53 protein-coding genes and 1 other RNA gene (1 of these 54 running past the window's edge) are annotated in these 57671 nt (G+C 37.2%); 36 read left to right on the top strand and 18 right to left on the bottom strand.

The genetic code is table 11. The features are described from left to right. Positions 1-135: 135 nt before the first annotated feature. Positions 136-450: a DUF4286 family protein gene (locus tag J4Q03_RS11650; protein ID WP_116012588.1), complete on the bottom strand. Its 315-nt coding sequence runs from the start codon at positions 448-450 to the stop codon at positions 136-138. 148 nt (positions 451-598) lie between these two features. Between J4Q03_RS11650 and gyrA the strand changes: the two genes are divergently transcribed. The 6 genes from gyrA (at position 599) to J4Q03_RS11680 (ending at position 7610) form a co-directional block, all read left to right on the top strand. Further along, positions 599-3187, top strand: coding sequence for a DNA gyrase subunit A (gene gyrA / locus J4Q03_RS11655; RefSeq protein WP_426048344.1), 2589 nt, complete (start codon positions 599-601; stop codon positions 3185-3187). A gap of 28 nt (positions 3188-3215) precedes the next feature. Further along, entirely contained in the window at positions 3216-4241 is a 1026-nt protein-coding gene (locus J4Q03_RS11660) for a tetratricopeptide repeat protein (RefSeq protein ID WP_426048345.1), read from the top strand. A gap of 157 nt (positions 4242-4398) precedes the next feature. Next, positions 4399-5235 carry a 1,4-dihydroxy-2-naphthoyl-CoA synthase gene (locus tag J4Q03_RS11665; protein WP_040994924.1) on the top strand — a complete coding sequence of 279 codons (837 nt, stop codon included), beginning with the start codon at positions 4399-4401 and terminating at the stop codon, positions 5233-5235. A gap of 92 nt (positions 5236-5327) precedes the next feature. Next, positions 5328-6257: a 1,4-dihydroxy-2-naphthoate octaprenyltransferase gene (gene menA, locus J4Q03_RS11670; RefSeq protein WP_426048346.1), complete on the top strand. Its 930-nt coding sequence runs from the start codon at positions 5328-5330 to the stop codon at positions 6255-6257. Positions 6258-6268: 11 nt separating this feature from the next. Then, entirely contained in the window at positions 6269-6715 is a 447-nt protein-coding gene (locus tag J4Q03_RS11675; RefSeq protein WP_426048347.1) for an SRPBCC family protein, read from the top strand. Between the two features lie 208 nt (positions 6716-6923). Then, positions 6924-7610 carry a metal-dependent hydrolase gene (locus J4Q03_RS11680; protein WP_426048348.1) on the top strand — a complete coding sequence of 229 codons (687 nt, stop codon included), beginning with the start codon at positions 6924-6926 and terminating at the stop codon, positions 7608-7610. Between the two features lie 104 nt (positions 7611-7714). On the opposite strand, the gene ffs is transcribed toward J4Q03_RS11680, so the two are convergent. Further along, positions 7715-7812, bottom strand: an RNA gene (gene ffs / locus J4Q03_RS11685) — signal recognition particle sRNA small type. A 130-nt stretch (positions 7813-7942) separates the two neighbouring features. Here ffs and J4Q03_RS11690 point away from each other — a divergent pair. The 11 genes from J4Q03_RS11690 to J4Q03_RS11740 all read left to right on the top strand — a co-directional run bounded on the left by J4Q03_RS11690 (position 7943) and on the right by J4Q03_RS11740 (position 18287). Further along, the gene (locus J4Q03_RS11690) at positions 7943-8539 is read left to right on the top strand and encodes a DUF4199 domain-containing protein (RefSeq protein ID WP_426048349.1); all 597 of its coding nucleotides are present in this window, start codon (positions 7943-7945) and stop codon (positions 8537-8539) included. 16 nt (positions 8540-8555) lie between these two features. After that, complete coding sequence (locus tag J4Q03_RS11695; RefSeq protein WP_426048350.1) at positions 8556-9506, top strand: glycosyltransferase family 2 protein; 951 nt, start codon at positions 8556-8558, stop codon at positions 9504-9506. A gap of 349 nt (positions 9507-9855) precedes the next feature. Beyond that, positions 9856-10089 carry a hypothetical protein gene (locus tag J4Q03_RS11700; protein WP_426048351.1) on the top strand — a complete coding sequence of 78 codons (234 nt, stop codon included), beginning with the start codon at positions 9856-9858 and terminating at the stop codon, positions 10087-10089. Positions 10090-10106: 17 nt separating this feature from the next. Continuing rightward, positions 10107-10835, top strand: coding sequence for a DUF3667 domain-containing protein (locus J4Q03_RS11705; protein WP_426048352.1), 729 nt, complete (start codon positions 10107-10109; stop codon positions 10833-10835). A 7-nt stretch (positions 10836-10842) separates the two neighbouring features. After that, positions 10843-11544, top strand: coding sequence for a GIN domain-containing protein (locus J4Q03_RS11710; protein WP_426048353.1), 702 nt, complete (start codon positions 10843-10845; stop codon positions 11542-11544). A 140-nt stretch (positions 11545-11684) separates the two neighbouring features. Beyond that, positions 11685-13400 carry a phospho-sugar mutase gene (locus tag J4Q03_RS11715; RefSeq protein WP_426048354.1) on the top strand — a complete coding sequence of 572 codons (1716 nt, stop codon included), beginning with the start codon at positions 11685-11687 and terminating at the stop codon, positions 13398-13400. Positions 13401-13417: 17 nt separating this feature from the next. Then, positions 13418-14326, top strand: coding sequence for a hypothetical protein (locus tag J4Q03_RS11720; RefSeq protein WP_426048355.1), 909 nt, complete (start codon positions 13418-13420; stop codon positions 14324-14326). Between the two features lie 20 nt (positions 14327-14346). Beyond that, positions 14347-15600: a pyridoxal phosphate-dependent aminotransferase gene (locus J4Q03_RS11725; protein ID WP_426048356.1), complete on the top strand. Its 1254-nt coding sequence runs from the start codon at positions 14347-14349 to the stop codon at positions 15598-15600. A 589-nt stretch (positions 15601-16189) separates the two neighbouring features. Beyond that, complete coding sequence (gene kdsB / locus J4Q03_RS11730) at positions 16190-16912, top strand: 3-deoxy-manno-octulosonate cytidylyltransferase (protein WP_426048357.1); 723 nt, start codon at positions 16190-16192, stop codon at positions 16910-16912. Positions 16913-16999: 87 nt separating this feature from the next. Continuing rightward, on the top strand, positions 17000-17662 hold the full coding sequence (locus tag J4Q03_RS11735) for a histidine kinase (RefSeq protein ID WP_426048358.1): 663 nt from the start codon (positions 17000-17002) through the stop codon (positions 17660-17662). 49 nt (positions 17663-17711) lie between these two features. Next, positions 17712-18287: a glutathione peroxidase gene (locus J4Q03_RS11740; RefSeq protein WP_426048359.1), complete on the top strand. Its 576-nt coding sequence runs from the start codon at positions 17712-17714 to the stop codon at positions 18285-18287. Positions 18288-18405: 118 nt separating this feature from the next. On the opposite strand, the gene J4Q03_RS11745 is transcribed toward J4Q03_RS11740, so the two are convergent. Continuing rightward, positions 18406-19062 carry an NAD(P)H-binding protein gene (locus J4Q03_RS11745; protein ID WP_426048360.1) on the bottom strand — a complete coding sequence of 219 codons (657 nt, stop codon included), beginning with the start codon at positions 19060-19062 and terminating at the stop codon, positions 18406-18408. 100 nt (positions 19063-19162) lie between these two features. On the opposite strand from J4Q03_RS11745, the gene J4Q03_RS11750 reads away from it, so the two are divergent. Beyond that, a complete protein-coding gene (locus J4Q03_RS11750) occupies positions 19163-19516 on the top strand; it encodes an MmcQ/YjbR family DNA-binding protein (RefSeq protein ID WP_426048361.1) in 354 nt (117 codons plus the stop codon). On the opposite strand, the gene J4Q03_RS11755 is transcribed toward J4Q03_RS11750, so the two are convergent. Next, a complete protein-coding gene (locus J4Q03_RS11755) occupies positions 19513-20433 on the bottom strand; it encodes a bifunctional riboflavin kinase/FAD synthetase (protein ID WP_426048362.1) in 921 nt (306 codons plus the stop codon). The two genes, J4Q03_RS11750 and J4Q03_RS11755, sit on opposite strands and share 4 nt — an antisense overlap. Before the next feature lie 206 nt (positions 20434-20639). On the opposite strand from J4Q03_RS11755, the gene atpD reads away from it, so the two are divergent. From atpD to J4Q03_RS11770, 3 genes are all read left to right on the top strand, one after another. Further along, the gene (gene atpD / locus J4Q03_RS11760; RefSeq protein WP_426048363.1) at positions 20640-22148 is read left to right on the top strand and encodes a F0F1 ATP synthase subunit beta; all 1509 of its coding nucleotides are present in this window, start codon (positions 20640-20642) and stop codon (positions 22146-22148) included. A gap of 83 nt (positions 22149-22231) precedes the next feature. Next, a complete protein-coding gene (locus J4Q03_RS11765; RefSeq protein WP_426048364.1) occupies positions 22232-22513 on the top strand; it encodes a FoF1 ATP synthase subunit delta/epsilon in 282 nt (93 codons plus the stop codon). An 80-nt stretch (positions 22514-22593) separates the two neighbouring features. Next, entirely contained in the window at positions 22594-23415 is an 822-nt protein-coding gene (locus J4Q03_RS11770; RefSeq protein ID WP_426048365.1) for a hypothetical protein, read from the top strand. A gap of 77 nt (positions 23416-23492) precedes the next feature. Here J4Q03_RS11770 and J4Q03_RS11775 read toward each other — a convergent pair whose 3' ends face one another. The 5 genes from J4Q03_RS11775 to J4Q03_RS11795 all read right to left on the bottom strand — a co-directional run bounded on the left by J4Q03_RS11775 (position 23493) and on the right by J4Q03_RS11795 (position 29904). Beyond that, positions 23493-25682, bottom strand: coding sequence for a B12-binding domain-containing radical SAM protein (locus J4Q03_RS11775; RefSeq protein WP_426048366.1), 2190 nt, complete (start codon positions 25680-25682; stop codon positions 23493-23495). A 101-nt stretch (positions 25683-25783) separates the two neighbouring features. Beyond that, a complete protein-coding gene (locus tag J4Q03_RS11780; RefSeq protein WP_426048367.1) occupies positions 25784-26377 on the bottom strand; it encodes a hypothetical protein in 594 nt (197 codons plus the stop codon). A gap of 170 nt (positions 26378-26547) precedes the next feature. Continuing rightward, the gene (locus J4Q03_RS11785; RefSeq protein WP_426048368.1) at positions 26548-27453 is read right to left on the bottom strand and encodes a DMT family transporter; all 906 of its coding nucleotides are present in this window, start codon (positions 27451-27453) and stop codon (positions 26548-26550) included. 72 nt (positions 27454-27525) lie between these two features. Further along, a complete protein-coding gene (locus J4Q03_RS11790; RefSeq protein WP_426048369.1) occupies positions 27526-28788 on the bottom strand; it encodes an aminotransferase class I/II-fold pyridoxal phosphate-dependent enzyme in 1263 nt (420 codons plus the stop codon). Positions 28789-28866: 78 nt separating this feature from the next. Beyond that, on the bottom strand, positions 28867-29904 hold the full coding sequence (locus J4Q03_RS11795; protein WP_426048370.1) for a PLP-dependent cysteine synthase family protein: 1038 nt from the start codon (positions 29902-29904) through the stop codon (positions 28867-28869). Between the two features lie 222 nt (positions 29905-30126). Between J4Q03_RS11795 and J4Q03_RS11800 the strand changes: the two genes are divergently transcribed. The 10 genes from J4Q03_RS11800 (at position 30127) to chrA (ending at position 44901) form a co-directional block, all read left to right on the top strand. Then, positions 30127-33612: a glycosyltransferase family 117 protein gene (locus tag J4Q03_RS11800; protein ID WP_426048371.1), complete on the top strand. Its 3486-nt coding sequence runs from the start codon at positions 30127-30129 to the stop codon at positions 33610-33612. Positions 33613-33701: 89 nt separating this feature from the next. Further along, positions 33702-35183, top strand: coding sequence for a hypothetical protein (locus tag J4Q03_RS11805; RefSeq protein WP_426048372.1), 1482 nt, complete (start codon positions 33702-33704; stop codon positions 35181-35183). A gap of 111 nt (positions 35184-35294) precedes the next feature. Continuing rightward, on the top strand, positions 35295-35825 hold the full coding sequence (locus tag J4Q03_RS11810) for a DUF1697 domain-containing protein (RefSeq protein ID WP_426048373.1): 531 nt from the start codon (positions 35295-35297) through the stop codon (positions 35823-35825). 362 nt (positions 35826-36187) lie between these two features. Beyond that, positions 36188-36997: a 3-deoxy-8-phosphooctulonate synthase gene (gene kdsA, locus J4Q03_RS11815; protein ID WP_426048374.1), complete on the top strand. Its 810-nt coding sequence runs from the start codon at positions 36188-36190 to the stop codon at positions 36995-36997. Between the two features lie 44 nt (positions 36998-37041). After that, positions 37042-39246: a TonB-dependent receptor plug domain-containing protein gene (locus J4Q03_RS11820; protein ID WP_426048375.1), complete on the top strand. Its 2205-nt coding sequence runs from the start codon at positions 37042-37044 to the stop codon at positions 39244-39246. A 191-nt stretch (positions 39247-39437) separates the two neighbouring features. After that, complete coding sequence (locus tag J4Q03_RS11825; RefSeq protein WP_426048376.1) at positions 39438-39818, top strand: HYC_CC_PP family protein; 381 nt, start codon at positions 39438-39440, stop codon at positions 39816-39818. Between the two features lie 114 nt (positions 39819-39932). Beyond that, positions 39933-40406: a DUF3347 domain-containing protein gene (locus J4Q03_RS11830; RefSeq protein ID WP_426048377.1), complete on the top strand. Its 474-nt coding sequence runs from the start codon at positions 39933-39935 to the stop codon at positions 40404-40406. An 89-nt stretch (positions 40407-40495) separates the two neighbouring features. Continuing rightward, positions 40496-43279, top strand: coding sequence for a multicopper oxidase domain-containing protein (locus tag J4Q03_RS11835; protein WP_426048378.1), 2784 nt, complete (start codon positions 40496-40498; stop codon positions 43277-43279). A gap of 79 nt (positions 43280-43358) precedes the next feature. Next, a complete protein-coding gene (locus J4Q03_RS11840; protein WP_426048379.1) occupies positions 43359-43790 on the top strand; it encodes a DoxX family protein in 432 nt (143 codons plus the stop codon). After that, the gene (gene chrA / locus J4Q03_RS11845) at positions 43777-44901 is read left to right on the top strand and encodes a chromate efflux transporter (protein ID WP_426048380.1); all 1125 of its coding nucleotides are present in this window, start codon (positions 43777-43779) and stop codon (positions 44899-44901) included. The genes J4Q03_RS11840 and chrA overlap by 14 nt, the downstream gene beginning before the upstream one ends. 57 nt (positions 44902-44958) lie before the next feature. Here chrA and J4Q03_RS11850 read toward each other — a convergent pair whose 3' ends face one another. From J4Q03_RS11850 to J4Q03_RS11870, 5 genes are all read right to left on the bottom strand, one after another. Next, complete coding sequence (locus tag J4Q03_RS11850; RefSeq protein ID WP_426048381.1) at positions 44959-46077, bottom strand: FAD-dependent monooxygenase; 1119 nt, start codon at positions 46075-46077, stop codon at positions 44959-44961. A 19-nt stretch (positions 46078-46096) separates the two neighbouring features. Continuing rightward, positions 46097-46594 (bottom strand): GNAT family N-acetyltransferase, encoded by a 498-nt coding sequence (locus J4Q03_RS11855; RefSeq protein ID WP_426048382.1) that lies wholly within the window; start codon positions 46592-46594, stop codon positions 46097-46099. Positions 46595-46596: 2 nt separating this feature from the next. Next, positions 46597-47190 carry a hypothetical protein gene (locus J4Q03_RS11860; RefSeq protein ID WP_426048383.1) on the bottom strand — a complete coding sequence of 198 codons (594 nt, stop codon included), beginning with the start codon at positions 47188-47190 and terminating at the stop codon, positions 46597-46599. A 555-nt stretch (positions 47191-47745) separates the two neighbouring features. Beyond that, the gene (locus tag J4Q03_RS11865; RefSeq protein WP_002979276.1) at positions 47746-48612 is read right to left on the bottom strand and encodes a sigma-70 family RNA polymerase sigma factor; all 867 of its coding nucleotides are present in this window, start codon (positions 48610-48612) and stop codon (positions 47746-47748) included. Positions 48613-48848: 236 nt separating this feature from the next. Beyond that, positions 48849-49640, bottom strand: coding sequence for a S1/P1 nuclease (locus J4Q03_RS11870; protein ID WP_426048384.1), 792 nt, complete (start codon positions 49638-49640; stop codon positions 48849-48851). A 397-nt stretch (positions 49641-50037) separates the two neighbouring features. Between J4Q03_RS11870 and J4Q03_RS11875 the strand changes: the two genes are divergently transcribed. The 4 genes from J4Q03_RS11875 (at position 50038) to J4Q03_RS11890 (ending at position 54345) form a co-directional block, all read left to right on the top strand. Next, the gene (locus J4Q03_RS11875; protein WP_426048385.1) at positions 50038-50955 is read left to right on the top strand and encodes a type VI secretion system baseplate subunit TssG; all 918 of its coding nucleotides are present in this window, start codon (positions 50038-50040) and stop codon (positions 50953-50955) included. Between the two features lie 54 nt (positions 50956-51009). After that, positions 51010-51912: a TssN family type VI secretion system protein gene (locus J4Q03_RS11880; protein ID WP_426048386.1), complete on the top strand. Its 903-nt coding sequence runs from the start codon at positions 51010-51012 to the stop codon at positions 51910-51912. A gap of 26 nt (positions 51913-51938) precedes the next feature. Beyond that, positions 51939-53078, top strand: coding sequence for a hypothetical protein (locus tag J4Q03_RS11885; RefSeq protein ID WP_426048387.1), 1140 nt, complete (start codon positions 51939-51941; stop codon positions 53076-53078). Positions 53079-53178: 100 nt separating this feature from the next. Continuing rightward, the gene (locus J4Q03_RS11890) at positions 53179-54345 is read left to right on the top strand and encodes an aminotransferase class V-fold PLP-dependent enzyme (protein WP_426048388.1); all 1167 of its coding nucleotides are present in this window, start codon (positions 53179-53181) and stop codon (positions 54343-54345) included. A gap of 38 nt (positions 54346-54383) precedes the next feature. Here the strand turns inward: J4Q03_RS11890 and J4Q03_RS11895 are convergent, their stop codons facing one another. After that, entirely contained in the window at positions 54384-55037 is a 654-nt protein-coding gene (locus tag J4Q03_RS11895; RefSeq protein WP_426048389.1) for a metal-dependent transcriptional regulator, read from the bottom strand. An 85-nt stretch (positions 55038-55122) separates the two neighbouring features. On the opposite strand from J4Q03_RS11895, the gene J4Q03_RS11900 reads away from it, so the two are divergent. Continuing rightward, complete coding sequence (locus tag J4Q03_RS11900; protein ID WP_426048390.1) at positions 55123-56154, top strand: threonine aldolase family protein; 1032 nt, start codon at positions 55123-55125, stop codon at positions 56152-56154. 81 nt (positions 56155-56235) lie between these two features. Here the strand turns inward: J4Q03_RS11900 and J4Q03_RS11905 are convergent, their stop codons facing one another. From J4Q03_RS11905 to J4Q03_RS11915, 3 genes are all read right to left on the bottom strand, one after another. Further along, the gene (locus tag J4Q03_RS11905; protein ID WP_426048391.1) at positions 56236-56736 is read right to left on the bottom strand and encodes a hypothetical protein; all 501 of its coding nucleotides are present in this window, start codon (positions 56734-56736) and stop codon (positions 56236-56238) included. Positions 56737-56907: 171 nt separating this feature from the next. Then, entirely contained in the window at positions 56908-57465 is a 558-nt protein-coding gene (locus J4Q03_RS11910) for a DUF4256 domain-containing protein (protein WP_426048392.1), read from the bottom strand. Positions 57466-57504: 39 nt separating this feature from the next. After that, positions 57505-57671, bottom strand: partial view of a DoxX family protein gene (locus tag J4Q03_RS11915; RefSeq protein WP_426048393.1) — the 3' end only. 244 nt of this gene lie beyond the right edge of the window; 167 of the gene's 411 nt are visible here — the last part of the coding sequence; its start codon lies beyond the right edge, outside the window — the gene reads right to left on this strand; its stop codon occupies positions 57505-57507.

Below are 57671 nucleotides of genomic sequence, written 5' to 3' on the forward strand. Positions count from 1 at the left end.
CTGCTTTTTACTAAAATATCAAAAAAATTCCTGAAAAAACAAATAACGGAAATCTAAACCTGAAAAATTGTAGATCGCAAACTTTGAGACACAAAAAAAGACTGCCCCTTTTGAGACAGCCTCTTTTCATTTTATTTAAAATCTCGATTTTTTAGGATTCAGAAATGTATTGAAAATCATTACTTCCGTTCCGAATTTTTTCTCAATTCTTTCCGAAATGTTCAGCATTTCACTTTTGATGAAATCTTCCCTCAGGTCATCATTGTCAAACATCAGAAGCAGATTATAATTCTTGCCTTCCTCAATATAATCGCTGTGTACTTCAGAAAGAATATATTTATTGACATCCATAAGGTTTTCCGCCATCAGCACCAATGTTTCATCAATATAATTTTCCCATTCTTCAATATTGTTTTTGGTACAGTGGAAAGTTATACTCAATAAGCTCATATTTTATGAATTTTTAAGATTTTGTGGATAAATTCTACCACAAAAATCGGTAAAAATTTCGTAAATTAGCCCGTTAATAAAAATTGGAAATAAATAATTTTCAGACGCACAGCTAAAGGTCTGACTGTCATTATAATAAAATTTGTTTATGCAAAAAGAAGGAGAAAGACTGATTCCTATCAACATTGTTGATGAAATGAAATCGTCTTATATCGATTATTCGATGTCGGTTATCGTTTCAAGAGCGTTGCCGGACGTAAGAGACGGCCTGAAACCCGTTCATAGAAGAGTACTTTACGGTATGTATGGATTAGGGGTTTTTTCTAATAGAAAATATTTAAAATCTGCAAGAATCGTTGGGGACGTTTTGGGTAAATATCACCCGCACGGAGATTCCTCAGTATATGATGCAATGGTGAGAATGGCTCAGGAATGGAGCTTGCGTTATCCCCAGGTAGATGGACAGGGTAACTTCGGTTCGATGGACGGAGATCCGCCAGCAGCAATGCGTTATACCGAGGCAAGACTGAAAAAAATCTCCGATGAGATTCTTTCAGATCTGGACAAGGAAACTGTTGATTTTCAGAATAACTTTGACGACAGTATGACGGAACCTACCGTTATGCCTACGAAAATTCCAACTCTATTAGTAAACGGTACATCAGGTATTGCTGTAGGTATGGCGACCAATATGGCGCCGCATAACCTTTCAGAATCTATTGATGCGATCACTGCTTATATCGATAACAGAGAAATCACCATCGATGAATTAATGCAGCACATCACAGCTCCGGATTTTCCTACAGGAGGAATTATCTATGGTTATGACGGGGTGAGAGACGCTTTCCATACAGGAAGAGGTAGAGTAGTGCTGAGAGCAAAGGTGAATTTCGAAGAAATCGGAAACAGAAATGCTATTATCGTTACTGAAGTTCCTTACCAGGTGAACAAGGCAGACATGATTGCCAGAACAGCGGAACTGGTAAAAGATGATAAAATTGTAGGGATTCATGAGATCAGAGACGAATCGGACAGAAACGGTCTGCGTGTCGTTTATGAATTGAAAAATGATGCCATCCCTAATGTTGTTTTAAACTTACTATATAAATATACAGCACTTCAGACTTCTTTCAGTGTTAATAACATCGCATTGGTTAAAGGAAGACCGGAACAGCTGAATTTAAAGGATATCATCCACCATTTCGTAGAGCACAGACATGAAGTGATAGTGAGAAGAACTCAGTATGAGCTTAAAAAAGCCAAAGAAAGAGCTCATATCCTGGAAGGTTTCATGAAAGTGATCGGGTCTCAGGATTCCTTAGACAGAGCGATCTCCATTATACGTCACAGTGCAAATCCTCAGGCTGCAAAAGAAGGTCTGATCGAAGCATTCGAACTTTCTGAAATTCAGGCTCAGGCTATTCTTGACCTTAGACTGGCACGTCTTACAGGAATGGAACTTGACAAGATTCGTGATGAATATGACGCGATCATGAAAGAAATCATGAATTTGGAAGATATCTTAGCGAATGAACCGAGAAGATTTGAGATCATCAAAGAAGAATTGCTTGAAATCAAAGAAAAATATGGTGATGAAAGAAGAACTGCCATTGACTTCTCAGGAGGAGAAATGTCTATCGAGGATATTATCCCGAACGAAGCGGTAGTTCTTACCATTTCACACGCAGGATACGTTAAGAGAACCTCACTTTCTGAATACAAAATTCAGAGCAGAGGCGGTGTAGGTAACAGGGCGGCAACCACAAGAGATGAAGATTTCCTTGAATATATTGTTTCCGCGACCAACCACCAATATATGTTGTTCTTCACAGAAAAAGGAAGATGTTACTGGCTGAGAGTATTTGAAATTCCTGAAGGTTCAAAAACATCCAAAGGAAGAGCAGTACAAAACCTGATCAACATTGAACAGGATGACAAGATCAAAGCATATATCAGAACCAATAACCTGAAAGATGCTGAATACGTAAATCAAATGAGCGTAGTGATGGTGACCAAGAACGGTACCATTAAGAAGACATCTCTTGAAGCGTACTCAAGACCTAGAGTTAATGGGGTTAACGCTATCGAGATCAGAGATAATGACCAGTTGTTGGGTGCATACCTTACCAACGGTACATCTCAGATTATGATTGCCACCAAAAACGGTAAATGTATCCGTTTCCCTGAAGAAAAAGTAAGAGAAGTGGGCAGAGGATCCATTGGGGTACGTGGTATCACTATGGACGATAATGATGAGGCAATTGGTATGATTGTTGTGAATGATGTAGAAAAAGAAACAGTTCTTGTGGTTTCCGAAAAAGGATACGGTAAAAGAACTGCTGTAGAAGACTACAGAATCACCAACAGAGGAGGAAAAGGAGTTATCACCCTGAACATTACCGAAAAAACAGGAAATCTGATCGCTATTCAGAACGTGACAGACGAAGACGGATTGATGATCATCAATAAGTCTGGTGTTGCCATCAGAATGAATATGGATGAAATGAGAGTGATGGGAAGAAATACCCAGGGAGTAAGAATGATCAACCTTAAGAAAAATGACGAAATTGCAGCCATTGCAAAAGTAGAAATGGATAAAGAGGTAGCAGAAGAAGATTCTGAAGAAAATGAAGAAGGAACAGGAATTGTAGCCAATAACCAGGAAAACAATACAGAACCACAGGCTGAAAAAGAAAACCCGGCCGGAGAAAATGAGAATTCTGATTCTGAAGAATAAAACGTACAATTAATATAATATAGTTATTATGAAGAAACTCATTTTAGGTATAGCCATCGTAGCTTCTGCTTTCGTTTTCGGTCAGAAGGGCGATGTGAATGCCAAGCTGCAGGAAGCGAACAAAGCTGCAATGGATGCATATAATGCAAAAAATTATACCGTTGCCGCGCCTAAGTTTTTAGAAGTTTATAACTTATTAAAAACCAATGGCCAGGATGATAAGATATATATGTATTATGCAGGGCTGAGCTATGCTTTGGCAAATAACAGCGCAGAATCCATCAAAATATATACAGATCTTGTAAATTCAGGTTTCACAGGGGTTCAGACAACGTATACTGCGAAAGAGAAAAAGTCTGGTCAGGTAGTGAATTTAGATAAAGCTACTTGGGATCTTATGAAAAAGAATGCTGATTATTCAGACTTCAAAACAGAGCAGACACCAAGTGTTGAGCCGGAACTGTATGAAACATTAACGACTTTGCTTATGAATGCAAAGAAACCTAATGAAGCATTGGTCATTATTGAAAAAGGATTGGCAAAATTCCCAAACAATGCTAAGCTTAAAGAAGCTCAGGCTACAGCTTACTATGATTCCGGGAATACAGAAAAATTCATCGGAGCACTTAAAGAACAGCTGGCTAAAAACCCTAACGATGCTACCAACTGGTACAATCTTGGAGTAATGCAGTCTAAAAATCCTGCAACAGTGGAAGATGCAATTGCGTCATTCAAGAAAGCTATTGAAGTTAAACCTGACTTTGATAACGCTTATCAGAACCTTGTTTATACAGTAATCGGAGACGATTCAAAAACTGTAGAGCAGATCAACGCCACAAGAAAGGAAAAGCCTGAAGAAGCCACTAAGCTTATCGATGCAAGAAGAGAAAGATTTACTAAGGCACTTCCATATGCTGAAGGATGGTACAAAGCTGCACCGGAAAATCTTGATGCCCTTACTGCATTGAAAGAGATCTATATCGTAACAAAAAATACAGATAAAATTAAAGATCTGAAAGCTAAGGAAGCTGAGCTTAAAGCAAAAGCAAAATAATAATTCCTTACTTGAATCATACATAAAACCGGAGCAGAAATGTTCCGGTTTTTGTTTTTTGATCTGAAATATGCCGTTATTTTTTACCTTGATTATCGTTAAATTTCACCCTGAAAATTCTTTGCAATTCCGTATCTTTGGGAAAAATTTTTATAAGATGATTGAGTGGAAAACCGCCAAAGAATACGAAGATATTACCTATAAAAAATGTAACGGGGTAGCAAGAATTGCTTTCAACAGACCGGAAGTAAGAAATGCCTTCAGACCCAAAACAACTTCAGAACTGTATGACGCTTTCTATGATGCTTATGAAGACTCTTCAATAGGAGTTGTCCTGCTTTCAGGAGAAGGACCAAGTGCCAAAGACGGTGGCTGGGCTTTTTGCAGCGGAGGCGACCAGAAAGCAAGAGGCCATCAGGGATATGTAGGTGAAGACGGAAGACACCGCCTGAATATTCTTGAAGTGCAGCGTCTGATCCGTTTCATGCCGAAAGTAGTGATCGCTGTTGTTCCCGGATGGGCAGTAGGAGGAGGACATTCGCTTCATGTGGTGTGTGATCTTACTTTAGCTAGTAAAGAACACGCTATTTTCAAACAGACCGATGCCGATGTAACGAGTTTCGACGGAGGATACGGATCTGCTTACCTGGCGAAAATGGTAGGTCAGAAAAAAGCCCGTGAAATATTCTTTTTAGGAAGAAATTATTCCGCTCAGGAAGCTTTGGATATGGGAATGGTGAATGCCGTGATCCCGCATGCAGAATTAGAAGATACAGCCTACGAATGGGCTCAGGAAATATTAGCAAAATCCCCGACTTCCATCAGAATGCTGAAATTTGCAATGAACCTGACAGATGACGGAATGGTCGGCCAGCAGGTATTTGCAGGAGAAGCGACCCGTTTGGCTTATATGACGGAAGAAGCTCAGGAAGGGAGAAATGCATTCCTTGAAAAAAGAAAACCGGACTTCGGAGAAAATCAGTGGATATCTTAAAATAAGAAGTTAGAGGTTAGAAATTAGATATTAGACTTTATACAGTTTTCTGAATCTACTTTTAACTTCTAATATCTAACATCTAAATATTTATGTCAGATTGGATAAAAGCCGCAAGGCTAAGAACTTTACCGCTTTCCTTAAGCGGAATTATAATGGGAGCCTTCATTGCAAAATGGAGACTTTATGGAGAAGGCGGAACATGGGACTGGAAAATTTTTGCTCTGGCACTTCTGGTAACTCTTCTGTACCAGGTCTTATCAAATTATGCCAATGATTATGGTGATGGTGTAAAGGGAACAGATGCCAAAAGAATAAATGAAGCTGAATCCAGAGCGGTAGCTTCCGGAAAAATTACAGCAAAACAAATGAAAAATGCCGTGATCCTTTTCTCAGCATTATCCTTTGTTGCCACAGTCGCCTTGTTGTATATTGCTTTTATTCCGGATTATATGAATGAATTCTATATTTTCATAGGATTGGGAGTAGCCTGTATTCTGGCAGCAATTGGCTATACAGTTGGGAAAAAACCTTATGGATACATGGGATTGGGAGACCTTTTCGTATTTATATTCTTTGGTTTGGTTTCAGTTTGCGGTAGCTATTTTCTGTTTACAAAAACTTTCAGCTGGGATATGCTGTTGCCCGGAACGGCAATAGGAATGATGAGCATGGCAGTTCTTAATCTCAACAATATGAGAGATATAGAAAGCGACAGGCTGTCGGGGAAAAACAGCTTTGCACTAAGGATAGGTTTCAAAAATGCAATGATTTATGAAATGGTCCTTTTACAGCTTCCTTTAGTCTTAATTCTTATATTTTTAGGATTAAATGGTTTCATACAGTCTCAAAACTATTACGTTTTCATTGTTATGATCCTGCTGATTCCATTCGCTAAGCTCAGAAGAAAAATAATGTCTGTAAAAGAACCTAAAGACTTGGACCCATTTTTAAAACAGGTGGGTATTCTTACATTTACAATGGCAGTTCTTACAGCAATTGGACTTAACTTTTTTAAATAATTACCATTACTATGAGTTCAGATACCTACGTTGAAGCTCAAATGCTTATCAGAAAACCGGTTGAAGATGTTTTTGAAGCATTTATCAACCCTGAAGTGACCACTCAATTCTGGTTTACAAAATCTACCGGGCAATTAGAGGAAGGCAAAACCATTACCTGGGAGTGGGAAATGTACGGCGTAAAATCTGAGGTAAAAGTTCACCAGATTGTTCCCGGACAGTTAATAAAAACAGAGTGGGGGAATCCTGCAGTACATGTAGATTATGAATTCAAAAAAATGGAGAAGGGAACTCTTGTTGTGATTAAAAGCTACGGATTCAGCCAGACGGGTGAAGAACTTTTAAAAGCTGTTAACGACAATACGGGAGGTTTTACAACAGTTCTCGATGGTTGCAAAGCCTATTTAGAACACGGAATTAATTTAAGATTGATTGAGGATAAATTTCCACAGAAATAATCTGACATAAACCTTGCTCTGTTAACACCTTTGCGAATTTAAAAACATTTAGTTTATTAAAATCTTAGCGCTCTTTGCGTTTAAATAAACACAAATAACACCAATGTTTACACAAATTTTCACTAATATTTTATAGTGTTATTCGTGAAAAATATTTGAGCTATTTGTGTTTAAATGTTTAAAAATTAATTAAAAAAATCAATTAAAAATGAAAATACAATTTTTAGGACAAAACTGTTTTTTGTTTACTTACAAAGACAAGACAATTCTAAGTGATCCTTTTTACAATTACAAAAAAGCGGAATCCGGGTTTGATATATCGGCTCAGAAGATCGATTATATCTTACTGACCCATGCTCACGGTGATCATATTGCCGATGTGGAAGAGGTTTTACAATTTCATCCTGATGCAACAGTGATTGGAGTTCCGGAAGTTTGTGGATATTTCAAAACGGCTAAAAATAAAGATGATGTGAACTTAGGAGGGTCGGCAAAAATCGACGATCTTAAAATTTCCATGGTACCGGCCCACCATACAAGTTCGTTTCCGGATGGAAGCTATGGAGGCGTTCCTGTAGGATATATTTTCAGACTTCCTGAAGGCAGGAACATCTATTTGGCTGGAGATACCGGAGTAATGGCTGATATGGAGCTTTTTCCAAGACTTTTCGGGAATATTGACCTGTCTATCCTTCCCATCGGAAGCCACTACACCATGTGTCCGAGAAAAGCATCTTTCGCAGCCGCAGAATTACTGAAGACTCCGAAAGTGATCGGATGCCACTTCGATACATTCCCTGCCATTGAGATCAATCATGAAAGTGCATTAAAGCATTTTGCTGATAAAAATGTAGAACTTGTTCTTCCTACATTAGGAGAGGAGTTTGAATTTTAAATAAAAATGAAGAGTAATCTGGAAATTAGAATAGAAATGTTGAAAAGTATAGAAACAAAAAAAGATAATCTTCCAATTACCTTACTTCAACTTAAACCAAAAAAAAATGGCAAGCTACCTAAATCACACCGCTACGACCAATTACCTTTGCTGTGTTCCCACCCTGGAGGGTTCTCAGGAGCTGGTTGTTTAGGACTTGCCGTTGCAAAGGTAGGAATAATTTATAAACTTCAAAACATAATTAAAGAAAATGAGTCGAAAAAATGCAGTAACAAAGCTAAACAGCTGGAATTTAGGGCAATAATTTTTCAACTTTTTCTAAAAAATCTAACATGACGAAAAGTCCATCAACATTAGGAATTATACTTTTTATCGCTACAATGATCATCTTTTTTGTAGCGTATTACTTTTTCTCGGGAATTAATTATTTTGATATTTCACTGAAGATCAACGCATTTGTTCTGCCTATTTTATATGCAGGAGGTGCCTTTTGGTCTGTAAAATCTTTCTGGAACAAAAATAGAGTGGTAAGTTTTAAAGATGCGTTCTCAAGGGCATTTGTTCCGATGTTTATCGGAGGTATTCTTTCTATCTTCAGCATTTACTCGTTCCTTAATTTCGTAGATCCCGATGCTAAAAAACTGCTTAACTACCAGTATGTGCAAAGACAGAAGACGGAATTGGATACTGAATATCAGTCTGCAAGAAAAATCATGAAACATCAGAAAGATATCGACGAATTAGATAAAAAATACAAAGAAAGGCTTCCAAGCTTTTCTCCCGAAGCCATTAAAGGAAAAGATATGCTTACGGCCAGTCATTTTTCAGGATATTTTGCAGCAATTCTTATATTTTACGTAGTTTTGTCAGTGTTTTTTGGAGCGTTTTTCAGAACAAGAACCGTGTACCAGGAAACAGAACAAGAATAATTTTTATTAAAATTAAATGAATTTATCTATAGTTATTCCGTTATTAAACGAAGAAGACTCTTTGGAAGAACTTTTTTCAAGGATTGATAACGTCTGTTATTCCAACAGTTTATCCTATGAAATCTGGTTTGTAGATGACGGAAGTACGGATCTGTCATGGAGTATCATCGAGAATATGAAAGTTCAGCATCCTCAGATCCACGCCATAAAATTTTCCAGAAATTATGGAAAGTCCCAGGCTCTTCATGCTGCTTTTGAACGAACGAACGGAGACGTGGTGATTACCATGGATGCTGATTTACAGGATTTTCCGGAAGAGATTCCTGAGCTTTACAAAATGGTGACTGAAGACAATTATGATATTGTTTCGGGCTGGAAAAAGAAACGTTTTGATAATGTAATGACGAAAAATGTTCCGTCAAAACTCTTCAATGCGGCGGCAAGAAAAGTATCAGGGGTTTATCTTCACGACTTCAACTGCGGGCTGAAAGCATATAAAAAGCAGGTGGTAAAATCAATCGATGTGTATGGAGATATGCACCGTTATATTCCTGTATTAGCTGCGAATGCAGGATTCAGAAGAATTACAGAAAAAGAAGTACAGCATCAGGCAAGACCTTACGGAACCTCAAAATTCGGGACCGAAAGATTTATCAGAGGTTTTCTTGATTTGGTAACCCTTTGGTTTGTAAGCCGTTTCGGGGGAAGGCCTATGCATTTCTTTGGGGCGGTAGGAACCGTTATGTTTATCGTCGGTTTTCTTTCTGCACTTTGGCTGGGCATTTCAAAACTGATTGATGTGGCAAGAGGAATTTACGGTCACCTGATCACTAATAATCCTTGGTTTTTTATCGCTCTGACGATGATGATTATGGGAACACTGCTTTTTATAGCCGGATTCTTAGGCGAAATGATCATCAGAACCAACAGGGAACATAAAAATTATAATATTGATGAAATAATTTAATACATTGTATATAATCATCAGCATATAAAATCCCCTGAAGAGTCAAACCTTCGGGGGATTTTTCATTAAAACCTGACACAAGTGAAAACTGCGCGTCTTTGTAAAGAACCAACAGATCCGGACATTAAACGTTTTACAGAAAACATTGTTATAGGGCCGTTTCTGAAGCCTTTTTTTATTTATATTTGTAATGTAATTTATAATATTGATAAAAAAGCATAATCAGCCGGTAACATTTATTTTTGTGTGCTTTTTTCTTTTTCTGTTTTATTCCTGTGGGCCGACAAGGCTTGTGGGATCTTGGGAATTCATCGAAATTTATGATGGAGTATTGACAAAAATTGATACATTGAAAGATAAAAAGAATAAGTCCAGATACGGAACAGGAACTCTCACTTTTCGTAAAGATGGCTTCTTTACCTCAATGGAAACAGAAGGAAATTATCAGAAGAAAGATAAAATTCTGAAAATGAAATATCCTGAACCGGATACTGTTGTGATGAATATTTCCTACCTGAATAAGAATTATCTGTTGCTGTCAACGGGGAAAAATTCCAAAACCTGGTTTTACCGGAAAAAATAAATATACAGATTTTCATAATGAACCTACAAAGCTGTCTGAACTGCGGTCATAAGATCTCCGGTGAGTTTTGCTCTCATTGCGGACAGAAAACAGATACCTCAAGAATTACTCCGCATTCCCTGGTCAGAAATGATATCCTGGGCTCGATCTGGCATATCGAAACAAGATTTTTCAATACGGTAAAAGATATTCTGCTCAAACCCGGAAAAACGGCAATGGAATATATTTCGGGGAAAAGAATCAGGTACTATAATTTTCTTTCACTGCTGCTGATTCTTTTCGGTTTCAATGTGTTAGGGTATCACTGGTATGAAAAATTTGCTTCCACAGAATCGCTGGCTGAAACTTCAGAAGTAAAAACTTTTTTTTCCAAATATTCCAAAACAATTCTTTTTGTGATTATTCCCATGTTGGCCATTAATGCATGGTTTATTTTCAAAAGAATAAAATTGAATATTGCTGAGCATTTTATCATTGCAACAGTAAGCCTGTTAGGAATTTTAATCATATTTTTGTTTAATGATATGGTAAGTCTTATCGGTTTGTGGAAACCCGCAGCGAAGATTTTCGGTATTTTAGACAAGGCTTCATTTGTTCTTTTCATTCTCTTTCCGGCAGTTACCTATTGGAATGCATTTAAAAAATCATACTCAAAACCAGGTCTGATTTGGAGAGTATCAGTACTTTATGTGCTGATGGGAATAGAAAGTCTTGCCATAATTACGGTTTTATATAGAATATTTTAATTTGAATATGAAAAAAATATTATACACATCCCTGCTTGTAGTGGCGGTTTCCTGTGGAAAAGTTTCTCCGAAAGGAAATATTGAAAGAAAAAATGTGGATGTTTCCGAATTTGTGAATTTGGACCTGGAAGGAAAATTCCGTGTATTTTATGCCAGAGGAGCTAAGAATTTTGTGGAAATTGAGACCTATCCCAATGTCGCCAATAATCTGGATGTAGATGTTAAAGACAAGACACTTGCTATCAAAGAAAAGAGAGGAACAAAAGGGGTAGATTTCTATAATGTGACCATCTATTCAAAATATAATCTTGAAAAAGTTTCAGTTGCAGATTCTGTAGAAATGAATATTTCAAGCGAAATTAAGACTGATAATTTTAGGCTTAATTTAAAAAATTATGCTACTTTTATGGGTTCAGTGAACACGAGAAGAGCAGAAGTAGAAATGCAGAACAGAAGTAGAGCCAACTTTTTGGGACTTACCAAAAATGCGGTGATAAAGATCTCAGATACAGCAAGTCTGATCGCACCTTACTGGAAAATAGATAACCTGAATATCGAGTCTAAAAACGGAAACTATGCAGAAGTTAATGTAAAAGATTCCTTAAAAGGACATATTCAGAATACGGCAAAATTTATCTACTATAATAACCCGATTCGTGCATTTAAAATTGATAAGGCGACTCGTGTTGAGAATAAGAAATTAGAGTAATAGGAGATGGAAGTATTCCTTAAATATCCCATATGCTTTCATAACAAAAAAGATAAATAATAAAACAAAGCAGAAAATATGAACTTGGACGTAGAATTCTTCCATCTTCAGACTTGCTGCTTCCAAACCTAAATACAAATATGACAACATTAGAAAAAGCGAAACTTTGGTTAAGTGATACATTCGATAAAGAGACAAGAGATGCCGTACAGGTATTGATTGACAGTAATTCTCCGGATCTGGAAGATTCTTTTTACAGAGAGCTTGAATTCGGGACAGGAGGAATGAGAGGTGTCATGGGAGTAGGAACCAACCGCTTGAATAAATATACATTAGGTCAGGCTACACAGGGATTGGCCAATTATATGCTTCAGCAGTTTAAAGGAGAGGAAATTAAAGTAGCGATTGCTTATGACGTTCGGCATAATTCAAAAGAATTCGGAAAACTGGTTGCTGATGTTTTAACAGCAAACGGAATTAAAGTACTTCTTTTTAAAGATCACAGACCCACTCCGGAATTGTCTTTTACTGTAAGAGATAAAAAATGTAACGGAGGAATTGTATTAACAGCATCTCACAACCCGCCTGAATATAACGGTTATAAGGTATACTGGAACGATGGTGCACAGATTGTTCCGCCACATGATGAAGCGATCATCAATGAAGTATATTCTGTGAAATTTGAAGAGATTAAATTCAACGGAAATGATGACCTGATCGAATGGATCGGAGAAGAGCAGGATGATGTGTATATCGATGCCTGTATTGAAAACTCAACTTATCAGAATGTAGGAAAAGAGAATTTAAATATTGTTTTTACTTCTATTCACGGAACTACGTATACAACGATTCCAAAAGCTTTGGAAAAAGCAGGATTCAAAAAAGTGGATCTTGTAAAAGAACAGATGATCCCGAGCGGTAATTTTACCACGGTAGAATCTCCGAATCCTGAAGAACCTGCAGCACTGGAAATGGCTATGGACCTGGCAAGAATTACCAATGCAGACATCGTTATCGGAACAGATCCGGATGGTGACAGATTAGGAATTGCCGTAAGAAACCTTGATGGTGAAATGCAGCTTCTGAACGGGAACCAGACCAATACTATCCTTACTTATTATATTTTAAATGAGTGGAGAAAACAGAATAGAATCACGGGAAAAGAATTTATTGGCTCAACGATCGTAACTTCAGATATTTTCTTTGATATTGCCCAAAAGTTTGGTGTTGACTGCAAAGTTGGCCTTACAGGATTCAAATGGATCGGAAAAATGATTCGCGAAGCAGAAGGAAGAGAAAAATTTATCTGCGGTGGTGAAGAAAGCTTCGGTTTCATGACCGGAGATTTTGTCCGCGATAAAGATTCATGCGGAAGTATCCTGGTTGCCTGTGAAATCGCTGCGTGGTGTAAAGCTAACGGAAGAACAATGTACCAATACATGATCGAGATTTACCAGGATCTGGGAATGTATTACGAGGGATTGGTGAACCTTGTGAGAAAAGGAAAAGAAGGCGCTGAAGAGATTCAGAATATGATGAAAAATTTCCGCGAAAATCCACCGAAAGAACTGGCGGGATCATTAGTGGAAGAAGTGAAGGATTTTAAAGAACAGACCAGTTTCTCCGTTTCAAAGAACGAAACCAAAGTAATGAATGACATTCCGAAATCGAATGTACTGATCTACTATACGCAGGACGGAACCAAGGTTTGTGTAAGACCTTCAGGAACAGAACCGAAAATTAAATTCTATATTTCTGTAAAAGATAATGTTACTTCTGAAGCTGATTTTAGAGACAAATTAAAATCATTAGAGGCAAAAATTGAGGACGTAAGAAAAGATTTGAGGTTAGATTAATGGCTGATCTGTAAAAGATGGTAAAAAAGACTTTAGCAGTTTGTATGCTTTCTGTACTTGTTTTTTCCTGTAAAAAAGAAGCTTCTAAAGTATCAGAACCGAGAATACCCAATGATTCAATTGCTAAAACAGAAATAAAAAAAGACCTGTTTAAGCCAATTGATACAGTATATTCTCCAGAAAATTCTACGGAGGATTATATGAAGGCACTTCATTATTATCAATCTAAAACAGAAAAAGAGATATCAGCAGGTAGTCCGGAACAGAATAATAAGGTATACGAAGATTACGTTGAAGTAAGGAGCAAATATACTGAAGGACTGAGCCGGCTGCATACCGATATTCTGGATAAATATGTTAATTATTATGACTCCGGCAGCGACAGCTATAAGTTTCCGGAAAATATAAAGAAACTTGCAGCTCAGTTTAAGAAAGAAGGGTTGGAGTTCAGGGAAGTAGGCGAAGGCTACACCGAAATCTGGTCTGTACCTGATCATTATTTTACCTTATTTAAAAATAAAGTAACTCCGGATTATAATGCCTATATTGCTCAGATGGCGATAGAAGCAAAAAATAATTATGCTGCAGATGCCGGATTAATCATCAGTTGGGAAGAATTAGGCGAAAGGCTGATATTTTGGGAAAATTTCATGAAGAAATATCCTGCAAGCCAACTCTTGAAAACAGTGAAGAAAGATTATAACAATTATCTGCATGATTATCTGTACGGAATGGACAATACCCCAACGTATGAAACGGCAGACGGAAAATTATACGATGAAAACAGGAATGAATATAAAAGGATTATAAAAAAATATCCTAATTCATATACTGCAAAAAGAGCTCAGGAATTTCTGAATCTTTTTGATGCTCAGCTGCCTGTGGATCAGATTCGTGAGAAAATGAACGTGGAAAACGATTATTAGTAAATTTAAATAAAAATAAAGTGAAAGTTTCAAAATTAGCGGCGAACCTGATTGGTTCTGAAATTGTAAAAATTGGTAATGAAGTAAATGATTTAAAAGCAAAAGGAGCGGAAATTGCCAATCTTACTATTGGTGACCTGAATTCTAATCTCTATCCCATTCCGGCACTGCTGAAGGAAGAGATTCAGAAGGCGTATCAGAATAATCTGACGAATTATCCGCCGGCCAACGGACTTTTATCTTTAAGAAAAGAAGTTTCCAAAGACCTGAAAAACAGATGGAACCTGGATTATTCACCGAACGATATTTTAATTACTGCCGGATCAAGACCGTTGATCTATGCCGTGTATAAAACAATCGTGGATGAAGGTGATAAAGTAGTATATCCTACACCATCATGGAACAACAACCATTATGCTTACCTTACTTCTGCAGACGCGGTAGAAGTGAAAACCACTCCTGAAAACAATTTCCTTCCTACAGCAGACGATCTGAGACCACACTTAGAGGGTGCCGTTCTTTTGGCACTGTGTTCACCACTGAATCCTACAGGAACAATGTTTACAAAAGAGCAGCTTTCAGCTATCTGCGAACTGGTTCTTGAAGAAAATAAAAAAAGAGGGGAAGATGAAAAGCCATTGTACCTGATGTATGACCAGATTTATTCTAATCTTACGTTCGGTGCGCAGCACGTAGATCCGGTTTCTCTTTTCCCTGAACTGAAAGAATATACCATTTATATCGACGGTATCTCCAAATGCCTTGCTGCAACGGGAGTGCGTGTAGGGTGGGGATTCGGTCCTGCTCATATTTTAGATAAAATGAAAGCCCTTTTAACACACGTTGGAGCCTGGGCACCGAAGCCTGAACAGGAAGCGACCGCGAAATTCTTTGAAAACCCTGACAATGTCAATGTTTTCGTTGAAGATTTCAAAGGAAAACTGGAAGAAAGCTTAAAAGTTCTTCACGGTGGAATCCAGGATTTAAAAGGAAAAGGATTGGCTGTAGAAAGTATAGAGCCCATGGGAGCGTTGTATCTTACGATCAGATTAGACTATATCGGAAAAACAAAACCGGACGGATCTGTTATTGAAAACTCTTCTGACTTGGTATTCTACCTGATTAATGATGCCGGAGTTGCTCTGGTTCCGTTCTCAGCATTCGGAGAAGCAAAATCTGAGCCTTGGTTCCGTGCTTCAGTAGGAGGTTTAGCGGTTGACGAGATCAAAGTAATGCTTCCAAAGCTTGAAAATGCTCTGAACGCTTTAAAATAATTGAATAAAATAAGCTTCGGCTACACTTAGCATGGCACAGTATAAATTAATAGTTAATATGACAAGTGTCACGCTGAGCGTAGTCGAAGCATTTTTTGAAAATAAGAAATAGGAAAATTTAGTTTTTATTAATGAAATTTCCAAAAAGGCCTTTTCTGAAAACCAAATTGTTGGGTTATTCAACATTAGGAATTATCTTTTTAGTGATTCTGAGTGTCTGGCTTTCAGGAAAGGATTCTCATAGATCTTTATTTCAGAACTCTGTTTTATCAACATCCATTTTGGCAAGTACTTTTTTCCTATTTATCAGTCTGGGGTTGTGTTTACCGTTATTTTGGTAGTACTTTTATATTTTCTAGGATTTTTGTTTTGGGGCAGCCGTTTTATTTTTTATAGCAATACTGTACTGGATTTTTTTTCGGGCTGTACGTCTGGTATTTAAAAATTCAGGAAAATGTAAAGGGAATTTACTGAAAAGTCTTACTTTCGGATTGTTTTATTCTTTTCTGTATATCTCCTGGATTTACGGAATTATCTTTTTAGCGAATTATATGACTCATAATTAATTAACTTATAACTTTAATAATAAATGAAAATCATAGCTGTTATTCCTGCCCGTTACGAAGCAAGCCGTTTTCCGGCAAAGCTGATGCAGATGTTAGGTGAAAAAACAGTGATCACGACTACCTATCAGAATGTTGCCGAGACAGGACTGTTTGATGAAGTATTTGTGGCTACAGATTCGGAAATTATTTTTGATGAAATTGTGAAAAATGGTGGAAAAGCCGTTATGACCGGACAGCATGAAACCGGAAGTGACCGTATTGCGGAGGCCGTGCAGAACATCGATTGTGATATTGTGATCAATGTGCAGGGCGATGAACCTTTTCTGAAATTAGAGCCTCTAAGGCAGCTTATCGACGTTTTTAAGGACGACGTTAATCAGGAAATTTCTCTGGCTTCATTAAAAATCAGACTAACGGAAAAAGAAGAAATTGAAAACCCGAATAATGTGAAAGTTATTACCGATAATAACGGATTTGCCCTCTATTTCAGCCGTTCCGTGATTCCTTTTCACCGGGAAGTTTCTTATAATATAAATTACTACAAACATATTGGCGTGTATGCTTTCAGAAAGCATGCCTTGCTTCAGTTCTCCAAACTGGAAATGAAGCCTCTTGAAATATCAGAAAAAATTGAATGCATCCGTTATCTTGAATATGGAATGAAAATCAAGCTGATAGAAACCAATTTCATCGGAGTAGGAATAGACACACCTGAAGATTTGGAGAAAGCCAGAAAATTAATTTGAAAAGCTGTAAACAGATAAGTCCGTCCGGCTTTTCACTTTCTTTGCTTTTTCGCCCAATTCCCCTTATATTTGAAATAAATAAGATTAATGAAGAAATTATTTTTAGTATTCGTACTGATACTTTCGCAGTTGTCTTTTGCACAGACCGCAAAAGAAATTATAGACAAAAATATAGAACTGTCCGGAGGATTAACGAATTGGAAGCTCTTGAATTCAGTACTGCTGCAGGGAAAAGTGATCTTAGGAATCAAAGATGAATACCCTATAAAAATTTACCAGCAGCGTCCCAATCTTACCAAAACGGTGATCAGCATCGGTGGAAAAGAAACGGCAATTGAAGGCTTTGACGGAACTAAAGGATATGCAATGAATTATGCAGCCAATAAACTTCAGGTATACCCTGAATATGTATCTGAAAGCTTTGATAATGATTTCATTGACTGGGAAAATAAAGGTTTTGATGCCAAATACCTGGGAAAAGAAAAAGTAGGTGAGATCTATTGCCACAAAGTGGAGCTTACCAAAAATGTCAATAAGAACATCTATTATTTTGATGTAAAAACGTATATGCTTTTAAAAGAAATCAAGAAAGATGAAACGTTGGTATATGCGGATTATAAGAAAGTAGGAAACCTTTCAATGCCTTTTAGGATTGAATCTTCAAGTACTAAAAAGGATGGAGACTTCGTTATGATCTTAAACAGGATAGACGCTAATAAAGTTTTCCCTGCCAATACATTTAGATTTTAATCGAAAGAAAAAATAATTACGGCAAAACTGCCAACTAAAATTGATAAGAATGAAAAATATTTTCTTATGGCTGCTTTCTTTTGTAGCATTTTTACAGAGCTGTACCAATCAGAAAAGTGAAATTTCTCAAGCTAAAACCAAAGAACTTATGGGAAAAACAATATATGATTTCAAAGTTGAAAGCCTTGACGGCAAAGAGATCAACTTTGCAGATTTTAAAGGAAAAAAGATCCTTATTGTCAACACAGCATCAGAATGCGGGTTTACACCACAGTATGCAGATCTGGAGAAAGTGTATGAAGAATACAAAGACAAACTGGTTATTGTAGGATTTCCTGCCAATAATTTTGGAGGTCAGGAGCCAGGAACCAATACCGAGATCGGCGCTTTCTGCCAGAAAAATTACGGAGTAACTTTTCCTTTGGCAGCTAAAGTTTCTGTAAAAGGCGATGATACAGCTCCTATCTTTAAATACTTAACGGAAAAAGATTTAAACGGGGTAAAAAATACCACCATCCTTTGGAACTTTACAAAATTCCTGATCGATGAAAACGGAAAATTAATTGATACCTTCATAAGTACTACAAAGCCTACTGACGATGCTATCACAAAGCATTTGAAGTAAGATAAATTATAAATAACGCTTCGGCTACGCTCAGCGTGACAGCTTAGAAAAATACAGATAGTATTAGAAATGTCACGCTGAGCGGAGCTGAAGCGTTTATAATTCAAGCTGTCTGCTTCTAGTCGTTGCTTTTCTCAGCAAAACAGAAAATATTTCCAAGCTTAATACTGGAATATCCATTGCTCTTTATTTTGGAAGAATTGATCATAGCTTTAGCTAAAACATCTGTAGGCAACGGTTTCTGACTTTCCAGCAGCCCCAACTTATTGGCGAATTTTATAATTCTGCTGCCCAGAACCTCTCCGGTTCTTTCAGAGTCTTTTCTTTCCAGCATTCCGGGTTTGAAAATAGTGATCTTATTGAAATGAAGCTGCTTCACCGCTTCTTCCAGTTCACCTTTCATTTTGGAATAAAAAATTTTAGATGTTGGGTTTGCTCCATAAGCCGAAACCAGTATATAATCTTCCACGTCATTCTCCTTTGCCGCTTTAGCAAATTCATACTGATAATCGAAATCTACTTTTCTTTGGGCTTCCTTACTTCCGGCATCCTTCAGCGTCGTTCCTAAGCATGAAAATGCAATGTCACCCTTCACTTTATCTTTCCATTCTTCCGGTTTTTCAAAATTAACCACATGAACTTTCAGCTTATCATTTTGGATATCCACAGGTTTTCTTACAAAGATATCGACTTCCTCAAACTCTTTGTCGTTGAGCAGCTGTTTCACCAGATCCTTTCCTGTAGCGCCCGTTGCGCCGATGACCAAAGCTTTCATAATAGTTGTGATTTAATATAGATGGTATTTTCTTTCTTAAATTTACTACATTTGAAATTAATATCAATGATCATTAATCACTTATCATTTATAAAAATTCATGGATGCCAACGAAATTCTAGACTATTGTCTTGCCAAAAAAGGAGTTACAGAAACTTTTCCTTTTGATAACGAAACACTTGTGATGAAAGTAGGAACAAAAATGTTTTTATTAATGGGCCTTGAAAGACAGCCATTGGGAATCAACGTAAAAACCGATCCTGAATGGAGTGCAGAGCTTCGTGAACAGCATCCGCAGATCTCAGGTGCATTTCACATGAATAAAACCCATTGGAATTCCGTGCAGTTGGATGGTTTAAAAAGGGATCTTATCTATAAATTAATAGATCAGTCTTATGAATTGGTTTTTAATTCATTAACGAAAAAAGCGAAAGAAGAGATTATAAATAGTTAGAATTGAAACTCCTGGGTCAGCCTTTTATCTTCATCCAATCTTTCAATCAGTTTCTCAAGACCTTCAAATTTAATCTCGTCATGAAGGAAATCTCTGAATCTTACCGTGATCTTTTCATCATAAATATCACCATCAAAATCAAGGATATAGACTTCAACGGTTAATTTTTCTCCGTTTACAGTAGGATTGGTACCAATGCTGAGCATTCCTTTATACTGCTGGCCTTTTACTTCAGTTTCTACAATATAAGCTCCTTTTTTAGGGAGAAGCTTAATAGATTCAGCATCAATATTGGCAGTGGGATAGCCGATTGTTCTTCCAATCTTTTCCCCGTGAACAACCGTTCCGGAAACAGAGTAGGAGTAACCGAGCATTTCATTGGCTTCCTTAATATTTCCTGTCAGAAGAGCATTGCGTACTTTAGTGGAGCTGATATTATTTTCGTGGATATTGATTGCTTCCATCTGCTCAACAACAAAATCCAGTTCTTTGGAAAGCTTTTGAAGGAGCTCGAAATTTCCGCTTTTATTTTTTCCGAATGAATGGTCGTAGCCTATGATAAGGTATTTTACATTCAGTTTGTCAATAAGGATCTGACGTACAAACTCTTCCCCGGTAAGGTTTCTGAATTCTTCATCAAATTCTTTCAGGAATAAATGATTGATTCCGTATTTTTCGATCAGCTGTTTTTTTTCATCCAGTGTATTCAGAAGCTTGAGATCTTCATTCGGATTAAAAACAAAACGCGGATGCGGCCAAAAAGTAAGAATAGCTGTTTCCAGATTATTCTCTGTACCTACATTAATCAGTTCATCGATAATACTTTTGTGCCCGAGATGTACTCCGTCAAACATTCCTAAAGATAATGCTAAAGGCTTTTGGGAGGAATAATCTTTAAAATTCTTGAAAACTTTCAAAACGGAAAAAATTTGACTGCAAATATATACATAATGTAACAATGTATCAATATAACAATGTACCAATATTTTTTGCGGAGAAATAATTGCTAGACTGGTAAATTGTTATATTGGTACATTAACAAAAAAGTATGATAAAAATCTTTTTTTTACCAATTGTAGGTTTATGAAGAATCATTATATTTGCACCAAGAAAAAATTTAGCAATGGCAAACCAAATTAAAGGTAAAATTTCTCAAATTATTGGTCCGGTAATCGACGTTGTCTTCTCAGATGTGGAAGCAATTCCAAGTATCTATGACGCGTTAGAAATTACAAAGGAAAACGGTGAAAAAGTAGTCTTAGAAGTAGAGCAGCATATTGGTGAAGATACAGTAAGATGTATTGCAATGGATGCTACAGACGGTCTTCAAAGAGGGCAGGAAGTAATCGGATACGGAAATCCTATTACAATGCCAATTGGTGAAGCCGTGAACGGAAGACTATTCAACGTTGTTGGGGATGCTATCGACGGACTTCAAAATATTTCTAAAGAAGGTGGTCTGCCAATTCACAGACCAGCTCCAAAATTTGATCAACTTTCAACTTCTGCAGAAGTTTTATTTACAGGTATTAAAGTAATCGACCTTATCGAGCCTTACGCAAAAGGAGGTAAGATTGGATTGTTCGGTGGTGCCGGTGTAGGTAAAACAGTATTGATTCAGGAGTTGATTAACAATATTGCAAAAGGGCACGGAGGTCTTTCAGTTTTTGCCGGAGTAGGTGAAAGAACGAGAGAAGGAAATGACCTTTTGAGAGAGATGCTTGAATCAGGAATTATCAAGTATGGTGATGATTTCATGCACTCTATGGAAAACGGAGGTTGGGATCTTTCCAAAGTAGATATGGAAGCTATGAAAGATTCTAAAGCTGCATTCGTTTTCGGACAGATGAACGAGCCGCCAGGTGCAAGAGCTAGAGTAGCACTTTCTGGTCTTACATTGGCTGAGTACTACAGAGACGGTGGTGAAAGCGGACAAGGTAGAGACGTACTTTTCTTCGTAGACAACATCTTCCGTTTTACACAGGCTGGTTCTGAGGTATCTGCACTTCTTGGGCGTATGCCTTCAGCGGTAGGTTACCAACCGACTCTTGCTTCTGAAATGGGTGCAATGCAGGAAAGAATTACTTCTACTAAAAACGGTTCAATTACTTCAGTACAGGCGGTTTACGTACCTGCGGATGACTTAACTGACCCGGCTCCTGCAACTACGTTTGCTCACTTGGATGCAACTACGGTACTAGACAGAAAAATTGCTTCATTAGGTATTTATCCAGCAGTAGATCCATTGGCTTCTACGTCAAGAATCCTTGCTCCGGAAATTATCGGTGAAGAACATTATAACTGTGCTCAGAGAGTAAAAGAAATTCTTCAGAGATACAAAGCGCTTCAGGATATCATCGCGATTCTTGGTATGGAAGAACTTTCTGAAGAAGATAAATCAGTAGTTTACCGTGCAAGAAAAGTTCAGAGATTCTTATCTCAGCCTTTCCACGTAGCTGAACAGTTTACAGGTATTCCGGGATCATTGGTAGATATCAAAGATACCATCAAAGGATTCAACATGATTATGGATGGTGAACTAGACCATTTACCGGAAGCTGCTTTCAACTTGAAAGGAACTATCGAGGAAGCTATCGAGGCTGGACAAAAAATGTTAGCTGAAAACGCTTAACTAGATAAATAGAATAAAGAAAAAAGAACAAAGACACTGTCTCTTTCTTTTTTCTTTTCTCTTTTCTCTTTAATCTAAGAAATATGAATATAAAAATTTTAACACCAGAATACGTAGTTTTTGAAGGAGAAGTAAACTCAGTATTGTTGCCGGGAAAAAGTGGAGAATTCCATATTATGAAAAATCACGCAGCAATTGTTTCTTCTTTGATCGGAGGTAAAGTAAAGCTTTTCACATCTTCAGTAGGTGAGGCTTATGCTAAAAACTTTACTAAAGAAAATGAGAAAGACTCTGTTTTTTCTTACCCTATCAAAAGCGGTGTTGTAGAATTTAATCATGATAAAGGAATTATCCTTTGTGAATAATTAAATGAAAAGCTAAATATATTTTCAAGAAAGTGTAACTTTGGTTACACTTTTTTTATGTTGTGTAAAAGTCTGATTTTATGAAGAAAAGTACAATCATATTCTTTACCGTTCTCGGGATCCTGTGTAATGCCCAAAATTTTAAAACCAAAAGAGGTATCATAAGCCTTGATGGTACTCATGTTGCCAAGATTTCAAACAAATCCAGCATCTATACATTCATGGACCTGAATGAAACCCCGATGTATACTATAGAATTTATAGATAAGAGTATAGTGGATTCTGTAAGAGACAGTTATATAAAACTGAACAGGGTCTACAACAGGGATAAAACAATAGAATTGGATTATATTTCTCCGTCAGCATTTTCCGGAGAGGAGAGGTCGGCAGTATATACTTCTATAAAAGGCCTTAAAATCATTGATAACAAAGGGATCAACATTAAAAATCTGGATGATATTTTTAAAAATATTCCCAAAAGGAAGCTGGATACCAAAACTAAAGATGCCTATACTACCAGAAGTAAAATTGATAAACTGAACATTGAAGTCAATAAAGTAGGCGAGATTATTAGTAACGGCATTCCCGTTGGATATTTCACCAACCTTCCGGTAAGTTTTGGTTCTGAGGATACTATTACTGACAAAACCTTCATAGATATCGAGGTCTATGACGCCAAGAGTAAATATATCGGAAAATATATTACCACTACAAAACAGATCAAAACAGCTAACGGAAAAATTTTTACCATTTACAGGGAAATGTCCGGCAGAGCTTCTCTGTTAAAATTTCCTACTTATAAAGCCATTGCAGAAAGAATGGCAATTATGGATCCGAGCTTTATTAAAGTTCAGGAAAAAGTAATTGTTGGTGATGTGGTGAAAGGAAATGCTGAAAAATAAAGATGATGTTATCTTTGAATACTCATAAAAATCCCGGAGATATAATTTTCCGGGATTTTTTTATTTTTTTTTAAAGATTACAGACTTAAAATTACTCCGTTTTCCTTAAGCTGCTGCATAGGTTTTGAGAACCAGAATAATTCAAAATCTTCAAAATTTTCTTCAAACTGACTCTTAAGTTGTTGAGCTGTAACTTTTTTCGGATTTTCTATAGAATTTTCTTTCAGTACATTCATCAGCCATTCCGCTTTATCCTGTTCCAGATCTACCTTTATAATATTGGTTTTTAAGTGGAACGTAAGAAGTGTATACGCACCAGAGTATTTCTTTTTATTTTTTATGCGATTCTCAGCGATTACATTTTTGGTCAAAAAAACAACCTTTGAGTTGCCTTTAAAGCCAAGCTGGGTATCATCCAGAAGACAGTCATGAATATAGTCAGGATGAACTGTTGTTTTCGGAATTTTAAAATCGAACCATTCCTGAAGCGGAAACTCAAAATTAATTCCGTGCATATAATTGAAAAGTGATTTTTTTAATCCAAAGCTGAACCGGCTGTGATCGATTCCGGTTTTGTCTTTAAAATCAATATCATTATTGGCAAACAGAATTTCCTGCTTCAGAGGGGTTACTCCAAATTCCTCAGGATTAATCCCGACAGGCGAATGCGCTGTCATGGCAAACTGATGCCAAAAAGCACTTTGAAGAATTCCCATTTCAAACATCTGCCTTACCATTTCCAAAGAGTCCACTGTTTCCTGGACCGTCTGAGTAGGGTAGCCATACATCAGGTAAGCATGAATCATAATTCCGGCTTCGGTAAAATTTCTTGTTACCTTTGCCACCTGTTCCACAGAAATACCTTTATCTATCAATTGCAACAACCGGTCACTGGCCACTTCCAGTCCTCCGGAAACGGCAACGCATCCCGAAAGTTTTAACAGATAGCATAAATCACGGGTAAAGCTTTTCTCAAACCGGATATTAGTCCACCAGGTCACTACAAGATTTCTGCGAAGAATTTCCAGAGCAACTTCCCGCATCAATGCCGGAGGGGCAGCTTCATCCACAAAATGAAATCCCGTTTCGCCCGTTGTCTTGATGAGTTCCTCCATTCTGTCCACTAAAATTTTAGCAGAAATAGGTTCGTATATTTTGATATAGTCTAAAGAAATATCGCAGAACGTACATTTTCCCCAGTAGCAGCCGTGGGCCATAGTCAGCTTATTCCATCTGCCATCACTCCATAAACTGTGCATTGGGTTGGCAATTTCAATTACTGAAATATACTGGTCCAGTTTTAAATCTGTATAATCCGGTGTACCGATATCTGCCTGTTTATAATCGTGTCTTTTAGAATTGTTTTTATAAGTAACTTTTTGGTTTTCAAGTAGAAATGTTCTTTTATATTCAGCCGTTTCTTCTGAAATATGTAAGCTGTTGTAAAGAAGCTCGAGAGGAAGTTCACCATCGTCAAGGGTGATAAAATCAAAAAATTCAAAGACCCTCTGATCTTTTACTTCCCGCAATTCCGTATTGGGGAAACCTCCGCCCATCGCAGTTTTGATGTGAGGGTAATTTTTTTTTATGAACTGAGCACATTTGAATCCGGCATACAGATTTCCTGGAAACGGGATTGAAAAGCACACCAGTTTTGGCTTCACCAGTTCTAGCTTTTCCTGAAGAATTTTAAGGGTAAAGCTGTCAATAAATGTTTGGTTATTGGATAGCTTTGAATACAGCTCATCAAAAGAATTGGCACTTTTTCCGAGACGTTCCGCATATCGGCTGAACCCGAAATCCGAATCAATATTTTCAATAATATAATCCGAAAGATCTTCTAAATATAGGGTAGCAAGATGCTTGGCCTTATCCTGAAGTCCCATATTTCCAAATGCAAAATCCATATCATCCAGTTGGTTGAAACGGGAAGCCTCAGGAAGGAAATTCATGCTGCAGATCTGTCTGGCCAGCGTAGGGGTTTTCCCCTGCAGAAAAGGAATAACCTGATCTATTGTTCTTAAATATTCTTCCCGTAATGCAAAGATTCGCTGTGAATTCTCGGAGATTTCCTGAAGGTTGATTGTTGTGCTGAAAATTTTCTCAAGTCCGTTTTTTGAAAATAATTCCAAAATAACATCAAGTCCCAGATCGGCCTGATAGCTGGAAATATTTTTGGTATTCAGAAAGCCTTTTATATAAGCTGTTGCCGGATAAGGAGTATTAAGCTGGGTAAAAGGCGGAGTAATGAGAAGAAGATCTTTCAACAGAAAATTTTTGCAAAGTTATTTTAAATTCATCTAAAATGAAAAATCTAGGCAGGAAAGTTTAAGAGTATTTTTTTAATTCTTTAAATACCTTATTAATATCAATCATTAAGTTTCCAGTGATAATAGGTCCATTTTATACCGAATAATCCGGGAGAGGTTTCAATATCGAGATAATCTCCTTTCCCGAATTGATGATAAGTTTTACGGTTTACATTAGCTGCAACAGGTTTTGAATTGTCCGTCAATGGTATGCCTTTTTCTTTTGGAATTATCTTAAACTGATAGTTGGTCATTTTATAATAACCTTCTGAGTCCTGTTTTTCTTCTATAGAGCTGGCTTTATCGGCAATTAAGTATCCTTGAGATGATGGTTTGGAAAAATCAAAAGATGCATTAACAGCTAAAAAGAATGGAATACAGTAATAACTCATAGTCTGCAAGATATTCTGAGTGTTGCTTGAAATATCATTAGCTTTCGTTTTAATAAAAAAACTCACTATTACCGGTAAAAGGAATAAAATTAACTGGGTAATTAAACTGAAATGATACCATTCAAGAATTTTCCACAGGATAAAGCCGTATAAAACAGGTGTGGCAAGAAACAGAAGCTTATAGCTAAGATACAGATCGATATTTTTCCTGTCAGTATCCTTTATGAAGAATCTTATCCAGGGAATACAAAAAATAGTCACACATAGAAATCTGAATTGCCAGGATACCGGTTCCGAAAACAATAAAGCTATACATAATAATATTCTTGTAATAAGAGAAAAAAAGATTTTCAGAATAATTTGCATAGTGTATTTGCCCATCGGTTTGCTGAGTAAATATAATATAAAATTTTATTACAGAATACTAATGGTCAGTCAGTAACTTTTAAGGTCGTCGACTGATTACGTTTTGATTTTCTGCTGTCTGCAATAACATTGAAGGTTACCCCTAAAAGGATGAGTGTAATACCAATAAGAAGATTCAGGGTAAATCTTTCATGAAACATGAAAACACTTACTATTACTGCAACTACAGGCTCCAATGCTCCTAAAATAGCAGTCGGAGTAGACCCGATATATTTTATGGCATACACCAAACACAGACTCGAAATGACAGTGGTGAGAAAAGCAAAAACAATAAAATTTAAAAATATAGATACGGAAGGAATGGCAAAAGATTCACCTTCGGCAGAAGCTTTTATCATAAAAAATGCTGAAGTAAAAAGCATAGAGTAGAATGAAAGCTTGAATCCTGATACTTTAAGGTCAGATTTATTAACGATCACCATATAAAGCGCATAAAATAATGAGCTCAGCATTACAATTCCAAGACCTGCAAAATTAATTTCCAGACCATTTTCTTTTAAACATAAAACAATAACCCCTGCAAAAGCAAGCAATAAAGATACTATGGAAAGTTTTGTGAGCTTTTCCCTGTAAAAGAAAAACATAATTAAAGCTACAATAACCGGATAAATAAACAGGACGGTAGAAGCAATTCCCGGTGTAAGAAAATCGTAGCCAATGAATAAAAATTCTGATGAAAGGGCGTAGCAGACTCCCAGAACAGAAAGGATCAAAGCTTCTTTTTTATTGATCCTGAAGTTTTCTCCGGAATACAGCAGATATCCGCCAACCATTAACGCAGAAAACAAAAATCTATAGAACAGACTAATGTCCATAGAAAAATGAGCCTGCTTCAGCGGCAGGATAAAAATAGGGATCAATCCGAATGAAACGGATGATAAAATACCTAATAAATAACCCTTTAATTTCATTCGGATTTATTTTATAAAAAACCACTGAAAGTGAATCAGTGGTTTTTCTAATATTATATGATGGATATCGTATTACATTTGCTTGTATTCGATATTCATCTGTTTTTCCATTTCTCTGTAGTGCCCTGAAGTTAATTTTTCACGGATTCCGTCAAAAGCAGCCAGTGTTTCATTAATTTCTGCATCTGTGTGAGAAGCCGTTGGGATCAGTCTCAATAAAATCATTCCTTTAGGAATAACAGGATATACCACCACGGATGTGAACACTCCATAGTTCTCTCTAAGATCTTTAGCTAAAAGAGTAGCTTCAATCGTAGTTCCTTCTATGAAAACAGGTGTTACGCAGGTATTGGTATTTCCGAGATTGTACCCTCTCTCTTTCAGACCGTCCTGAAGTTTTCTTACGTTCTGCCACAATTTCGCTTTAATTTCCGGACGGGTTCTCAAAAGCTCCAGTCTTTTCAAACCTCCGATTACCATTGGCATTGTTAAAGATTTAGCAAAAATCTGAGAACGAAGATTATATTTTAAAAATCTGATGATGGTTTCATCTCCAGAAAGAAAAGCTCCGAAACCTGCCATAGATTTGGCAAAAGTAGAGAAATATACATCAATCTGATCCTGGCAGCCCTGTTCTTCACCTGCTCCGGCTCCGGTTTTACCCAAAGTTCCGAAACCATGTGCATCATCTACCAAAAGTCTGAAATTGAATTTTGATTTCAGATCACAGATTTCTTTCAGTTTCCCCTGCATTCCTCTCATCCCGAAAACACCTTCGGTAATCACTAAAATTCCGCCTCCATTTTCTTCTGCTACCTTAGTTGCTCTTGCTAGGTTTTTCTCTAAACTTGCTATATCGTTATGTTTAAAAGTAAAACTTTTTCCCATATGAAGACGAACTCCGTCTACAATACATGCGTGGGAATCAGCATCATATACAATTACGTCATGTCTCGTAACCAATGCATCAATGGCTGAAACCATTCCCTGATAACCGAAATTTAATAAATAAGCAGCTTCTTTCTGAGTGAATTCTGCCAGTTCTTTTTCCAATTGTTGATGCTGCTGGGTTTCACCTGACATAGCCCTTGCACCCATCGGATAAAACATTCCGAATTCTGCAGCTGCTTTTGCATCAGCTTCTAAAACTTCCGGATGATTACAAAGTCCTAAATAATCATTTGCACTCCAGAAAATTACATCTTTACCTTGAAATTTCATTCTTGGGCCAATTGGACCTTCCAGTTTTGGGAAAACAAAATATCCTTCAGCGTAATCGGCGAACTGTCCCAACGGACCTGGATTTTGTTTGATGCGGTCAAAAATATCTAACATTTGTATAGTAATTTTTAAGTGAAAAAGCCTTTTCTGCAGAACACAAAAGGCTTAATTTGTATCGTGGTTTATTTAAATCTATTTAATAAATTCTGTCTTGAAAACTTCATCGTAATTGTGTACGCAGTTATTTACAAAACCCTGTTCGGCCATCCATTTGTCACTGTATACCTTAGTAATATACCTCGATCCGTGATCAGGATAGATCAGGACTATAATATCATCTTTGGTAAGTTCGTGAGACTGTGCATACTGAATCAGCGCCTGGGTTACAGCTCCGGTAGTATATCCTCCCATGATCGCTTCTTTAAGGGCTATTTCACGGGTTCTGTACGCGGACATTTCATCATTTACTCTTACAAACTCATCTACCTTGTCAAATAGCAGGGCAGCAGGGATTAAATTTTTCCCCATTCCTTCAATCTGATAAGGATGAACATCTTCTTTGTGGATTTCTCCTGTCTCGTGGTAGCTCTTCAGGATAGAACCGTCAGCATCCACACCGATAATCTTGATATCCGGATTTTTTTCTTTTAAGAATTTACCCGAACCGGACAATGTTCCACCCGTTCCAGTGCAGGCAAAAAGGTGGGTAACCTTGCCTTGTGTCTGCTCCCAAATTTCAGGACCTGTGGTCTGGTAGTGTGCATCAATATTCAATTCATTAAAATATTGATTGATGTAAACTGAATTTGGTGTTTCTGAAGCTATTCTTTTAGCTACTTCATAATAAGATCTCGGATCATCTGCAGCCACATTAGCAGGACAAATGTATACCGTAGCCCCTAATGCCTTCAAATAAGCAATTTTTTCAGGCTTAGTTTTGTCGCTTACCGCCAGAATACATTTATATCCTTTGATAATACAGACCATCGCTATAGAAAACCCGGTGTTTCCTGAAGTAGTTTCTACAACTACAGAATCTTCCTTTAATAAACCTTTTTGTTCAGCATTTTCTATAATATGAAGTGCTATTCTATCTTTTGTGGAATGTCCAGGATTATATGATTCTAACTTGGCATAAACGGTTGCAGGAATATCTTTTGTAACAGTATTAAGCTTCACCATAGGAGTATTTCCTATTAGGCCAAGAATATTATCGTAAACATTACTCATTATTTGTTATTTTCAATAAAAATCTGACCGCAAAAATACAAAAAAATAAATAATTACTAAACTTTTGTTTGATTTGAAGCCAGTGATTCAGCAAAATTTATTTTCTGATTTGCAATCTTAGCTGAAGTACAATCACAAATACTACGCCAAAATTTTTAAATTTTGTTAAAAACATTACAGAATGGTATAAAAGCCTTATTTTCGCGTAATTGATTTAATACTATGAAAAATTGGACTTTTAGGCAATGGAACACCGTTTTAGGATGGGTGATTTTCGTCATTGCATTTTTCACGTACTTGTCGACCATAGAACCCAATTTCAGTTTCTGGGACTGCGGTGAGTACATTTCCTCAGCTGTAAAACTTGAAGTAACGCATGCTCCCGGAGCGGCTTTATTCCAGATTGTGGGTGCCGTGGCAGCCATTTTTGCTTTAGGGAAAGGTGAAAATTATTCAATCGTGATCAATGCGATGTCTGCATTGTTCAGTGCATTGACGATTTTATTTTTATTCTGGACGATTACCCATTTTGTAAGACGGCTGTTGAACAAGGATTTCGAAGAAATTACAAAACACCAGGAAATTTCCATTCTTTTTGCAGGTGCTGTAGGTGCTTTATGCTTTACCTTTTCAGATACTTTCTGGTTTTCCGCGGTAGAAGGAGAAGTATATTCCATGGCCTCCATGTTTATTGCTCTGCTGGTATGGCTGATCACCAAATGGGAAAACGAATACCTTGCGAAAGACAGCGAAAGATGGATTATCCTTATTTTCTTTGTATTAGGACTTTCTGTAGGCGTACACATGATGGGGATGCTTGCGGTACCGGCTGTTTGCCTGGTATATTATGCAAGAAATTACAAATTTACCTGGAAAAACTTTATCTGGGCCAATGTGATCACCCTGGGAATTCTGATTATTGTTTTCAAAATTATCTTCCCATTGATCATGACCATGTTCGGAAGACTGGAAATATTCTTTGTGAACGGACTTGGACTTCCTTTCCACTCAGGAACGATAGTAGCCTTTATTTTAATGACGGCAGCTTGTTATTTTATCATTAAATATGCAAGAAGAGCTAAGAAAAATATATATCAGACTGCTGCTTTGTCAGTGGTCTTTATGATCATTGGTTTCTCATGCTGGATGGTTATTCCCATCAGAGCGAATGCGAATCCACCGATGAACCTTAACGATCCGGATACCGCCATTGGAATGCTGGATTATTACAACAGAGAGCAGTACGGTGACTGGCCTACCATTTACGGACAGAACTACACCGCCTTCCTTGATGCCAACGGAATTGAGAAAAACGAAGACGGCAGCTTCAAGACCAAAAAAACCGGTGAGATTTACGAAAAGGATGAAAAAACCGGAACCTACAGAAAAACAGGAGACCGTTTCAATTATACATTCAGCAAATCCCAGATCAGCTTAATGCCGAGAATGTTTAATGAAGATAAAGATGTCATGGCAAACTATATTTCCATGTACGGAGCTCCGGATTTTACCTTCAATTATGCCAATGAAGATGTGGCCGACAATCCACAGGCCAAGCAGATTTTTGACGAGCTGAGAGCGAAATATGAAGACAAATCCATTACGGCAGCAGATTATCTGAAAGTGAAACCCTACAACCTGATCAATGTTCAGAAGCCTTCACTGGCTCAGAATATGGATTATTTCATTACCTTCCAGAATGGGTATTACTTTGTAAGATACCTGATGTGGAACTTCGTGGGAAGACAGAACGACCTTGAAGGAAATATGGAAAACACCAAAGGAAACTGGATCTCCGGAATTCCTTTTATCGATAATGCCCTGCTTGGAAACCAGGATAAGATGCCTGCTAAATTCAAGAATGAAAGTACGGTTAAATTCTTCTTTTTACCTTTAATCTTAGGATTGATTGGTTTCTTTTTCCAGCTGAACAGAGACTTTGGAAGATTTTATGCACTGCTTTCATTATTTATTTTAACCAGTGTCGGCATTATTTTCTATACCGGTGTAAAACCTTTTGAACCGAGAGAAAGAGATTATGCGATGGTAGGTTCCTTCTATGCCTTTGCAATCTGGATCGGGCTTGGTGCCGGAGCTATTTTATGGTTTATCCAGTCTAAGATAAAATCAAACGGAGCCAACATTGCTTTAGGAGTAGTTTTATTGGGTGTCCCTTTTATGATGGGCTTCCAGAATTATAACGTCCACGACAGAAGCAACAGGTATACAGCTTATGACTATGCCTATTCAGTATTAAAGTCGCTTCCGAAGAACGATATTTTGTTTGTTTATGGAGATAATGATACCTATCCGGTATGGGCTATCCAGGAAACAGAACGATTCAGGGATGATGTGAAAGTGGTTAATTTTACCCTTGCTTCAACTCCCTGGAATTTAGATCAGATTAAGAGAAAAACATATAATGCGGCAGGAATTCCAAGTGAACTGACTCATGAGGACTATAGAGACGGTGTAAACGACCAGATCTATATGATGAAAAAAGAAGATTGGGAAGGAGTTTTCTCTATGCTGAAAGAGCAGGGAGTTCCTGACACTCAGTTTGGAGCTTTCAGAAAATATCTTACACAGGATTCATTGACATTGAAAGAGGCTGTTGCTTTTATCAAATTTAAATCTCCTGAAAAAGATGAGCTTCTGAAAATGTATTTCGGGGAAGAAAAATTTGAGAAATACAATATTCTTCCGGTGAACAAATTCATTCTTCCTGTCAATAAAGACAATGCTTTAAAAGCAGGAATCATTACCCAGGCAGATCTTCCGGACGTTGTGAACCAGATTATGATCACTTATAAAGGAAACACGCTTTATAAAAACAACCTGATCATGCTGGATATGCTGGCGAACTTTGACTGGAAACGTCCAATCAACTTCTCATCAGGAGGAATTTACGACAGTGAAAACATCTTTTATCTTGACGAATATCTTCAGTTTGACGGATTCAGCTACAAATTAGTGCCTATCCATACCGTTCCGAATGCAGATGGAGATATGGGAAGGGTAGATGTCAACTCCCTTTATAACGTTGTGAAAAACTTCAGATGGGGGAATTTTAAAGACCTGAACACTCATTTTGATGAAACTGCAACTTCAAACATTATGAGCTACAGAATGTCAGCAAGCCGGGCTGCTTCAGCACTGGCATTAAACGGAAAGAAAGCTCAGGCCGTAGAATTACTGGATCTTGCTTCAAAAGAAATTCCTGCTGAGAAATTTAATGATCCGCGTTCATTAAGCGCTATGGTAACCGGATATATTATTGCAGGACAGGAGAAAAAAGGCCTTCAGTTAGCAGAAATCCTTAAAAAAGGTATTTTTGAAGAATATGATTATTACCTGAGTCTTTCAAGAGCTGATCAGAACTTTGCAAGAAGACAGATGAGATCCAAACCTATGGAATATTCTCTTGTAGTAGCCGCTGTTACAGATGCTTATAAGAAATTGGGACAGAATGAAAAAGCGTACGCTTACCTTGTGAAATCTATTGAGCCGATTGATAAGAAGTTCAATGTTTTCATCAAAGAGCTTCAGCAGATGGGTAAAGAAAAGGCAATGAAAGAATCTGAAAATGTCCAGAAAATCACTCCTTTCTACCAGTATTTATTTGATGTGATGGAACCTTTCGATTCTACCTATTCCAAAGAAAAAGAGGATCAGATCACCACAGCGATTATTAAAGCAACACAATAAAACAGTAATAAAACGGAACTTCGGTTCCGTTTTTTTTTGTTATTGAATTCATAAATTTAAGATTATATTTGTGATACTAAAAATGCGTGATGGCTCAAAATAATAGAATCCCAATCTATGCCGTGATTTTTACGGTTGTTTTTAAACTTCTCTTTTTATTGACTCACTATATTCAGGAAGATGCTTTCATTACCTGGCGTGTAGCTCAAAATTTATTGGATTATGGAGTAATAGGTTTCAACGGAGAAACCAAAATTTCAGCTTCTACCACACATCTGTATGTTTTTGTTTCCTATCTTTTCAATCTGATCTTCGGAAAGGAATATTTTATTGAGCCTCTGCTGACCTTCAATTCCGTTCTTTTTACCATAGGAACATTGTTTCTTGCGCATCTTACCCTTAAGAATCCGTGGCACAAAGCTGTTTTTATATTTTTAATCGGAATATTGCCGCCTTCCATTAAAATTTCTATTCTTGGAATGGAATACGGGATACTTTTTTTCCTGGAAATGGCACTTCTATACTATGGGTTCAATAAAGATAAAAAATGGGCACTGATTCTTCTACCTGTTTTAATCATGTTTACAAGGATCGATACTGTTATCTTTCTGGGAATAGTATTTCTTGTTGATGTTTTCTGGAACAGAAAAATCAGATGGAAATATGTCCTTGGAGGCGTTTTGGGACTTTTATCCGTATTGTCTTTTAACTGGCTGTATTTTGGTGAGCTGGTAAATAATACCATTGTAGCTAAAAAACTTCTTTATGAACATGATTTTACTTTTGCACAAAACCTCGGTTATTTCCTGGTCAGCTTTGGGAATTTCTGGGGAATGCTGAAGCTGCCCGGAAACTTCAATCCGGCAACCATCATTATACTGATCTTTGAGCTGCTGTGCTTTATTTATCTTGTAAGACAGAAAGAAAAAAGGAATTATTTCTTATGGATGATTTTTATTTTCGGTTGGGTGAAGCAAATTATTTTTATCTCTCAAAAAAGCTTATTCGACTGGTATTACTGGGTTCCGCAGCTTCTGCTTTTTGTTCCCATCCTTATTTTTGTTCTGGAGCAGAAAGAGAAGAGAAATGTATGGTTATCCTTATTAATTGTATTTTATATAGTTCCGATGCTGGCTTTCCAAACCATACATGCTATTGCAACAGGACACGGAGAGTGGAATTACCGCAGAGAGATAGGTCTGTTTTTGGATACTTTCGAAAAAGATAAAAATCAGTGGGTTCTTTTGGAACCTGCGGGCTATGTACCCTATTTTTCAGGATTAAAAGCCATTGATGAAGTAGGATTGGTAGATAAGCAGATCCAGACGGAAATAAAAAAAGATAAAGCCCATTACTGGATCAATACCGTAAAAAAAAGGAAGCCAAAATATCTTCTTTCCTATAAGAATTTATTTGAAGGAAATGATGCTGTATATTATCAGACCCATTACAAGCTGATGAAAGAATTCAGAATAAAAGATAATCTGAAAAGCGATAACCCTATTCTGGAAAAGATTTACCGTCTTAAGCCTTCGGGAACGGATTATAATTTATATATTAAGAATGATTAAAAAGATTGAATAATTTAAAATTTAAAGAGTGATGGAAAAGAGGAAAGAAGTACACTATGATACTCCCTAAAACCCTGCCACCTAATACCTATTATCTAATCCCTGAAAAATATGAAATACTGTGCTTTTCTTCGTGGTGTAAATGTAAAAGGAACCAATATGAAAATGGCCGATGTATGCCAGGTTTTTAAAGATGCCGGAATGCTGGATGTAAGCTCAGTATTGGCCTCAGGAAATATTGTGTTCTCTTCCGATAAAAACGCCGGAGATTTAAAGAAAATTTTAGAAAAAGCAATGTCTGATCATTTTTCTTATGAAGCTTTTTTATTTATTAGATCCCTGGAAGAAACGGAGGTTTTTTGGAACAGTATCCCTTTTGAAAGCAATAATGATCTGCATAATTATGCTTTTGTAGGAAATCCCGGAGTCGAAAATGTTTTAATGAAAGAATTTGAAGCTGCTTCCAAGACTGAAAATGAAAAAGCTGAGATCGTTCGGGAAATATTTTACTGGCAGGTTCCGAAAGGAAATACTTTAGATTCTTCTTTTGGTAAAGTTCTAGGTAAAAAAAGCCTTAAAGATCAGTTCACCAGCCGTAACATCAATACTTTTGAAAAGATTCTGAAAAAAATGAATTCATGAGAAATCCGGATATTTTTTGATGACGCTTACATTTCCCACAGATTGCGCTGATGGTTTCGTATTATTTAAATAATAGTAAAATGAATAGGGTCAATAATTGTACTGTTCTCATAAACATATAAATCTGCATAATCTGTGAAATCTGCGAGAGACAAAAATATTTTAATTCCTTACCTCTAATTTTAACAGATATCTTTTTAACCCTTCAAAATTTTTATATTCCCTAAACCCTAAACCCTAAACCCTAAACCCTAAACCCTAAACCCTAAACCCTAAACCCTAAACCCTGAATCTCCACTCAAATAATTTCCGATTCTGAAACTTTATAAGTATTTTTACTGAACTTTTTAATTGAAATAAAAATGATCCAGTATTTAGATAATATCCACCACAAAGATTCAAAAAACTTTTTCCTTATTGCCGGCCCCTGCATCATTGAAGGCGAAGATATGGCATTAAGAATAGCAGAAAAAGTAATCAGCATAACGGACAAATACAATATTCCCTATATTTTCAAAGGAAGCTTTAAAAAAGCCAACAGGAGCCGTGTAGATTCTTTTACCACCATTGGAGAAGAAAAATCTCTGGAAATTCTTAGAAAAGTAGGAGAGACCTTTAATATTCCAACAACAACCGATATCCACGAAAATGAGCATGCTGCATTGGCTGCTCAATACGTTGATGTACTTCAGATTCCTGCGTTTCTAGTACGCCAGACCGATCTTTTGGTAGCTGCGGCAGCAACCGGGAAATGTGTAAGTCTGAAAAAAGGGCAGTTTCTTTCTCCGGAATCTATGAAGTTTGCGGTTCAGAAAATTACAGATTCCAATAACCAGAAAGTGGCTATTATTGAGCGGGGAAATTCTTTCGGATATACAGATCTGATAGTAGATTACAGAGGTATTCCTACCATGAGACAGTATGCTCCGGTGATTTTGGATGTTACCCATTCGTTACAGCAGCCTAACCAGAGTTCCGGTGTTACAGGCGGAAGACCGGATCTTATAGAAACGGTAGCCAAAGCAGGAATTGCTGTAGGTGCAGACGGAATTTTTATTGAGACTCATCCAACCCCCGAAACCGCTTTGTCAGACGGAGCCAACATGTTAAGATTAGATTTATTAGAAGATTTGTTACAGAAATTAACAAGAATTAGAGAATCAATTTTGTAATTGTTAAAAAATCCCTATTTTTAGAAATTCTTAAAATATTTCTTTTGAAAAAACTAGTTTTACCACTAAGCCTTATGGTTCCCATGCTGATTTTCTCTCAAAACAGAAAAAAAGATACTGCGGAAAGAGTAACCGATATTGAGGAAGTCGTTTTCCAGAAAAAAGTGATCGGGAAAACAAATGACATTACCAATGTAAAAATATCAGCAAAAGATGCCAAAGGAATTGCTACCATAGGTGGAGGAATTGAAGGTCTGCTTAAAACCCTTCCTTCCGTAAACTCCAATACGGAGCTGTCTTCACAATATATGGTACGTGGCGGAAACTATGATGAAAACCTTATCTATATTAATGATATTGAGATTTACAGGCCTTTCCTGATCAGAAATTCACAGCAGGAAGGAATGAGTATTATCAATCCTGATATGGTTTCGACTGTCAATTTCTCTGCCGGTGGGTTTGAGCCAAAATATGGAGATAAAATGTCTTCAGCTCTGAATATTTACTACCGTGAACCCGAAAAATTTGAACTTTCAGGAGAAGCAAGTTTGATTGGTGGAAGATTAACAGCCGGTTTGGCTTCAAAGAATAAAAAGCTGACTGCTTTATTTTCAGGAAGATACAGAAATACCAATTTAGTTCTAAATACGCTGAACGAGGATACGGATTTTAATCCTACCTACTGGGACTTCCAGTCTTATATTAATTATCATCTCAATGATAAATTCTCCATGTCTTTCATTGGATATTACTCCAAGAACGATTATGAAATGGTTCCCAAAGCCAAGAGTGTAACTTTTGGAAGCCTTCAGCAGCCGATTACTGTGAATATTGGCTATGGCGGAAGGGAACAGGACATGTACAAAAATATGATGGGTACTTTTTCCCTGCACTATAAGCCTTCGGACCAATGGAAGTTTACACTGGACAGTTTTGCTTATCAGAACAGAGAAAAAGAATATTATTCTATTGCTTCAAGCTATGAGATCCAGACTTTTGATCTTGTGACAGGAGCTCCAAATCCTTCTTTTGATGGCGGCGGGCAGATAGAGCATGCGAGAAATGATCTGTTTGTAAGAACATACGGAACCCAGTTCAGAGCTAAGTTTTCGCCTAATATCAATACCGATATTGAAGTCGGATTTAAATACGAAAAAGAAAACCTGAATGATAATACCAATGAATGGAAATTGGTAGATGCTGCAGGATACAGTATTCCACGTCCTATCGATGATCCGCGGACAGGTCAATCAGGAGATCTGGAGCTGTTTTACCAGATTGCAGGGAAAAATAAAATAGAACCATCAAGGTTATCTGCTTATGCGCAGTATTCTCAGAAATTTTACTGGGGAGCCAGCAAAGTATTCCTTAATGCCGGAGCCAGAGTTTCAAACTGGAGCTTCAATAAAGAAACGATCTTTTCACCAAGATTCCAGTTTGCGATAAAACCAGATTGGGATACGGATATGCTCTTCAAGCTTTCCGGAGGAATCTATTACCAGTCGCCATTCTACAAAGAGATCAAAGATCTTGACGGAAACTTCAATTCCGATATAAAATCTCAGCGTTCCATGCAGTTAATTCTTGCCAACGACTATGAGTTTTATATGTATGACAGGCCATTTAAGCTGACTACAGAAGCGTATTACAAGAAAATGGATGATCTGATTCCCTACTATATGGATAATGTAAGAATCCGTTATTCTGGAAAGAATAATGCTTCAGGATATGCTTATGGAATTGATACCAGATTATTCGGGGAATTTGTTCCGGGTGTAGATTCATGGTTATCTGCAAGTTACGCCAGGGTATACGAAAATATCGACGGAAGAGGAAATATTCCGAGACCTACAGATCAGAGATTCAGATTTGCGATGTTCTATCAGGATTATATGCCTAAATTCCCGTCCATGCGTGTCAATCTTACCTTGGTATATGCAATGGGACTTCCGAATGGCGCACCCGTTTTCACAGATCCTTACCAGTATCAGAAAACATTGCCGTCCTATAAAAGAGTTGATTTAGGACTTTCAAAAGTATTTATTGATTCCAAAGACAAGAAAAAACGTTACGGTTTCTGGGGTAATTTTGAAGAATTAACCTTAGGCGTTCAGGTGTTTAATGCATTTAATATTAATAATACCGTTGCCAATCAATGGATTACAGACTACAATTCGAGTGTCATGTATCCGGTTCCGGTACGTCTTACAGGACGTTTCTTCAATGTAAAACTTGAATTCAAACTGTAGAATAGAGATTAGATTTTAGAAATTAGAATTGCTGAACAATAAAATCTGATCAATCTGTAAAATCAGCGAGAGAATAAAATAAAAAAAGCTTCTGAAATGTCCAGAAGCTTTTTCATTAGGCAGAATTTTATAACAAGTATACAGAATTTTATAACAACAGTTTGAAGGATATTTTTACCTTTGTCCTATCAATGAAAAAGATTCTTGCCATATTGTTTTCTGTTTTCTACTTTGGATTCTCTTCCGGAGCAGCATTCAGTATACATTTCTGTATGGAGGAATTTGTTTCCGTAAGCCAGAAAACCTCAGATATTTGTGGTAAATGTGGTGTCAAAGAAAAAAAAGGATGCTGTAAGACTGAAATTAAAGTCGTAAAAGTAGATGATTCCCAGAAGTCTGATCTGCTGATGATCAATTTTTTAGGTCAGATCGTTCCGGATGTAATGCAGCAACAGATTTTCTTTGTCGACAAATCTTTTTCAGCTACAAAATTTACTCAGATAAGAATCAATGGGCCACCTGAATACAGGCCGGTTCCCATCTACATCAATCATTGTCATTTTAGAATTTAAGATCCGTCTGTTGTCTGGTGTAAATCAGATGATTACTCCTTCGCAGGCAACACGGCTCAACGCATGATGCGTTTCAATTATTCTTTATTAAAATTAATTCTAAAATTTAAAACAATGAAAAAGTATATCATTACAGCAGCATTATCCCTATTCTCAATCCTTTCACTTTCTGCGCAGTCTAAAAAAGACGCTCAGGTTTCAAAACTGTATCAGAACTATATTTCCATTAAATCGGCTCTGGCTTCAGATGATGCGGATAAAACCTCAAAAGCGGCTGCAGAATTTATCAAGACAGCATCAACTGTAGACTACAAACTGGTTTCTGAAGGTAACCTTAATATTTTAAGAAAAGATGCAACGCTTATCTCTGATGCACGGAATATTACAGCTCAGAGAGAAACCTTTTCCAATCTTTCTGAGAATATGATCGCTTTGACAAAAGAATTTAAAATTTCAGAAAAACCTGTTTACGTACAATATTGTCCAATGGCTGATTCCAGCTGGCTAAGTGATGAAAAACAGATCATTAATCCTTACTACGGAAAATCTATGCTTTCTTGCGGAAGTGTAAAGTCAGAAATAAATTAATTATTGTATTTAATTTTAAAACAATAAGTTACATAGCTTGAATTATAATTAAATTTAAGATGTGTGCCTTTTAAAAAGTTCGGAATATTATGAAAAAACTGATCATATTTCTGGTGCTTTTGTTATCTGTTTTTACGTTCGCGCAAACAACGAAATCTTATTATACCTGCCCAATGCATCCTGAGGTAGTTTCTTCAAGACCAGGAGACTGCCCCAAATGTAAGATGACGCTGGTAAAGAAAACAGTTGTAGTAAGACCAAAAGCTACGGTTCAGCCACAACCCAAACCTGTACCTAAAACAGTTCAAAAAGCAACAGATGCTAAAATCAACAAGTCTAAAATAAAAACAGAGGCTAAAACTAAGACTGTTCAAAAGCCAAAAATTAAAGAGAGTAGAATAGATAAAGCTAAAACGAAGTCTCATGTTCAGCCGAGACCTGCTGAATCTCAGTCCGCAGCTGTTTATGCTTGCCCGATGCATCCCGAAGTCACTTCAGACAAACCGGGAAAGTGTCCGAAATGTGGAATGGAGCTGGAGGAAAAAGCAAATCACCAACATACAGCTGTAGAAGAGCCAAAAACGGATCAATCTGTATTCAAAAGAAACTCTGAAAACGGAAAGGTTACTTTTGGAGGCAAAACAGTGAGATATGATCTGTATGTAAAAGATACGATCGTGAACTTTACAGGGAAAAACCGGAGAGCGATTGCGATCAACGGAAAGCTGCAGGCTCCGACCTTATATTTCACGGAAGGGGATACAGCGGAGATTTATCTTCACAATATGCTTAAAGAAAATACCGGGCTTCACTGGCACGGAGTGATTCTTCCTAATGAACATGACGGGGTTCCATACCTTACGACTAAGCCTGTAACACCGGGAGAAACTCACTTATATAAATTCAGAGTCTCTCAGAACGGAACGTATTGGTACCATTCTCATGAAGCTTTGCAGGAACAGATCGGGATGAACGGTATTCTGGTCTTCAATAAAAGAGAAGGAGAGCCTAAGCCGTCTTATACCAAAGAAATCCCTGTATTATTAGGTGATTGGAGTGATGAAGACCCTATGCAGATTGCGAGAAGGCTTCATATGGCCAATACAGACTGGTATGCCATTAAGAAAAATGCAGTACAGAGTTATTGGGAAGCCATTAAATCCGGCAACTTCGGGACAAAAGCTTTGAATGAATGGAAAAGGATGGAAGCTATGGATGTGAGTGATGTTTATTACGATAAATTTCTGATCAACGGACTTCCAAGCTCCGACTATTCCAATCTGAAAGCCGGTGATAAAGTGAGACTGAGAGTCGCCAATGGCGGATCGTCCACGTATTTCTGGCTGAATTACGGAGGCGGAAAAATAAAAGTAGTAGGAAATGATGGAAATGATGTGGTTCCGGTAGAAGTTGACCGCCTCATCATCGGGGTTTCGGAAACTTATGACATTGAGGTAACCATTCCTGAAAACAAAAGTTTTGAATTCCGCTCCACATCAGAAGACAGGGTAGGACATGCTTCACTGTGGCTGGGTTCCGGTGAAAAAGTGGAAGCACCCAATCTTCCGAGGCTGATGCTTTTTGAAGGAATGAAAATGATGAACGGCATGATGGAAATGAGCGGGAATATGAAACCGATGAATATGACCATGGGCAACCAGATGATGGATATGAATGAAGTGATGTATCCCGAACTTCCCGAAAGCCAGAGGAAAATGACGATGAAGCATATGAATGAAATGATGGGCGTTAAGACTAAGGAAGAAGATCATTCGAAGGCCACGGGGCACGAAAATCATGCAGGAATGGAGATGAAGGAAGAAAAATCAATCAAAAGACTTTCATACAACCTCTTAAAATCTCCTGAAAAAACTATTCTTCCGGACGAAAATGTAAGAGCGTTGAAGTTTACATTAGAGGGAAATATGAACCATTATCTGTGGACTTTAGACAATAAAACGGTTACGGAAACAGATAAAATTCTGGTTAAAAAAGGTGAAATCCTGAGAATCACGATGTACAATAATTCGATGATGCGCCATCCGATGCACCTTCATGGCCATGATTTCAGACTGATCAATTCAAAGGGAGAATATTCTCCTCTGAAAAATGTGGTGGATATCATGCCCATGGAAACCAGTACCATTGAATTTGCCGCCAATCAGGATGGCGACTGGTTTTTCCACTGCCATATTTTATACCATATGATGGCCGGAATGGGAAGAATATTCAGTTACGAAAATTCAAAACCCAATCCACAGCTGCCTGACAAAAAGCTGGCCTGGAAAAACTTTCTGAAGGACAACAGAATGATCAGCTCAATGGCAATGCTGGATATTGCAAGCAATAAAGTACATGCGGAAACGATGACGATGTTCGGTCCGAGATGGGCCAACCTGAACGAATTTCATTCCAACTGGGATTTTGATCATTTCGAAGGAAATGTGAAAGTAGGAAGATTCCTTGGGAAATTCCAGTGGGCGCTTCCCTATGCGGGGCTCAGAATTCAGAAGAACCATGAGATCATGGAAAGGCAGATGGCAGAGGATATGGGAATGGAGTTTCACGGGAAAAAATCGTGGTTCGGACAGCAGAAAGCCTCAAAAGACAAATATGCTTTCATGGTTGGGGTACAGTATCTTTTACCAATGCTGATTACAGCAGATGCAAGTGTAGACCATAACGGAAAAGTATTGCTGGAGCTAAGCCGTGAAGATATTCCGATATCCAGAAGGATAAGGGGTAATTTCAGCCTCAATTCTGATGGTGAATTTTCAACCGGACTGAGATATATTGTCCAGAAATGGGTATCTGTTTCAGGGAATTATGATAATGAAATGGGCTGGGGAGCCGGAATCACCCTGACTTATTAAATAAAAGGAACTCAATTTGGGTTCCTTTTTTATTTCCATATTCAAAATATAATATATTTTTGTATAAAATGAGCTAATCATGATCCACAGGATTATTCAGACAAAACCGCTTCCGTTATTCATTTTTCGTCTAACAGCCGGATTAATTTTCCTGTCAGAAGGATTACAGAAATTTATTAACTCCGAAAGTGTTGGTACGGGAAGATTTGCAAAAATAGGTTTTCATAATCCTGAATTTTGGGCATCACTGGTAGGTTCGGTGGAAATTATATGTGGAATTTTACTGCTTTTAGGCTTTATTTCCAGATTGGCTGCGCTTCCTTTATTAATTATTATGATAGTGGCTTTTATTACAACAAAAATTCCAACTTTTCTGGACAGGGGCTTTTGGGTTTTTGCCCACGAATACAGAACAGATTTTGCCATGACGATGCTTCTGATCTTTTTACTGTATTTTGGAAGTGGTAATTTTTCAATAGATAAAAATTTGATAAGCCGTGAACAGAAATAATGAACTGAAGGTACTTGCCCGTGTTTTTACCACTTTGGGAGTGACTGCATTCGGTGGTCCGGCGGCCCATATAGCCATGATGCAGCAGGAAGTGGTCGCTAAACGAAAGTGGATGAGTGAAGAACATTTCCTGGATCTGATGGGAGCTACAAATCTTATTCCGGGGCCCAACAGTACCGAAATGGCAATGCATATAGGGCAGGACAGAGCGGGCTGGAGAGGTTTGATTGTAGCAGGAGTATGCTTTATATTTCCGGCAGTAATGATAACGTTATTTTTCGCATGGCTTTATAAAGAATACGGACAGCTTCCTGAGGTTCAGCCATTTATTTATGGGATTAAACCAGCTATTATTTCAATTATTCTGATCGCCATTCTACCGCTGGCAAAAAAATCATTAAAAAATATACAGCTCGGAATCATTGGTGCCACGGTACTGGTGTTGGCTTTAGTGGGCGTCAATGAAATATTACTGTTATTTGGTACCGGACTATTAGCTATGGCTTTATCATGGTTTTCAAACAGGAAAACAATCAATTCTTTTTTACCTCTGGGTATATTACAGGTTTCAGATGTCAATTTATTTTCAGCGGTCAATGTAAGTCTGTTTCTTACATTTCTTAAAATAGGATCTATTTTATACGGAAGCGGGTATGTATTATTTGCCTTTTTGGATGCCGAACTGGTGGAAAAAGGGTTGTTGACAAGGCAGCAGCTCATAGATGCTATCGCTGTGGGACAGTTTACGCCGGGACCTGTATTTTCTTCAGTTGCCTTTATTGGGTATCAGATCAACGGATGGCAGGGAGCAGCAGTTTCTACAGTAGGTATTTTCCTACCCTCATTTATATTGGTAGCATTATTAAATCCTATTGTAAAAATGATGCGGAATTCAAGTCTTTTTTCCAAATTTTTAGATGCTGTAAATATAGCCTCAGTAGCGATAATTATTTCTGTTTGCTATGTGATGGCAAAAGAAAGCATCAGCGACTGGCGGGCAGTTCTTATAGCTGTATTATGTCTGATACTAAGTTTCAGCTTCAAAAAGATCAATAGTGTATGGATTGTTTTATTGGGATCGTCTCTGGGATATGTATTGAATTTGCTTTAATAGCAAGGGCTTTCCTGTTTCTGCTGGGTTTACACATCATTTTATTTTTGCATTAACTTACATTTCCAGCCGGATAATCTTTTCTGCCAGTTTTTGATTGGTGACATCCGGTATCAGCCGCATAAAGAAATTACGCAAAGTGTTTCCCTTTTCCCACTGCGAAATCCTTCCGATCTTCCAGCTGGTATTAACGATATAATCTACCTTTTTCCTTCTAATCTTTTGAAATTCTTCAAAAACAGCATTGAAATCCTTGTTGTTTTCCAGTAATCTTCCGATGATATAAGCATCTTCAATAGCCTGGCAGGCTCCTTGTCCCATATTCGGAGTGGTTGCATGGGCAGCATCACCAATCAGACAAAGATTTTCAGAATACCATAACGGAATAGGAGACAGGTCTGTAATATCATTAAGAATGATGTTCTCCTCTGAAGTTGCTTCCATAATATCTGAAACAAGAGGATGAAATTCTTTAAAACTTTCAGTCAGACCGAAATAACGCTTATGATTCTTTTCATTAAACAAAGCATACCAGTATACCTTTTTCTCTGAAATCTTCACAAAACCGAAGCGTTTTCCTTTTCCCCACAATTCAACAGCCTCCTGATCAAACTGTTCCGGTAAATCAAATGTAACCAGTCCGCGCCAGCATTTCTGTCCGGTATTCCGGATAGTTCCGGTATTCAAAATCTGATTTCGGGTCCTGGATTTTATACCATCTGCCCCAAAAATGATTTTACTTTCCGTTTGTTCTCCATTGTCAAAATATAAAGAATAGTTCCCGTTCTTTTCGATCTTATCTAAAGAATGATTGAGCCTGATGTATTCATTACCGATATTTTCAGCCAGTATTTTCTGGAGTTCAGCTCTGTGAATAGCTACATTGCAGGATTTATATTTTTTTTCCAGCGCGGGAATGCTGGTTTTTGTGATCGGCTTTAAAGATTCATCGGTTATGGAAATTCCATGAATCTTGTTTCCTGCATTTTCTATTTTTTCTTTTAATCCTAATCTGTCAAAGATTTGCATGGCATTAACAGCCATCATGATTCCGGCTCCCACAGGTTTTATTTCCGGGGCAGCTTCAAAAATGGTAAAATCATATGACTGCTGCTTCAGGATATTTCCCAAAGCCAGTCCGCCGATTCCGGCTCCTATGATTGAAATAGTGTTCATCAGAATAGGATTTTATTTTTTAAAGGCTTAAAATATAGTTTTCAGATACTTTTTTAAATCCGTATTTATTGAAAAAATGATGGGCTCCTGTATTACTGATCCCGCTTTCCAGCATCATAAAGCTGATCTTCCAGTTTTTGGACTCTTCTACAGCCTTCTCTAACAGTTTACTTCCAAGGGATTGCCCTCTAAATGATTGATCTAAAAGCATATCTTCCAGTACTGCATAATTTTTAAATCCGCGAATAATATTGAAAATCAGCATTCCGATGATTTTTCCTTCCTCATTTTCAGCAATCAGGATATTTAATTTTGACGTATGGTCAGCATCAAAACCCGAATTAAACTGATGGGTCAATATTGCTTTAAGATCCGGATTCCAATGATTGGAATCTAAAGCTCTCCCTGAAATTATTTCTCCGTGAGAGATATAGGAATCTGTTTTATGGTCAATAAAGAAATCAACCAGTTCTTCCGTTCGTTTAGTATCCGTAAGCCATTTCGTGGTGTAATTCATTTTTATTTTAAATTTTTCAGTTCGTTCAGCAACTGACTCTGTTTGTTGATGAAATTTTCCAGACTGTCCGTTTTCAAAGGATGAGCATTCTGGTATTTTTCAATTTCCGGAAGTGTTTTCCTGATTTTGAAAGCAGTATACAGATTACTGATGTTATCATTGTTTGTATTGACTTTGGCGATCAGTTCTTTTACTTTACTGATCTTAAGATCATATTGGCCGGAACTTATTTTAATTTCTTTCTCCAGCTGTTGTTTCAGAAGGGAATCTTTAATAAGAGTAGCTTGGTTATGAGCATCAAGATAGAAAGATTCAGATTTTTGGAGGGTTTCCCCATAAACGTCCAAAACTTGTCTGCTCTCTTCATTTATCCCTATAATCTTGTCATCCAGGGCTTTCAGGTTTTTATCGTTTTTGATCAGTTCATAATAAATCTGGTCAACCATATCCCCCTTACGATAGCTCTTCAGGGAACCGGAAACAGATGATTCTGCATTATCAACGGCATTTTCTACAGCCGGAGCATTTCTGGACTTATTTTCTTTACAGGAAATTGTTAATATGGCTAAGGCGGAAGCAAAAAGTATTTTTTTCATAAGTTTTTAAATTGGTGTTATTCCTTATTAGTTGAAGATACTTCAAAAAATGTTACATCGTTTACATAACCGAATGCAAATCAAAATTTTTATTTTTAAAATTTAAAGTGATCTTGAAATTTCCTAAGCCTGTATCTCCTTGAATTTCCAGTATATCATTTCGTATTTCCTTAAAAGAAGTATTAAATCGTAGAGAAACGTAAGGGAAGTTTTCGGGACTATGGATTAATTGTAAAATGGGCTTATTGAAAGGTATAATAAAGATCTCATGATTTAAAAAAATGATTTCTGCCTTATAATAGGTAAGTTTTGCCCCTATTTTTGAATAACTTTCAATACTCGTTTCAATATTTTTGATTGAAGTATAGTTTCTGCCTTTTATAGTTTTGAAAAAGAGTATATGCCTATTCTTATGATAAAAATAGAGTAGGACATTAATAAAGATAAAAAATAAAATGATTCCTCCGATCAAAAAACACACATCAGTATTCATAATACAAAAATAAAAAACGGAGCCTGAAAACAGATTCCGCATACATTGTTTTACGCTAAAAATTATTTACCTAAATAAGATTTCAAAATCTTGCTTCTGGTATTATGTTTTAGTCTCTTAATTGCTTTTTCTTTAATCTGACGTACTCTCTCTCTTGTAAGATCGAAAGTTTCACCGATTTCTTCTAAAGTCATTGGGTGTTTCCCGTTCAGTCCGAAGTACAATCTTACTAAGTCAGCCTCTCTTGGTGTCAAAGTATTCAATGCTCTTTCGATTTCAATCTGAAGAGATTCAAGCATCAGATCTTTGTCCGGGCTTGGAGATTCTCCTGAACGCAATACATCATAAAGATTAGAATCTTCACCTTCTACTAAAGGCGCATCCATAGACAGGTGTCTTCCGGAGTTTTTCATAGATTCTTTAATATCTTCCTCGCTCATATCAAGAACTTCAGCCAGCTCTTCCGGAGAAGGTGGTCTTTCGTTTTCCTGTTCAAGGTGAGCGTATGCCTTATTAATTTTGTTGATGGAGCCGATTTTATTCAACGGAAGCCTTACAATTCTTGACTGTTCAGCTAGAGCCTGTAAAATTGACTGACGAATCCACCATACCGCATAAGAGATAAATTTGAAACCTCTAGTTTCATCGTACCTTTTTGCTGCTTTCATCAGTCCTAAGTTACCTTCATTAATTAAATCGGGTAAAGAAAGACCTTGATTTTGGTATTGCTTAGATACGGAAACTACGAAACGAAGGTTGGCTTTGATTAATTTCTCCAGTGCTGCTCTGTCGCCTGCACGTATTCTTTGTGCCAGTTCTACTTCTTCGTCCGCAGTGATCAGTTCCACTTTACCAATTTCCTGCAAATACTTGTCTAATGAAGCAGTTTCCCTGTTGGTTACCTGCTTAGTGATTTTTAATTGTCTCATCTATTTTTATCCTCAAAAAAGAGTTACTATATATTATACGTATGAAGTGATATAAAGGTTACACCAGTTTTAATTATTTTTTAAATTTAAGGCAGATACTAGAGATCAGGCATGAGATTTCTGATATGGCAGTCAAAATTTAAGCTTAAATTCTTCCATCTTCTGGCTTTCTTCATTAACAAAAAAAGCGGAACCGAAGTCCCGCTTATATTGATTAGATTAAAGGTCATCAACTACTAAAACAGATCATTCAACAGTTTTGCCAGTCTCAGCCCTCCGTAAAGAAGCTGTCTTTCAAGTGTCTCATTGAATTTATACTGATAATCGTACGATAATTTTGAATCATTTGGAGTTTGTGCGTAGATTTTGTTCGCTATTTTATGAGAATCATACATCCAGTCCTCTACAGTTCCGGCCTGAATCTGCTTTACTTCTTCTTTAGATTTAATGTCTAAAAGATGGGCATATTCCGTATAGCTGTATTTCTGTGAATCTACCAGCTTTCCGTCCCATACCGAGTGAAGATTGGTTTTGTCTCCAAAATAGGTTACATTGATTTTGTTTCCTCCAAGATCCTCGGCTCTTCCTACGTGAAGAGGCTGGGAGAGGTCTCCCATAATATGGATAAGGAATATCAGTGCAATTTTCCTGTCTTTTTCAGAAGTCTTTTCATCTTTGATCTGGCTGGATAAAGTGTTTATCTGGGTATAAAGGCTTGGACCTGCCTGCATTTTCAGATTTTGGCCAAAAGCTTTAAAATCTGCCTGAGGATCAATATTTACATAATGCCATGCTGAAGCCTGCTTCCAGACCCCTGTGGTATCAGATTTGATGAAGTCCGGCCAGTTTGCCCAGTAGGCAAGACGTTCTTTGCCCATTATTTTTCTTATTTCTCTTTTTGCTTTGCCCGACAGGTGGTTTTCTGCAATCTCTGCAATGACGCGGTGCCCTGTAAGCCCCCATGCATAGGAATAAAGCGAAGATGAAATGAATGCTAAAATCAGAATTTTAGAATAAATACTTTTCATTATAAATAACATTTTACAAGCTGCAAAGATACGTTCCGGTTTCTGAACCTGTATCAATTATCATCATTTTTCTTATTTCAAAAATATTAATAAAAATTAATCTAAATAAAAAAATACAGAATAAAATCCTAAACAGTATTTAAAATGTTGATAAAATAGACATAAAAGTCTGTTTGTCAGCTGATAAATTTAATTTCAAACCTGCCATCTAAAATAAAGACAAACCGATATTACCGTATTTTTACGGAATTTGTCATGGAATATTCCTTTTAATGTCAATAAATTAGTATTTTTAAGATAAAATTATAGCCAAATTATTTTTTCAAACTTATGAGATATATTATCTTTACAAGTCATAATCACAGGAAACACTATGTATGAGAATAATATTGTAGACATGTATTACAATAAACTGCAGACCGATTTCAAAGCTGAAGCCGTGGCGGTGAATCTTTTGAAGTACCAGCGTGCGGTAAGCAATATATTTATAGAGCGAATAGGAATCAATGACCGGGCTTATCTTAAGGATATCAAAAGTATTTCGAGCAGCTATTTGGGATTTGATGAGGAAGTATTCACCATAGAAACCTATAGAGAGGGTATTTATGACTATCTTCCGGAAGGGCTGTTTCATCCGCCTTCTCTGGGAGCTTCCCGGAAGAATGTAGATTCTGTGGTACGTGAGATCCGTAAACAGAAAAAAGTAGAAGAGGATGCCCGTAAATTTTTCCGTCCTTTCGAGCTGGAAGTTTTTTTTACGGAAATAAGTTCCCTGCTTAAGGAATCTGAATTTGATATTTCAAGCAGTACAGATAGCCTTTTGGACACGGTGAGTGAGCTCTGGCCACTTATAAAAATGCTGGATCAGCAGAACGCGTATATTTTTATCTATATTTTACCCTTTTTTCATCAGATCAGAGGCGATAAAAGATGGTTTGAAAGATGCATGACAGCTTTTCTTCAGGTACCGGTAGAAGTTACTTTTGCCCCGAATATTATCGACAGGATAGAAAGAAATGACGATTCTATGTTGTTGGGAAACTCCAAACTTGGGGTTACCTATATTCCCAGCGGAAAACATATGGACGGACAGCGGAACTGGGTAGTGAATATAGGGCCGATTCCTTATACAGAAATGAAAAAGTATATTTCCGGAAGCCCGTTCAGAAATATTCTGCAGGCTTTATATGATTATTTTCTTCCGGTAACGGTAGATGTGGAGGAAAATTTTATTACCGAGAAAGAAGAATATTCGTTCAGTCTTGAAGATGATGAAAGAAATGCCAGCCGTCTCGGGTATTCTACATTTCTCTAAAATAATTTATTATATTTACAACTACCAACAAAGTATAAATTTGAAAAGAAACTAATGGAAATTTCTTCAGTAAAAGGTATTTTTTTAAGGTATATTCTAATGCCTTTAATCGCGGTGATTTTGATGATCATTCTGGGTATTATCAGAAGAAACAAACCTGCGATCAAAATTAAAGTAATTATTATATATGTTCTTCTGTGCAGCTTATGTCTGGCACTGCCGGGGATTTTTGGTTTTGCAGGAAACCTTTTTAATCCTTACTGGTACCTTATTGCACAGGTTATTTACCTTATTTTTGGTATTATTCATGTTAATTTACTGCATAAATACTTCAGAAAGCATATTGATTCCTTAGCAATGAGTATTTTGTTTGAATCTATACTTTCATTAACGTGCATTGCTTTTGGAGGATATTTATTTACACTGATCTTTAACTGGATCAGTAAAGGGGCAGGCTATTCCGTAATGGCTGCTACAAGTATGCTGATCTTTGTTGTTCCTATGGTATTTTATTACTGTTACGTTCAGTTTATAAGCATTCCTTTTGATATCTATAAAACATGGAGATATTCTCCTGACCAGAAGCTTCCGGACTTTGAAGGAGCCGATTTTGACAGATTAATGGTATTAAACGTTGAACTGAGCAAGAACCTTGAAGATTCAAACAGATTCAGGATCAAAGCCAAAACACTGCCTACCGGAGTTACTTTCGGAGACTGGTTCTACAGGGTAGTTGACGACTATAATCATAAGAATCCAAATTCCATCATTCATCTTTCGGATACAGAAAAAGAGCCTTATTACTGGATTTTTTACACCAAAAAATCGTTTTTCAGCTTTAGAAAGTATATTGATTTCGACCAGGATATCTCTACAAACAACATTTCAGAAAATGAAGTGGTGATCTGCAAAAGAGTTATCCAGCATGAGGAAGAAGGAGTATTGAAAAAATCATAATCACAGAAAATTTAAAAGTATTAACTATGATACAGCCTATTAAGCATTTTGCGATCAATTGGGTAGATGGGATGAAAGTTTCCCAGAGACACCTTAATGATCAGGATAATTTTTTAATTGACACGATAAGAGATTCCAGCTCGCTGGGAATCACCACATATAATTATGGGCTTTTGCCTATTTCCAATGAATTTACGGACAAAACAATATTTGATGTTCATAATACCGCTACCAATGACGTACAGCTTGTTATTAAAAGATGCAGCGCTGTTACCATGGCCGGTTACCGTATTGATTTGAGTGACAGGAGAGTAAGTGTGAAATCACTGGCGAAATCTATGAGTGAGGAGCAGGCAGACGGCGATTACTACATCCTGATCTCTGTGAATCCTTTTGATAAGGTGCCATTTGGAGATATTGACCCGGAGGAAATTCCGCCCCGCCATCCCAATGCACAGCCGAATCATCACATTGAACTTCTTCCAGTCACTTCACTGAACAGCAGTTATTCCGGAGGAAACTATCTTATTATCGGAAAAGTAGATTTAAAAGCAAATATAGCACAGGTAGATTCCAATTTTATTCCGCCATGTACTTCTATCCAGAGCCATCCGGCTTTGATAGATTACTACAGCAGCTATGCAAAATCAATAGGAAATCTTCAGCAGTATGCTTTTAAGATCATTCAGAAAGCATCTCACAAAAACCAGAATACGGCATTGGCACAGAACGTTAAATTTTTGTGTACAACCATGGTGAATACCTTTGGAGATATGTATTTCCAGTTCAGAAACATTATTCCGTGGCAGCCGCCTGTATTTTTGATCGAATCATTTGCAAAATTGGCTCTTCATCTTTACAATTCAACGCAGCTTCTGGTTCCTGCAGAACTGGAAGAAATGCTGAACTACAGCCTGGAGTGGAGCGAAATTGCTCCGCATACCTTACTGAATCAGCTTTCTATCGTAGCAGAAACCAATTATGACCACCATAATTGTGGAGAACCATTATTGTATATTCAGCAGATGTTACGCAGCCTGGAAATTATTTTCTCTAAATTAAGCGAGCTAGACTATATCGGCCAGCGAAAAGAAAATATCATTGTTAACGAACAGGAAGTTTCTTCAAATACCAACCCGAAAAGAGGCTGGAGTGTTTTAGATTAATTAAAATGATTAAAAATATAAATCCCGGACTTAAATTTTCGGGATTTTTTTATGTTTAAATATTGAAAGGTGTAAAACATAATCAATTCCAAAATAAAATATGGATCTAAATATCATAAGAAAAGATACGGCTGGCTGTGCAGATAAAATATATTTAAACAGTGCGGGAGGATCATTGATGACAGAAATTGTGGTTAAAACCATGACCGATTATATTTTCTTAGAACAGCAGCATGGTGCTTATGGCGCAGCTGACAGGAATGCGGAAAGACTTGGCCTGTTTTATACAGAAGCAGCCAGACTCATCAACACCGAGCCTGATAATATTGCTTTTACGGTCAGCTCTACCGATGCTTATGCTAAAGCTTTGTCCAGTATTGAATTCAAAGACGGGGATTGTATTATTACAACGAATGATGATTATATCTCGAATCAGATGGCTTTCTTTTCACTGCAGAAAAAACGGGGCGTTAAGCTGATCAGGATGAAAAATCTTTCCGATCATGAGCTGGATCTGGAAGACCTTGAACATCTAATCAGAAAATACCATCCGAAACTCATTGCCGTTACTCATATTCCGACCAATTCCGGGCTGATTCAGAATGTGGGAGGAGTAGGTAAGCTCTGCCGGCAGTACGATGTATTGTACCTGGTTGATGCCTGCCAGTCCGTTGGACAGTTAGTTGTAGATGTTGAAAAGATAGGATGTGATTTTCTGACTGCTACGGGGCGGAAATTTATGCGAGGGCCCAGAGGAACAGGGTTTTTATATGTTTCCGACAGGGTTTTAGAAAAAAATATGGCTCCATTATTTTTGGATATGGCAGGTGCAGCATGGACGGAGTTTGATGATTATCAGCTGCTTACAACGGCAAAAAGATTCGAGCACTGGGAGACTTCTATCAGCTCGCTTTTAGGATTTACAGAAGCTTTACAGTATGCCAACGGAATTGGTCTGCAGAATATTGAGAACTATAATAAAAAGTTGGCGGAAAACCTGAGAGTTGGCCTCCATAATAAAGGTTTTCGGGTATTGGATCAGGGCAAAAACTTATGCAGCATTGTTACTTTTTGTGCCCAAGACGGCAATATTGAAAATATTTATAAAACTCTGAAAGAGAATAATGTGTATTTTTCAGTAAGCAACAAAAGCAATGCATTGATAGATTTTACATTGAAAGACCTGGATAGGGCTATTCGTCTGTCGCCGCATTATTTTAATACTTCTGATGAGATTGAAACTGTGGTAAGAATGCTGGAATATTAGAATCTGGTGGCTTCGGGAGCCTCAGCCACCATACTGTCTTATTTCTTTACCAGTATTATTTCTGTGGCTTTTCTACTGAGAACTTCTTTAGAATTTCCAATCTCTATGGTCATGGATTTATCAAAATCCTCAATTTTAACGATCTTGATCTTGGTATTCAGGAGCAGTTTTCTTTCATTTAAATAGCTTAAAAAACCATCATCTGAAAGCGTAACTGAAGCAAATATTACGGTTTCTCCCACGGTGCAGGCGCTTAATTTTTGCAGATCCTGTGCAATAATGTTTCCGTCTTTATCCGGAATAGGTTCTCCATGAGGATCAAACTTAGGATGATCCAGAATTTCGTCCATTTTATCGAAAAAGATTTGTGAATGAACGTGTTCCAGCTGCTCTGCAATCTCGTGAACATTTTCCCAGCCGAAGTTCATCTTTTTTACCAGAAACATTTCGGTAAGCCTGTGTTTGCGGACTACCAGTGCAGCTTCCCTTTTTCCGTTTTCTGTGACGACCAGCGGTTTATATGTTTCATAGACCACCCATTTTTTGTCGGCAAACTTCTTCATCATGTTATTGACGCTCGGCATTTTTACGTTTAAAAACTTGCTGAGTTCATTGATTGTCACTTTCCCTTCATGGTCAACTAAATGAAACAAAGCCTTCAGATAATTTTCTTCTGTTAATGTTGTTCTCAAAATGTTAGATGATTTTCTACACAAATCTAACAAAATATTATGTAAAATCGGGTCTTGTTATTTTAACTTTTTTTAATTTTACTCTATGAAATTTTCTTTTAAAAACGATTATTCCGAGGGATGTCACCCGAATATTCTACAAGCACTTTTAAAATCTAACTTTGAGCAGCAGGCCGGATACGGTGAAGATGAGTATTCTCTGCAGGCAAAAAAGCTGATCAGAGAAAAAATTAATAATCAGGATTCAGAGGTTTATCTGGTTTCCGGAGGAACGCAGGCAAACCTGATTGTAATTTCTTCAATTCTAAGGCCATACCAATGTGCAATATCTGCAGCGCCGGGCCATATTCTGAATAATGAAACAGGAGCTATTGAAGCCACAGGCCATAAAGTTTTGAGCATTGATACAGCGGACGGGAAACTTAGGCCTTCAGACATTATTCCGGTTCTGGAGAGCCACAGCAATATTCCGCATCAGGTTATGCCAAAATTGGTGTATATATCAAATTCTACGGAACTGGGAACTATTTATCTGGCCGAAGAGCTGGAAGAGCTTTCGGATTTTTGCCGTCAGAACGGGCTGTATCTGTTTATGGATGGCGCTAGGCTAGGACATGGCCTTACTGCTGAGATCAGTGATCTTACCCTGGAAAGGGTAGCGGAACTGACGGATATTTTTTATCTGGGCGGAACAAAAAACGGGGCACTGATAGGAGAGGCCATTGTTATTAATAATAAGGTTCTACAGCCGGATTTTGCATTCAATATCAAGCAGAAAGGAGCACTGCTGGCCAAAGGACGTCTTCTGGGGATCCAGTTTATGGAACTGATGAAAGATGATCTGTATTTTGATCTGGCGAGACATGCCAACCAGCAGGCGATGAAGATTAAAAATGCCCTTAAGGAAAAGGGAGTGGAGTTTCTTGCTGATACCTATACGAATCAGATATTCCCTGTCATCAGTAATGATCTTATTAAAATTCTGTCAGAACATTTTGAATTTTTTGTCTGGAAAAAAGTTGATGAAAACTTTTCTGCCATTCGCCTTATTACTTCCTGGAATACAGGTGATGAAGCGGTAGAACGTTTTATAGATATTATTAAAAAAGAACTTTAGCAAAATAAAAAGGTGGCTCTGAAATTCTCAGCCACCTTTTTCAATATTGAAAAATAATTATTGCTATATCTTATTTTTATCTTATTTTAAAGCTTTTGAAACTACTTTGCAGTCAGCAGTTTCCAGCTTTTGCCCGTCTTTATAGCTAATTTTTTTCTCGTCAGCATACTTAGACTGTCCGTCTTCCTCTTTATGATCCCCGATCCCTTCTGTTAAAGTATTGTCTTTCTGAATAAAGAAAATATCTCTTTTGCTTTTTGACCCTTCAGACTGAAACTCATAGGTTAGCTTCAGGGTGTCTCCTGATTTAAAACCGGTTACATCTCCTTTAGAACTGTCTTTTTCATGGTTTTTATAAGCTAATTTCCCGGTGATGGTCCCCAGGTTATCATCAATAGAGGCAAAAACACTGTCTTTTCCTGTAACACCGATATAGCAGAATGATTTTGGTCCGAGTGTATCTACCACAGGCTCAATGACAGCTGCTGTATCAGTTTCAGTTTTTGGAGCCGGTGTTTCTGTTTTTTTATTGCAATTCATCAAAAAAAACGATAATGACCCCAGTAAGATTAATTTTTTCATACCTAATGTTGTTATTTTAAATTCAAATTTCAATGTACTAAATTAGTAATAGTATTTAAATATGAAAGAAAATTAATTATAAATATTAGTGTTTTATCTGTTGTTGATTAAAAATTTAAACCATTAATAAGGAATTTAAAGAATAAAGTAAGATTAGTTGTTCTGACTTTTTTAAACTTTTAAAACTCCTCTAAAGCCTCTTGCTGCATAATAAGAATCGGCTCCGTTATGATACATAAAAACCGTATTATAGCGTCGGTCGCAGAAAATGGCTCCGCCCAGTTCCCGGATATTTCCCGGAGTTTTTACCCAGCTGGAAGTTTTCAGGTCAAACTTTCCGAGTTCCTGCAGTTGTCTGTATTGCTCTTCTGTTAATAATTCAATGCCCATTTCAGCCGCTTTATCAATAACGTTGCTTTCGGGTTTGTTGGCTTTTCTGGATTCCCAGGCCTGGTAATCGTAGCACAGGCTTCTGCGTTTCGGACTTTCAGGGGAACAGTCGAAAAAGATATATTCGTCTGTTTTTTTGTCGTAGGCTACCACATCGGGTTCTCCTTCCGTTTCTTCCATTTCGTTCAGTGACCAGAGTTTTTCCGGGGCTGCTTCCAGTTTCTGCTGAATCTTTTCCCAACTCAGATCTTTATGACGGTTCATGTTCTTCTCAAAACGGTTTTTCAGTACCTTTAAAAGCGCTGCGCTCTGTTCGGCTGTCAGTTTCTTTTTACTCATATCAGTTTTTGTGTATGTTTGGTTTTTAAATAATAGTTTCTACTGTCCATTTAGATTAACCCCTGCGATTTTCCTGTCTGAAGGTCTGAAATACCATGAAATAATAACTAAAACCAGCAATAAAAGAGCCGGAAAAGTTCTTCCAAAAGTATCCCCCACAATGATATGGGAACTCAGTGCTCCGGACATTACAAAGAAAAATCCGG

This window comes from Chryseobacterium sp. NFX27 (assembly GCF_049887855.1).
In the GTDB taxonomy this organism is placed as follows: domain Bacteria; phylum Bacteroidota; class Bacteroidia; order Flavobacteriales; family Weeksellaceae; genus Chryseobacterium.

Bases quoted from the DNA above. Each gene is read 5' to 3' on its own strand.
- J4Q03_RS11810 (WP_426048373.1), top strand. From the start codon at position 35,295: ATGAAATACTGTGCTTTTCTTCGTGGTGTAAATGTAAAAGGAACCAAT.
- J4Q03_RS11735 (WP_426048358.1), top strand. From the start codon at position 17,000: ATGAAGAAATTATTTTTAGTATTCGTACTGATACTTTCGCAGTTGTCT.
- J4Q03_RS11720 (WP_426048355.1), top strand. From the start codon at position 13,418: ATGGTAAAAAAGACTTTAGCAGTTTGTATGCTTTCTGTACTTGTTTTT.
- J4Q03_RS11885 (WP_426048387.1), top strand. From the start codon at position 51,939: ATGATACAGCCTATTAAGCATTTTGCGATCAATTGGGTAGATGGGATG.
- kdsA (WP_426048374.1), top strand. From the start codon at position 36,188: ATGATCCAGTATTTAGATAATATCCACCACAAAGATTCAAAAAACTTT.
- J4Q03_RS11675 (WP_426048347.1), top strand. From the start codon at position 6,269: ATGAGTTCAGATACCTACGTTGAAGCTCAAATGCTTATCAGAAAACCG.
- J4Q03_RS11900 (WP_426048390.1), top strand. From the start codon at position 55,123: ATGAAATTTTCTTTTAAAAACGATTATTCCGAGGGATGTCACCCGAAT.
- atpD (WP_426048363.1), top strand. From the start codon at position 20,640: ATGGCAAACCAAATTAAAGGTAAAATTTCTCAAATTATTGGTCCGGTA.
- J4Q03_RS11785 (WP_426048368.1), bottom strand. From the start codon at position 27,453: ATGAAATTAAAGGGTTATTTATTAGGTATTTTATCATCCGTTTCATTC.
- J4Q03_RS11765 (WP_426048364.1), top strand. From the start codon at position 22,232: ATGAATATAAAAATTTTAACACCAGAATACGTAGTTTTTGAAGGAGAA.
- gyrA (WP_426048344.1), top strand. From the start codon at position 599: ATGCAAAAAGAAGGAGAAAGACTGATTCCTATCAACATTGTTGATGAA.
- J4Q03_RS11910 (WP_426048392.1), bottom strand. From the start codon at position 57,465: ATGAGTAAAAAGAAACTGACAGCCGAACAGAGCGCAGCGCTTTTAAAG.
- J4Q03_RS11860 (WP_426048383.1), bottom strand. From the start codon at position 47,190: ATGAAAAAAATACTTTTTGCTTCCGCCTTAGCCATATTAACAATTTCC.
- J4Q03_RS11800 (WP_426048371.1), top strand. From the start codon at position 30,127: ATGAAAAATTGGACTTTTAGGCAATGGAACACCGTTTTAGGATGGGTG.
- J4Q03_RS11710 (WP_426048353.1), top strand. From the start codon at position 10,843: ATGAAAAAAATATTATACACATCCCTGCTTGTAGTGGCGGTTTCCTGT.
- J4Q03_RS11840 (WP_426048379.1), top strand. From the start codon at position 43,359: ATGATCCACAGGATTATTCAGACAAAACCGCTTCCGTTATTCATTTTT.
- menA (WP_426048346.1), top strand. From the start codon at position 5,328: ATGTCAGATTGGATAAAAGCCGCAAGGCTAAGAACTTTACCGCTTTCC.
- J4Q03_RS11830 (WP_426048377.1), top strand. From the start codon at position 39,933: ATGAAAAAGTATATCATTACAGCAGCATTATCCCTATTCTCAATCCTT.
- J4Q03_RS11870 (WP_426048384.1), bottom strand. From the start codon at position 49,640: ATGAAAAGTATTTATTCTAAAATTCTGATTTTAGCATTCATTTCATCT.
- J4Q03_RS11695 (WP_426048350.1), top strand. From the start codon at position 8,556: ATGAATTTATCTATAGTTATTCCGTTATTAAACGAAGAAGACTCTTTG.
- J4Q03_RS11790 (WP_426048369.1), bottom strand. From the start codon at position 28,788: ATGTTAGATATTTTTGACCGCATCAAACAAAATCCAGGTCCGTTGGGA.
- kdsB (WP_426048357.1), top strand. From the start codon at position 16,190: ATGAAAATCATAGCTGTTATTCCTGCCCGTTACGAAGCAAGCCGTTTT.
- J4Q03_RS11660 (WP_426048345.1), top strand. From the start codon at position 3,216: ATGAAGAAACTCATTTTAGGTATAGCCATCGTAGCTTCTGCTTTCGTT.
- J4Q03_RS11715 (WP_426048354.1), top strand. From the start codon at position 11,685: ATGACAACATTAGAAAAAGCGAAACTTTGGTTAAGTGATACATTCGAT.
- J4Q03_RS11890 (WP_426048388.1), top strand. From the start codon at position 53,179: ATGGATCTAAATATCATAAGAAAAGATACGGCTGGCTGTGCAGATAAA.
- J4Q03_RS11705 (WP_426048352.1), top strand. From the start codon at position 10,107: ATGAACCTACAAAGCTGTCTGAACTGCGGTCATAAGATCTCCGGTGAG.
- J4Q03_RS11825 (WP_426048376.1), top strand. From the start codon at position 39,438: ATGAAAAAGATTCTTGCCATATTGTTTTCTGTTTTCTACTTTGGATTC.
- J4Q03_RS11690 (WP_426048349.1), top strand. From the start codon at position 7,943: ATGACGAAAAGTCCATCAACATTAGGAATTATACTTTTTATCGCTACA.
- J4Q03_RS11855 (WP_426048382.1), bottom strand. From the start codon at position 46,594: ATGAATTACACCACGAAATGGCTTACGGATACTAAACGAACGGAAGAA.
- J4Q03_RS11835 (WP_426048378.1), top strand. From the start codon at position 40,496: ATGAAAAAACTGATCATATTTCTGGTGCTTTTGTTATCTGTTTTTACG.
- J4Q03_RS11905 (WP_426048391.1), bottom strand. From the start codon at position 56,736: ATGAAAAAATTAATCTTACTGGGGTCATTATCGTTTTTTTTGATGAAT.
- J4Q03_RS11875 (WP_426048385.1), top strand. From the start codon at position 50,038: ATGTATTACAATAAACTGCAGACCGATTTCAAAGCTGAAGCCGTGGCG.
- J4Q03_RS11850 (WP_426048381.1), bottom strand. From the start codon at position 46,077: ATGAACACTATTTCAATCATAGGAGCCGGAATCGGCGGACTGGCTTTG.
- J4Q03_RS11665 (WP_040994924.1), top strand. From the start codon at position 4,399: ATGATTGAGTGGAAAACCGCCAAAGAATACGAAGATATTACCTATAAA.
- J4Q03_RS11750 (WP_426048361.1), top strand. From the start codon at position 19,163: ATGGATGCCAACGAAATTCTAGACTATTGTCTTGCCAAAAAAGGAGTT.
- J4Q03_RS11770 (WP_426048365.1), top strand. From the start codon at position 22,594: ATGAAGAAAAGTACAATCATATTCTTTACCGTTCTCGGGATCCTGTGT.
- J4Q03_RS11745 (WP_426048360.1), bottom strand. From the start codon at position 19,062: ATGAAAGCTTTGGTCATCGGCGCAACGGGCGCTACAGGAAAGGATCTG.
- J4Q03_RS11740 (WP_426048359.1), top strand. From the start codon at position 17,712: ATGAAAAATATTTTCTTATGGCTGCTTTCTTTTGTAGCATTTTTACAG.
- J4Q03_RS11650 (WP_116012588.1), bottom strand. From the start codon at position 450: ATGAGCTTATTGAGTATAACTTTCCACTGTACCAAAAACAATATTGAA.
- J4Q03_RS11680 (WP_426048348.1), top strand. From the start codon at position 6,924: ATGAAAATACAATTTTTAGGACAAAACTGTTTTTTGTTTACTTACAAA.
- J4Q03_RS11795 (WP_426048370.1), bottom strand. From the start codon at position 29,904: ATGAGTAATGTTTACGATAATATTCTTGGCCTAATAGGAAATACTCCT.
- J4Q03_RS11805 (WP_426048372.1), top strand. From the start codon at position 33,702: ATGGCTCAAAATAATAGAATCCCAATCTATGCCGTGATTTTTACGGTT.
- J4Q03_RS11865 (WP_002979276.1), bottom strand. From the start codon at position 48,612: ATGAGACAATTAAAAATCACTAAGCAGGTAACCAACAGGGAAACTGCT.
- J4Q03_RS11880 (WP_426048386.1), top strand. From the start codon at position 51,010: ATGGAAATTTCTTCAGTAAAAGGTATTTTTTTAAGGTATATTCTAATG.